General features: G+C 32.9%; 38 protein-coding genes. 21 read left to right on the forward strand and 17 right to left on the reverse strand.

Annotated features, from left to right (window positions below):
- The first annotated feature begins 383 nt into the window (after positions 1 to 383).
- The 3 genes from OEV82_RS08590 to OEV82_RS08600 are packed head-to-tail and all read left to right on the forward strand — an operon-like array spanning position 384 to position 2,865.
- Positions 384 to 674 (forward strand): CC/Se motif family (seleno)protein, encoded by a 291-nt coding sequence (locus OEV82_RS08590; protein ID WP_263061614.1) that lies wholly within the window; start codon positions 384 to 386, stop codon positions 672 to 674.
- A gap of 44 nt (positions 675 to 718) precedes the next feature.
- Positions 719 to 1,255 carry a hypothetical protein gene (locus tag OEV82_RS08595; RefSeq protein ID WP_263061615.1) on the forward strand — a complete coding sequence of 179 codons (537 nt, stop codon included), beginning with the start codon at positions 719 to 721 and terminating at the stop codon, positions 1,253 to 1,255.
- Entirely contained in the window at positions 1,252 to 2,865 is a 1,614-nt protein-coding gene (locus OEV82_RS08600) for a carbon starvation CstA family protein (RefSeq protein ID WP_263061616.1), read from the forward strand. Before OEV82_RS08595 ends, OEV82_RS08600 begins: the two co-directional genes overlap by 4 nt.
- A 76-nt stretch (positions 2,866 to 2,941) precedes the next feature.
- On the opposite strand, the gene OEV82_RS08605 is transcribed toward OEV82_RS08600, so the two are convergent.
- Together OEV82_RS08605 and OEV82_RS08610 are read right to left on the reverse strand one after the other, a co-directional pair.
- Entirely contained in the window at positions 2,942 to 3,589 is a 648-nt protein-coding gene (locus OEV82_RS08605; RefSeq protein ID WP_263061617.1) for a glycoside hydrolase domain-containing protein, read from the reverse strand.
- A 225-nt stretch (positions 3,590 to 3,814) separates the two neighbouring features.
- Positions 3,815 to 5,170 carry an MATE family efflux transporter gene (locus tag OEV82_RS08610; protein ID WP_263061618.1) on the reverse strand — a complete coding sequence of 452 codons (1,356 nt, stop codon included), beginning with the start codon at positions 5,168 to 5,170 and terminating at the stop codon, positions 3,815 to 3,817.
- Positions 5,171 to 5,445: 275 nt separating this feature from the next.
- Between OEV82_RS08610 and OEV82_RS08615 the strand changes: the two genes are divergently transcribed.
- Positions 5,446 to 6,132, forward strand: a complete 687-nt coding sequence (locus OEV82_RS08615) for an SIMPL domain-containing protein (protein WP_263061619.1) — start codon at positions 5,446 to 5,448, stop codon at positions 6,130 to 6,132.
- Positions 6,133 to 6,232: 100 nt separating this feature from the next.
- On the opposite strand, the gene OEV82_RS08620 is transcribed toward OEV82_RS08615, so the two are convergent.
- Together OEV82_RS08620 and OEV82_RS08625 are read right to left on the reverse strand one after the other, a co-directional pair.
- The gene (locus tag OEV82_RS08620; RefSeq protein ID WP_263061620.1) at positions 6,233 to 6,526 is read right to left on the reverse strand and encodes a hypothetical protein; all 294 of its coding nucleotides are present in this window, start codon (positions 6,524 to 6,526) and stop codon (positions 6,233 to 6,235) included.
- A 525-nt stretch (positions 6,527 to 7,051) separates the two neighbouring features.
- A complete protein-coding gene (locus OEV82_RS08625; RefSeq protein WP_263061621.1) occupies positions 7,052 to 7,672 on the reverse strand; it encodes a DUF3298 and DUF4163 domain-containing protein in 621 nt (206 codons plus the stop codon).
- A 533-nt stretch (positions 7,673 to 8,205) separates the two neighbouring features.
- Between OEV82_RS08625 and OEV82_RS08630 the strand changes: the two genes are divergently transcribed.
- A complete protein-coding gene (locus tag OEV82_RS08630; protein ID WP_263061622.1) occupies positions 8,206 to 9,537 on the forward strand; it encodes an oligosaccharide flippase family protein in 1,332 nt (443 codons plus the stop codon).
- A gap of 51 nt (positions 9,538 to 9,588) precedes the next feature.
- Here OEV82_RS08630 and OEV82_RS08635 read toward each other — a convergent pair whose 3' ends face one another.
- The 3 genes from OEV82_RS08635 to OEV82_RS08645 form a co-directional block, all read right to left on the reverse strand.
- The gene (locus tag OEV82_RS08635) at positions 9,589 to 10,152 is read right to left on the reverse strand and encodes a beta-class carbonic anhydrase (RefSeq protein WP_263061623.1); all 564 of its coding nucleotides are present in this window, start codon (positions 10,150 to 10,152) and stop codon (positions 9,589 to 9,591) included.
- Between the two features lie 105 nt (positions 10,153 to 10,257).
- Positions 10,258 to 10,572: a YbjQ family protein gene (locus tag OEV82_RS08640; RefSeq protein ID WP_173659936.1), complete on the reverse strand. Its 315-nt coding sequence runs from the start codon at positions 10,570 to 10,572 to the stop codon at positions 10,258 to 10,260.
- Between the two features lie 104 nt (positions 10,573 to 10,676).
- Positions 10,677 to 11,915 (reverse strand): aminopeptidase, encoded by a 1,239-nt coding sequence (locus tag OEV82_RS08645; protein ID WP_173659934.1) that lies wholly within the window; start codon positions 11,913 to 11,915, stop codon positions 10,677 to 10,679.
- Positions 11,916 to 12,107: 192 nt separating this feature from the next.
- Between OEV82_RS08645 and OEV82_RS08650 the strand changes: the two genes are divergently transcribed.
- From OEV82_RS08650 to map, 3 genes are all read left to right on the forward strand, one after another.
- Complete coding sequence (locus OEV82_RS08650; protein WP_173659932.1) at positions 12,108 to 12,431, forward strand: MGMT family protein; 324 nt, start codon at positions 12,108 to 12,110, stop codon at positions 12,429 to 12,431.
- A 24-nt stretch (positions 12,432 to 12,455) separates the two neighbouring features.
- A complete protein-coding gene (locus tag OEV82_RS08655; RefSeq protein ID WP_173659944.1) occupies positions 12,456 to 12,830 on the forward strand; it encodes a DnaJ family domain-containing protein in 375 nt (124 codons plus the stop codon).
- Between the two features lie 378 nt (positions 12,831 to 13,208).
- Positions 13,209 to 13,967, forward strand: a complete 759-nt coding sequence (gene map / locus OEV82_RS08660; RefSeq protein WP_173659930.1) for a type I methionyl aminopeptidase — start codon at positions 13,209 to 13,211, stop codon at positions 13,965 to 13,967.
- Positions 13,968 to 14,037: 70 nt separating this feature from the next.
- Here map and OEV82_RS08665 read toward each other — a convergent pair whose 3' ends face one another.
- Entirely contained in the window at positions 14,038 to 14,262 is a 225-nt protein-coding gene (locus tag OEV82_RS08665) for a DUF1128 domain-containing protein (protein WP_173659942.1), read from the reverse strand.
- Between the two features lie 143 nt (positions 14,263 to 14,405).
- On the opposite strand from OEV82_RS08665, the gene OEV82_RS08670 reads away from it, so the two are divergent.
- From OEV82_RS08670 to OEV82_RS08680, 3 genes are all read left to right on the forward strand, one after another.
- Positions 14,406 to 14,879: a low molecular weight protein-tyrosine-phosphatase gene (locus OEV82_RS08670; protein ID WP_263061624.1), complete on the forward strand. Its 474-nt coding sequence runs from the start codon at positions 14,406 to 14,408 to the stop codon at positions 14,877 to 14,879.
- Positions 14,880 to 15,060: 181 nt separating this feature from the next.
- The gene (locus OEV82_RS08675) at positions 15,061 to 15,405 is read left to right on the forward strand and encodes a YtxH domain-containing protein (RefSeq protein WP_173659925.1); all 345 of its coding nucleotides are present in this window, start codon (positions 15,061 to 15,063) and stop codon (positions 15,403 to 15,405) included.
- 87 nt (positions 15,406 to 15,492) lie between these two features.
- Positions 15,493 to 16,344: a YihY/virulence factor BrkB family protein gene (locus OEV82_RS08680; protein WP_173659923.1), complete on the forward strand. Its 852-nt coding sequence runs from the start codon at positions 15,493 to 15,495 to the stop codon at positions 16,342 to 16,344.
- A 117-nt stretch (positions 16,345 to 16,461) separates the two neighbouring features.
- On the opposite strand, the gene OEV82_RS08685 is transcribed toward OEV82_RS08680, so the two are convergent.
- On the reverse strand, positions 16,462 to 18,384 hold the full coding sequence (locus OEV82_RS08685; protein WP_263061625.1) for a heavy metal translocating P-type ATPase: 1,923 nt from the start codon (positions 18,382 to 18,384) through the stop codon (positions 16,462 to 16,464).
- Between the two features lie 258 nt (positions 18,385 to 18,642).
- Positions 18,643 to 19,833, reverse strand: coding sequence for an MFS transporter (locus OEV82_RS08690; RefSeq protein WP_173659919.1), 1,191 nt, complete (start codon positions 19,831 to 19,833; stop codon positions 18,643 to 18,645).
- 663 nt (positions 19,834 to 20,496) lie between these two features.
- On the opposite strand from OEV82_RS08690, the gene OEV82_RS08695 reads away from it, so the two are divergent.
- From OEV82_RS08695 to rlmD, 4 genes are all read left to right on the forward strand, one after another.
- Positions 20,497 to 21,387 carry a YfkD famly protein gene (locus OEV82_RS08695; protein WP_173659917.1) on the forward strand — a complete coding sequence of 297 codons (891 nt, stop codon included), beginning with the start codon at positions 20,497 to 20,499 and terminating at the stop codon, positions 21,385 to 21,387.
- Positions 21,388 to 21,501: 114 nt separating this feature from the next.
- Positions 21,502 to 21,678 carry an SE1561 family protein gene (locus tag OEV82_RS08700; RefSeq protein WP_173659915.1) on the forward strand — a complete coding sequence of 59 codons (177 nt, stop codon included), beginning with the start codon at positions 21,502 to 21,504 and terminating at the stop codon, positions 21,676 to 21,678.
- A 185-nt stretch (positions 21,679 to 21,863) separates the two neighbouring features.
- Entirely contained in the window at positions 21,864 to 22,664 is an 801-nt protein-coding gene (gene pdaA / locus OEV82_RS08705; RefSeq protein ID WP_173659913.1) for a delta-lactam-biosynthetic de-N-acetylase, read from the forward strand.
- Positions 22,665 to 22,840: 176 nt separating this feature from the next.
- Positions 22,841 to 24,229, forward strand: a complete 1,389-nt coding sequence (gene rlmD, locus OEV82_RS08710) for a 23S rRNA (uracil(1939)-C(5))-methyltransferase RlmD (protein WP_263061626.1) — start codon at positions 22,841 to 22,843, stop codon at positions 24,227 to 24,229.
- A gap of 34 nt (positions 24,230 to 24,263) precedes the next feature.
- On the opposite strand, the gene OEV82_RS08715 is transcribed toward rlmD, so the two are convergent.
- The gene (locus OEV82_RS08715) at positions 24,264 to 25,742 is read right to left on the reverse strand and encodes a recombinase family protein (protein WP_263061627.1); all 1,479 of its coding nucleotides are present in this window, start codon (positions 25,740 to 25,742) and stop codon (positions 24,264 to 24,266) included.
- Positions 25,739 to 25,909, reverse strand: a complete 171-nt coding sequence (locus OEV82_RS08720; protein WP_162835916.1) for a hypothetical protein — start codon at positions 25,907 to 25,909, stop codon at positions 25,739 to 25,741. Before OEV82_RS08720 ends, OEV82_RS08715 begins: the two co-directional genes overlap by 4 nt.
- Before the next feature lie 867 nt (positions 25,910 to 26,776).
- Between OEV82_RS08720 and OEV82_RS08725 the strand changes: the two genes are divergently transcribed.
- The 4 genes from OEV82_RS08725 (at position 26,777) to OEV82_RS08740 (ending at position 34,748) form a co-directional block, all read left to right on the forward strand.
- Positions 26,777 to 29,635 carry an SNF2-related protein gene (locus tag OEV82_RS08725; RefSeq protein WP_263061628.1) on the forward strand — a complete coding sequence of 953 codons (2,859 nt, stop codon included), beginning with the start codon at positions 26,777 to 26,779 and terminating at the stop codon, positions 29,633 to 29,635.
- Positions 29,636 to 29,651: 16 nt separating this feature from the next.
- Entirely contained in the window at positions 29,652 to 31,340 is a 1,689-nt protein-coding gene (locus OEV82_RS08730; RefSeq protein ID WP_263061629.1) for a site-specific DNA-methyltransferase, read from the forward strand.
- A complete protein-coding gene (locus OEV82_RS08735) occupies positions 31,337 to 34,006 on the forward strand; it encodes a DEAD/DEAH box helicase family protein (RefSeq protein WP_216408214.1) in 2,670 nt (889 codons plus the stop codon). The genes OEV82_RS08730 and OEV82_RS08735 overlap by 4 nt, the downstream gene beginning before the upstream one ends.
- 250 nt (positions 34,007 to 34,256) lie before the next feature.
- A complete protein-coding gene (locus OEV82_RS08740) occupies positions 34,257 to 34,748 on the forward strand; it encodes a hypothetical protein (protein WP_263061630.1) in 492 nt (163 codons plus the stop codon).
- Positions 34,749 to 34,822: 74 nt separating this feature from the next.
- Here OEV82_RS08740 and OEV82_RS08745 read toward each other — a convergent pair whose 3' ends face one another.
- From OEV82_RS08745 to OEV82_RS08760, 4 genes are read right to left on the reverse strand one after another with little or no spacing between them, the layout of a single operon-like run.
- Positions 34,823 to 36,445, reverse strand: a complete 1,623-nt coding sequence (locus OEV82_RS08745; protein WP_263061631.1) for a recombinase family protein — start codon at positions 36,443 to 36,445, stop codon at positions 34,823 to 34,825.
- Positions 36,429 to 37,853 carry a recombinase family protein gene (locus tag OEV82_RS08750; protein WP_263061632.1) on the reverse strand — a complete coding sequence of 475 codons (1,425 nt, stop codon included), beginning with the start codon at positions 37,851 to 37,853 and terminating at the stop codon, positions 36,429 to 36,431. The genes OEV82_RS08745 and OEV82_RS08750 overlap by 17 nt, the downstream gene beginning before the upstream one ends.
- 6 nt (positions 37,854 to 37,859) lie before the next feature.
- Entirely contained in the window at positions 37,860 to 38,030 is a 171-nt protein-coding gene (locus OEV82_RS08755; protein ID WP_216408873.1) for a hypothetical protein, read from the reverse strand.
- A 59-nt stretch (positions 38,031 to 38,089) separates the two neighbouring features.
- Positions 38,090 to 38,224, reverse strand: coding sequence for a hypothetical protein (locus tag OEV82_RS08760; RefSeq protein WP_263061633.1), 135 nt, complete (start codon positions 38,222 to 38,224; stop codon positions 38,090 to 38,092).
- Between the two features lie 534 nt (positions 38,225 to 38,758).
- On the opposite strand from OEV82_RS08760, the gene OEV82_RS08765 reads away from it, so the two are divergent.
- Both OEV82_RS08765 and OEV82_RS08770 read left to right on the forward strand, forming a co-directional pair.
- Positions 38,759 to 40,498 (forward strand): ATP-dependent nuclease, encoded by a 1,740-nt coding sequence (locus tag OEV82_RS08765; protein ID WP_263061634.1) that lies wholly within the window; start codon positions 38,759 to 38,761, stop codon positions 40,496 to 40,498.
- Entirely contained in the window at positions 40,491 to 42,299 is a 1,809-nt protein-coding gene (locus OEV82_RS08770) for a UvrD-helicase domain-containing protein (protein WP_263061635.1), read from the forward strand. The genes OEV82_RS08765 and OEV82_RS08770 overlap by 8 nt, the downstream gene beginning before the upstream one ends.
- Positions 42,300 to 42,723: 424 nt before the next feature.
- On the opposite strand, the gene OEV82_RS16165 is transcribed toward OEV82_RS08770, so the two are convergent.
- Positions 42,724 to 42,827: IS3 family transposase (locus tag OEV82_RS16165; RefSeq protein WP_407672719.1), on the reverse strand; the 104-nt coding region annotated here is incomplete at its 5' end.

A 42,827-nucleotide genomic window follows, 5' to 3' on the forward strand; every position in this document is an offset into this window, starting at 1 on the left:
ACCAAATGATCTTCTGGAACCAATTGATCAAGAGCCACCATTTCCAATTGATTTCGATTATTGTCTGTACGCTTCGATAACATCCTAAATTTCCCCCGTTAACCAAGAATTCTATCCCTATTAGACAAAAAAAGCCTGTAGATTTGGCCACTAGTTAGGGACTTTGTCTACAAGCTGAAGCTATCCGTTAGACGGATAGCTTTTTATTTATTAAAATAATATAAAATATTAATTAAATTTTGGATATTAATCTATAAAAAATATAAGTCTCATTTTTAAAAAACTATTTCAATTTTCTTAAGGCTTTTGTATTATAAATATAATAACGGTCAATATATCAGAAAATTCTCATAACTTTCCTGTTCATTAAAGGAGGAGGGTGTATGGAGCTACAAATATCAATAGATGAAAAGGCGCAAAATTTTTTATCAAAAAAGGGAAATATGATGACAATATCAAGTATATGTCTAGAAAGCTGTTGTGTTCCTATTCATGAAGTTGTAATCCAATATACAAAGCCAGAAAAACTTCAGATGTTTAAAGAAATAAAATTAGGAAATATTTCTCTTTTTATAGATAAAAAACTAGAGTTTAAAGATCGTGTTATTAAATTAAAACATTCAGGATTTGGTCCCTTCCAAACCATTCAAGTAGATGGATTGACAAGATTTTAAATATTAATCCTACATCTCTTATAACAAGCTATGGAGGTTTCAACGTGAATGAAGCAAATAAAATATCCGGTTTTGTCAATGAATTAGCTAATAAGTATACCCCTTTCTTTGATGTATATCGAGATGAGAAATTAAATGATTTTTCACTACCATTCATGGCCATTTATAAAAGACGAGACGAACGATACATGATTTCAAAAAAAATAAAGGTATATGGTGTTGAAAATCAACAGCTCGTCTTTACGTCAATTTGCCATAATCAGATTTCAATAGAACATATGCAGCGTTTTCAAAAGGCAGTAGAAGAAAATATGTTTGAATACATTCCAGATGACAACGAACACATGTCAACCATCATCTTATGCATTACCGTTACAGATCAGCAAGTCGATAAAACGATAATAAAGGAGGTGAAGCGTTTTAGAAAACTGAAATTTCTAAAATTTGGTTTTCATGGATGGATAGAAATGTATAAAGTTTTAATCAATCTTAAAGATTACACGGTCTATGTCCATCCGAAAGGAAAGCCCTTTGTCAAATCCATTGAAAAATTGCTAAAGGGGGAAGGGATTCAATTATGAGTGGAATTTTATTAATGTTAATTTCTGCTATTATCTTTATTGTTGCTTATTTTACGTATGGAAAATATCTCGATAAAAAATTGCAAGTCGATCCGAATCGTAAAACGCCGGCGATTGAAATGGCTGATGGGGTAGACTATGTAGCCGCAAATAAGCCAGTTCTTTTAGGTCACCACTTTGCAACGATTGCTGGAGGAGGACCTATTGTTGGACCAATAACGGCTGCCGTTTTTGGTTGGATCCCAGCGGTATTTTGGATCATTTTAGGAAGTATATTTTTCGGAGGTGTTCATGACTATACATCACTTCAAGCTTCTATTCGTCATAAAGCGCAATCAATTGGAACAATTATTAAAGAATATATAGGTAAACGTGGACAAACGCTATTCTTATCTTTTTCAATTGCCACTATTATTCTGATTGTCGGTGTTTTCTGTGTTTTAGTTGCTGATACATTTGCTGCTCAACCTGCTGCTGCTACAGCTTCATTATTGTTTATAACCGTAGCAATGATATTTGGATTTGCAGTAAACCAAATGCGCGTGAATTTTGTAGTAGCAAGTATAATTGGCGTCATTGTTATGTTTATGTGTGTTTGGTTAGGTATTCTTTTCCCTATTCAATTTAGTGCATCTGTATGGATTTTTATTTTACTTATATATTCATATGTTGCTTCAGTCTTACCAGTTTGGGTTCTATTACAACCTCGTGATTACTTAAACTCATATTTACTGTACGGAATGATGTTAGGTGGATTTATCGGAATTATAATTACCAATCCAACCATTCAAATGACTGGATTTACAGGATTCTATAATGATACTTTAGGTCCACTGTTCCCGATTTTATTTATCACTATTGCGTGCGGTGCAATTTCAGGGTTTCATTCTCTTGTTGCCAGTGGAACAACAGCAAAACAGCTTGATAACGAGAAAAATGGTCGTTTTATTGCCTATGGTGGTATGTTAATTGAAGGTTTTCTCGCTATTATCGTTATTATATCAGTTGCATATTTAACATCTGGTGCATTTTCAGAGCGTTTAGCTGAAGCCGGAGGTCCAATTCCAACCTTTGCGTTAGGATTAGCCCATTTTATGAATGCCTTTGGATTACCAGAGGCTACGGGTGTTACCTTTGTTTCTTTGGCAGCCTCTGCTTTCTTAATGACAACTTTGGATTCGGCAACTCGCTTGGGTAAATATGCTGTACAAGAGTTTGCAGAGGGAAGAAGTAAGTTTTTCCATAATCAACATGTAGCAACCGTTGTTATTGTTGTAGGTGCAGCTGCATTAGCTTTTTCCGGAACTTGGGCAGACCTATGGCCACTATTTGGATCTGCCAATCAAATGTTAGGTGCATTGGCATTAATGGCCGTCAGTGCATGGTTAGTTAAAAGAGGCATTAAATCCATGTTCACACTTATTCCAATGGTATTCATGTTTATTTTAACGCTTTCAGCGCTTGGCGTTTTAATGTATCAAAACTTTGCGACTAGTAACTGGTTATTAACGATTTCTGGCTTCATTTTATTTGTACTATGTGTATTCTTAATAATTGAAGCTTGGAACTCTTTTGTATCAAATAGGAAAGATACATCTGTGAAGGCATAATTTCCCGTATTTACAAATGATGGTAGTATGGATTCAATAATATCCTACTACCATTTCTTTTTATGATCATACATGCTTACCAAAGTAAATTATATAACTTTCGTTCAATTAAGTTCGTATCAAATGAATGAGTTTCTATGTCTCGACCATATTGCCAGCCCCACACATTTGCTCGACTCGATGGTTTAATCGGATTGAAAGGGGGGGATTCAGAACGTTTTGTAGCCTCTAGTTCAGGTGCTGCACTCCATAAGATTAATTGATTCGCTACTTTTGGATCGTTACGAATAGCATTACAATAGGCAATGTTAAAGTCACCTTGTACAGGATTATAATATATTCCCGACCGATAACCACAAGGGATGAGAACATCAACATATCCTCTAATCCATTCCTCATCAATAAGAACGAAAGGTTCGACACTAGCAAATAATATAGTACCCTCAGGAATGGCAAGTCGTCTTGCATGAAAAATGGTATTGATGCCTACCGTTCTTCCTTGTTGGTAACCAACTGCTTCTTTAACACCATTATAGATCGGTAATACTTTTGTTCCATTGTTGTGTAGTAGCTCAACTTCTTCTTTTGTTAGTCCTTCGGCACGACCTTGGACAGTAGATAAAGATCGTCCCCAAAATTCTGGTTTTCCGAAATTATACATAACGTAATGATACAATTCATTTGTCACTTTAGTAGCTGAATCAACTCCCCAATGGGCACACATAAAAAAACCTCCATTCAGATCAAACAAATAGGCTTTTATACCATATCATATGGGAGGTAGTGAAATTCAGCTACATGATTTTTCATAAATGTTAAAAATATAATGTATTATTTTCCATAAATTCCTATATAGGGACTAAAATGTTAATGATGGACGATCAGGCAATACAAAATAATGGCATACTGATCAACCTTAATGGAAAGATCAATATGCCATTACGTTCAACTAGTTATCAAATTTTATCACTGCTCTTCTTTCCCACGGTCTACCTTTCCAACGTTTCAAGGCAAATAACCCACGAACCCATTCATCAATACCTTGGGCAAGCCATATACCAAGTAGTCCTAAACTGAAGGTAATACCAAATAAATAACTAAGGCTAACAGCTAATCCCCACATACAAATAATTCCAATGACGACAGGGAATCTAACATCACCAGCTGATTTTAAAGCTCCCATTAGGACAATATTCATTGCTCGACCTGGTTCTATAAAAACAATTGCCCATAAAACTGGTAATGCAACTGCAATAATTTCCGGATCGCTCGTAAATACTTTCAATAAAGAATCCCCGACTAAGGCGATGAGAAGAGACGAGAGTAATGAAACGAACATAGAAATTTTTAATGTTTTGATTCCTCTTTTTACCGCTTGATCAAATTGTTTTCCGCCGATATATCGAGCAATTAAGATTTGTGTTCCTTGAGCAATAGCCATTGTAAATAAGAAACAAAGCATCGATAAATTTAATATATAAACGCGAGCAGATAGGGCTGCAGAACCAAGGATGGCAACAAAACTTGTAATCATAATTTGTGAAAATTGATAGGAAAGGTTCTCTCCTGCTGAAGGTACACCGATAGATAATAAGTTTTGGATATCTTTCTTGTTAAATTTAATAAAATCAGTGATTGCAATTTTCAAAGCTAATCGTTTATTTACAATGAATATGAAAGCAAAGACAGCGAAAATACGTGCAATGACAATAGACCATGCAACACCAGTAACACCGGTAATAGGTAAACCGAAAATACCGGTAACGGATAATATATTTCCTATAACACTAATACCGTTCATGATGACGGTGATTACCATTGCGTCTTTTGTATGTCCGTGACTGCGTAAGATAGCGCTAAATGCCAGCGAGATCGCTTCTAAAAACAAAGAAAGACCTGTAATTTTTACAAATGTAGCAGCATATTGAAGCACTGCACCTTCCAAGCCGTAAAAGGCAAGGAATGTGTCACAAAAAATAATAGCGATAATTGTAACTCCGATTCCAACCCATAAGTTAAAACCAATACTGGATCGGGCAAGTCGTCTCGCTATATCAAGACGATTCGCTCCAATGTTTTGACCAATTAGAATGGTCGCTCCAATTGCTGTAATATTAAACACTAATATGGCAATATTCAATATCTGGTTGGCAACTCCAACGCCTGCTACAGCATTATCCGAATAGTGACTTAACATGAGCGTGGCAATAATCCCAATGCTCATGTGTAAAGAAAGTTCAATAAATAATGGCCAAGTTATACTAAAAAGCGACTGGTCTTGATATTTATTTTTTTCTTGTGTCATCGTTTTTCCCGTCCTTTTAATAAATTGACTACAAACCATTATTCTATATCTTTTTATGGAAAAATGTAATCGAAAAATGCAACAAAAAAAGAATTTTTTTAATGGTGATTAGGAGTGGGAAATAATCGCTATAATTTGGATAATAGATTCCATATGTAAAGCATATTTTTTATTATATAGATTTTTTTATTAGTGACAGATCAAATTTCATGAAATAAAGAATGGTAAATTCAATATTACAGTTGGTATATTGATTTATTAAAGGAGAGATAAATTTGCTATATGGATACCCATATCGAAATTCAATTCCTATTCAGGTATCACCACGAAGGGAAGTCAATGTAATTACGATTAGTGGAGAAGGAATGGTTTTGGTACAACCGAACGTTGCTTACATCACAGTTGGAGTTGAGACAGAAAGTAAAAATCTGCAGGCAGCTCAAGCGGAAAATAGTCAGATATCAGCTAACGTTATTCAAGCAATCTATCATTTACAAGTCCCACAGGAACATATTCGCACGACTGAATATCGAATTAATAATGTGTACGATTATGTGGAAGGCAAGCAAATATTTCGAGGATATGAAGTACGTCATTTATTGGAAGTGAAGGTAGAAGAAATTGCCCAAGTTGGGGAGGTTGTCGATGCAGTTGTTAAAGCAGGGGCTAATGTTATTTACAATGTGCGTTTTGATATCACAAATCGTTCAGAACGGTATAATGAAGCTTTAGTATTAGCGTTAAGGGATGCACAAAGTAAGGCGCGAACCATATCTGGAGCACTGGGAGTCAATTTGAATCCAATTCCATTTGAAATCACTGAAGCAAAGGAAGGTATCGTACCTGTTCCATTTCAAACTTTTGAGGCTACAAAAGTAGCCGGAGTCAGTACTCCGATTGAACCAGGTCAACTACAGATAAGGGCCAATATTATTGCGAAGTTTGCCTATTTATATACTTAATTAATTCAATCCTATCTATTAAGGATTATCAAGGCAAAGAACATACCGTTCTTTGCCGAATGAAAAGAGTAAGAGTTAAAGGGAGATTGCCATTGTAAAATTATTCTTCGCTATCCGTTGTTTCATCCTCATTTTCAAAGGAATCTTCATACTCAAGCTCATTTTCTGATTTGTCGGACTCTAACTCATTATCATTTGATGGCAAGTCAGATTCTAACTCACTATTGGTTGCCGGTTGATCGTCAGCATCTAAACTTGAATCTGTATTATCTGATTCAGATGGTATTGAATCTACTGGTTGATCTTCTGGTGCTTCTTGACTGTTACTACATGCTCCTACAAACAAAAGGGCAAGTGTTACTAATGAAATGACGAAAATTTTTTTGAATTTCATCATATCCCTCCTTAAAATAATTTGCTAGTGGAAACACAACTCCTTTCTATATTGAAGTTACTGTTATTATATACAAGCATTATTACGAAAATTGTCGATTAACTTATTTCTAAATGACTTTTAAATAAGTTGATAAATATGTTGATAGAAGGAAATGTAGTTTTCAAATATTAATAGATCGTGATAAAAGATAGCGAATTGTAAAAAAGAATGATTTTTTAGATTGATCTTACAAAAAGAGGTTGTCCAACAAGTCTTAAAAGTAATTTTTATTCTTGAAGTATGAGTTGGCGGAGACTCCAGCGAGAAAACAAGAGCCGAAGATGTGCTTGTGTGCTTTAGATGATGAGGTCGTGCTACTGGATCGAGTCCGCCAACATACCAAAAAATTAGACTTTCTGGACAACTTTTTTTGTTGTCATTTTAGTGTTCATTCTCATCAGCTACTAAGGCAGTGGAATTACCCGTTCTGGTTGAATAATCTTATTTTTATAATGTCGCTTGTTATGGTCCTTTGAATTGAAATTAATTACCTGCAAGCATTTTACCGAGCGGTCCATTTTCATCAATAATATCTTGAATGTCGTAAATAGAAATAGGAAACATTGGAAAACCATAGGCATAAGGCACTAAATCGTACAGCTGAAAATATATGACGACTGTTTTATCGGCAATATAGAAATCTTGGTCAGGCTTTATCTCTCTAAATTCATTGATTATAGGTAAATCCCGCTTTTTAATTTGTTCTTTAATTATCCTTGAGATGATTTCAATATAATTGCTACCAGGTTTAAATAAGTCCTTTAACTGGTATTGTTTACCTGTTATAACATTAAATGTTAATGCCTCCAAATATGTCATACCGTGGGCTGCACGATCAGGATAAGCATAATTTGATAAGGTGAGACTTAAAATATCACGCTGATTATTTTTTATTTCAAAGGAACCAACCATTTCAACTATAACGGAGGGCATATTTCCAAATTGTATATCCATTAATTTTTGTGTGTGGTTGATAATTGTTCGATTGATGTGTTGTTCAATTTGCCTGTTTTTTAACTGTGTGACTTGTGGATAATATACATATTTTTGGGGTCCATCACTTACCTTCATAGTTTGAATAGTGACAGGAAACGAAATGGGCATAGACCTCTTCCTTTCATTTTTTAACTATTGTATGCAAGAAGAGGGGGATGGTATCTAAATTCTTGAGAAAGGGAAAACATCAGAAACTGTCACTAAACTCATATATCAACATGTCTCGCCCATAAATGAACAATCCGATAATAATAGCTTTATTATGAAATAAGTATTTCGAATCTAATAAAATGCGGCTTTCTCCTTTCTGTCATTCGTTATATTTTGGAATGTATTCTAGTGAATCCTCTTAACAAAATAATTAATTATTAAATTTCCAAAGATATGTGAATTCGTGACAGTAATTTCTTTAAATTAAAAGGTACACTAGTGAAAACGTTAGAAGCAATTATATTTTCAGTCCATACTTTTATGATAAAAGTGTGATGACTTATGTAGTGAAAAATAGTCAAATACTTGTTTGTAATCGTTTGTCCTGTAGTGACTGTATAAATAAATGTTAATAATAATTGGAATGCTTGTCACATAAATATGGTATAGAGAATAGATTTCAGGTTATAGAAATAAAAGGAGAAGAATGTATGAATTCATTTTTGCGCGGGACGATCATTTTAGCTGGAGCAGCCTTTATTAGTGAATGTATTGAGTTTTTAATTAATTTAACATTGGCAAAGGAACTTGGGGAGTATGGAATAGGTCAATATATGACCGTTATTCCGGTGATCGGCTTACTTATGATTATTGCTAGCTTTGAGTTAGATATATCCGTTTCTAAATTTGTTGCAGAACGAGAAGAGAAGTACCATTTAACATTGTTACGTTTTGCGATGAAACTTACATTCCTCATCATGACTGTATTGCTAACAGGAGTAGCGATCATGTTTATTTTCTTCCCATTATTTAGTGAGATTCACCCAGCCATACGCTGGTTAATTTTATTATTGATTCCGATATTAACCGTTGCGTCAATTGCTCGAGGATACTTTATGGGGATACAAAAAATGAGTAAGATTGCGACCGCTAACCTTTTTAGGAGAGGAACTCATCTGTTTTTGCTCGTTTTGTTGTTTCAATTGTTTGATTTTGAATTAGAAATGTCGATTTTAGTAGCTTTATGTGCAATCATTGGTAGTGAATTACTTGTGTTGATTTATTTAATGTCTGCCTATTTTATGCAAATTAAATATTTGAAAAGTCGCCCGGTCGAAAGGATATCGAAAAATAAAATATTAAGAAGTTTAATGGAAGTTTCGTTGCCAACAACAGCGATGCGAATCTTCTATGCGGTAACGCATGCGATTCAACCTTTTTTTATAAAATTTATCCTTGTTTCAGCAGGACTTTCAATGAATGAGGCTACAGAACATTTCGGAATGGTAACAGGGGTCGCTATGACCATTGGATTTTTCCCGGCGTTTATTGCTCATTCTCTTAATACAGCACTAATTCCCAATGTTTCAAACGCTTTTGTTAACACTGACCAGTCCCGGCTTGTTCGTTTATTACGACAAGTAATTGGCTTAACTATGCTTTATGGTGTCCCAGTTTGCTTTCTATTTTATTATTTTGCGAATCCTTTAACGAGTATGTTTGTTAAATCAAGTATGGCATCCTATTATTTACAATTGATGTGGCCATATTTTCTACTTCATTACTTTACGATTCCGTTACAAGCTTTTTTAATTGGAATGGGGATGGTTAAACATGCTTTTATCCATAATATTTGGGCAACAGTAGTAACATTTGTGATTATGTATTTATTTGGTTCAAGCAGTGTTTTTCAAATGGATGGTGTAATTTTAGGAATGAATACTGGGGCGATGGTATTGATGTTATTGCATTATTTTGTTGTGTGTAAAAAAATCGGTATCTCACTTACATTGAGCAAAAAGGAGCCAATGTATTATGAATAATAAATGTAGTTATGCACATATAAGAGGCATCCAAAAGTGGACACCCCTTGTTTATTTTTCATATCCTTCAACAACTAAATCTAATTTACCCGTTTTCGGGTCAATGACTAAGCCATGAACAGGAGTATCGGGTGGAAATAGTGGATGGTTTTTGATTGTACTTACACTTTTTCTTACGCTCTCTTCTACATTTCGAAAGCCTGTTAACCACTTTTGTAACTCTATTCCTGACGCATTCAGCGTATGCAATGTATCTTCGGAAATTCCCCGTTCCATCATAATTTTTGTCATTTCGTCGGGGGCTAAATTGGCCATCCCACAATCATGGTGTCCAATAACCATTACTTCTTTCGCTTTTAAAGTGTAAATAGAAACTAAAATACTTCTCATTATACTTCCGAATGGTTCTGTAATTAAAGCTCCCGCATTACGTAAAATTTTCGCATCACCATTTTTTAAGTTCATAGCATCGGGAAGAAGCTCGAGGAGTCTTGCATCCATACAAGTCAGGATGACAAGGCGTTTATTTGGATATTTATCTGTCTCATATTTGATATATTTTTGTTCTTGAACAAACTTTTCGTTATGCTTTAAGATTTCTGAAAGAATGGTCACTTATAACTCCCCCTACAAGAATCGACTAGTATCATGTCTAAATCATAAAATAGTTGATTGTATCATTTATTTTACTAAGGAATAAAATTAATTTTATATAACTTGCTAACGAACAACTACTGCTGTTCCGGTTGCGATCACCATCATCATACCGTCACGCAGCGTCTCAAAATCTAAGTCAACACCGACAACTGCATTTGCGCCTAATCTTTTTGCTTTTGTGATCATTTCTTCAATTGCGTGTTCTCTTCCTTCTGATAATTTATCTTCATAGGCTCCTGAACGACCACCAATAAAGTCCGTTACACTAGCCATAAAGTCTCTAACCACGTTCGCCCCCATAATGATTTCTCCAGAGACGATACCCTTATATTCAATAATATCTTTACCTTGCAAAATATCTGTTGTAGAGACAAGCATCTTTTTCCCTCCTAAAAATTAATTAATAATTTTACGTCTTTGATTAGAGAAAAGTTTCATCGCGTAGCGGGAAAATTAATTTTTTCATGTCGAGGAACTTTAAGTTAAAATACGATCGCCCAGTTTCCATTTCTAAAAATAGGTTCTGCTTGACCGTCTTTCGTTATACCATCGATATTCATTTCACTTGATCCAATCATAAAATCAACATGGACGATACTGTGGTTTACTCCATTTCTCAGTAACTCCACTTGGCTCATTTGTTTCCCGCCTTCAACACAGAACGCATAACCACTGCCAATGGCCAAATGATTTGAAGCATTTTCATCAAATAAGGTACTATAGAATAAAAGATTTGAGTGTGATATCGGAGAGTCGTTTGGGACTAGGGCAACTTCACCTAAATATTGGGACCCATCATCAGTATTGATTAATTCTTTTAAAAGAGCTTCTCCTTTTTCTGCTGTAACATCCACAATGCACCCATTTTCAAATTTTAAAGTGAATTTTTCTATTACATTTCCACCATAAATTAACGGTTTTGTACTTGTTACATAGCCGTTGACATCGTCTCTTTGTGGAACAGTGAAAACTTCTTCGGTTGGTAAGTTCGCCATGAATTCGATACCTTCTGAGTTAATACTACCTGCTCCACACCATACATGTCTTTTTGGCAAACCAATCATTAAATCTGTTCCTGGAGCAGTAAAATGTAGTTTTTGATATTTTTTCTTATTTAAATAGTGAACAGCTTTATGGAGTTGCTCATTATGTATTTTCCAAGCTTGCATTGGATCTTCTTGATCTATACGGCAAGTTTTAAAAATTACATCCCAAAGTTTTAAAACGCGGTCTTTTGGTGGCACTTCTGGGAATACTTTATCAGCCCAAGCTTGAGTTGCGGCCCCGACAATAGACCAGCTCATGTAATCTGATTGTACCAATTGTTGAAATCTTTTTAAGGCTGTTGCGGCTGCTTTTTTGGATTTGGAAATCCGTTTTGGATCAACTTCGCAAAGTAAGTCAGGGTTAGGTGAATCAATGGAAAGGAAAGCGGCTCCTTGTTCAGCTAGTTCATTACGTTCCATCGCTTGGTAGTGCGGATAATTATCAAAGACTTCATCAGCTGCATAGATATATTTTAATTTCGTAACTATATCATCTTTCCAGTTCACACGAACTTCTTTGGCTCCGGCTTCATAAGCTTTTTTTACAATTAAACGAATAAACTCAGCATTTTCAATAGATCCATTGACAACGAGTACTTGTCCTTTTTGAATGTTGACACCGACTTTAACAGCAAGTTCTGCGTATTTTTCTAAATTATTTTGAAATTCACCCATTAAGAATCCCTCTCTATTAAATTTTTTATTAATTTATTTTATCAAAAGTTGTCAATTAATGGTAATCTATTATTATTATAAAACTGAAAATTTTGAAATAAACTTATAGGATTTGAGTATATGTTTCGAATTGTCTTTTTAGTTAATTGTTAGCATAAACTCGTTAAATATAAAACTATAAGGATGATGCAAATGACTCCATTTACGGAAAAAGTCATACAAATCATAAAATCTATACCAGAAGGAAAAGTTATGACTTACGGTCAAATTGCACGTTTAGCCGGAAGCCCTCGTGGGGCAAGACAAGTTGTTCGTATTTTACATTCATTAAGTGAAAAATATCAATTACCTTGGCATCGTGTGATTAACGCAAAGGGTGAAATAGCCTTTAAAGATGAAGAGTTACGCTTTAAACAGATTACGTTATTATTAGAGGAAGGAGTTGTCGTTGATAAACATGATCGAATTGATTTAAGGACATATCGTTATCATCCACTGAATGATCTTTTTTTATGAGTTTATTAAAGGAGGGAAAGTATGATGGAATTCTGGCGAATTGCTGATGACAAAATAAAGAAGGCATATGAAGAAGGGGAGTTTGACAATTTACCTGGATTTGGAAAACCATTGGAGTTAGATGACGATTCGGGTATTCCTAAAAACTTACGAATGGCCTATCGAATTTTAAAAAATGCAGGTTATAAATCGGAAGAAGATAATGAAATAAGAAAAGAGATAATGACCATTGAGGATTTAATTAAATCTAGTACAAATGAGGAAGAACGTGAGCTTCTTGTGAAAGACTTGAATAAAAAGCTGCTGCAGTATAACGCCCTACTATCAAAACGAAGAATAAAGACGAATTCAACAGTGTTTAAAAACTATCAAAATAAGATCGAAAACCGGTTGTTATAATAAAACTAAATTTCCCATCATTTTCTAATTTTTACAGGTTGATGATGATTATGTATAAAGAAAATAGAGCTTATAGATGCGTTTACTGAATTTGAAATGGAATGATGCTGGAACTGGAAAAATAATGGAGTTAGACTATTAAGAAAACGATGATGACGATCGTTATTAAATTTAGTTTTTTAGGCTGTACGAAGTCGTGCGTACAGCTATTTTCATTGTTTTTTTTAGAAACATTAATGAAAAGCATTTGCTTTAATCGTTCGTATAATGAATAATAAATATGATAAAATATTATTTCATGATGTTGAACTTATATATATTTAATAGTTGTAATAGCATCTGTTTATGTGAATATAAATACTTGAAGAGGGTGGAATGATGATCACATTAAAATCTAAACGTGAAATCGATGCAATGCATGAAGCAGGTAAGCTTCTTGCTTCTTGCCATAAAGAAATTGCAAAAATGATTAAACCGGGCATTAGTTCTTGGGATATTGAAATGTTTGTTAGAGAATATCTAGAAAAGCATAATGCCATTCCAGAACAGATTGGATACCGCGGCTACAAATATGCTACATGCGCAAGTATTAATGATGAAATATGCCATGGTTTTCCTAGAAAAACACCGTTAAAAAAAGGTGATATTGTGACAATTGATATGGTTGTTAATTTAAGAGGCGCATTGGCAGACTCAGCTTGGACTTATGCAGTGGGGGAAATATCTGAGGAAAATAAAAAATTAATGGAAGTCACAAAAAATGCTTTATATAAAGGAATTGAACAAGCAAAAATTGGCAACCGCATTGGAGATATAGGTCATGCCATTCAAACGTATGTTGAACAAGAAGGGTTTTCTGTCGTTCGTGAATTTATTGGTCATGGTATTGGACCTTCAATGCATGAGAAGCCTGATGTTCCACACTATGGTTTACCAGGTAAAGGACCACGTATCCGGGAAGGGATGGTTTTTACAATTGAACCGATGGTGAATGTTGGGACTTATTTATCGAAAATGGATTCGAATGGTTGGACAGCTCGTACAATTGATGGGAAAAATTCAGCTCAATATGAACATACCATAGCAATTACAAAAGACGGTCCAATTATTTTAACAGACCAAGATCACTTAGATTAACATAAAACTCCTGGAAGAGTACGGAGCGCACTCAATATTTCCAGGAGTTTTTGCGATGTTACCGAGGTTATTACTTGTTACGTAAATTACCTAATTCTTCAGCGATTGCTTGAATTTCAGCTGGAGAGAAACTGTCCCTTCTCATAACTAATTCATAAATATCAACGAGTTCTTCGTAACGTTCTTCGTTAATATCGCTTGATTTAAGCGCATCCATATTAATAAAGTTCAGCTTTTCTAAAATGACTTCTAACATGTATTCAATGTTTTCCTGACTCTTTACAGATAAGTTCATTTTTTCGTTCCTTTCCATCCGTTTTGTTACCATCTTATCATAGGTTAATTAAGTTGTAATTATATTCAATCAAAGAATTATAAAATTTTGATATAATGCTGATTAGATATAGATCATTAATAATTATATTAAAGGTGAGGATAATGATTCGTGTATTATTTGTTTGTTTAGGTAATATTTGCCGGTCTCCAATGGCTGAAGCGATATTTCGTGATTTAATAAAAAAAGAAGGATTAGAGGATCAAATTATAGTAGACTCAGCTGGTTTAGGGAGTTGGCATATTGGTGAGCCTCCTCATCGAGGTACTCGTGAAATTTTAAAGAAACATGATATTGCTTATGATGGTTTAGTTGCAAGACAATTTAATGTAAATGATTTAGATGAATTTGATTATATTATTGCCATGGATAATGCTAACATAGCGGGGATTAATCGACTAAAACGAGAGAATCCACGTGCTAATATAGCGAAGTTAATGGACTTTGTATCAGATACAACGGAAAACGAAGTACCAGATCCGTATTATACAGGGAATTTTGAATTGGTTTATGAGCTCGTATCAGCAGGCTGTCACGCATTACTGGAGCATATTAAAAATGAAAAAGGGATCACATAAGTTTTTGAGGTATTTTTACATAAATTGAATTGCTCGATTGACTCAATAAGCAAAATGCTTTGTTATCCGATAGGTTTCTAATGACAAAAAACATGATATCAATTAACAGAAATGAATTGGTAAAGTCATTGCTATTAAACCTGAACAAGAGTTGTATAAAAAATTGAAGGGATGTGGATATATGACGTCCAGTAAATTTTGGAAAGGACTTGTAATTGGTGCTATGGTTGGTGGTGCTGTTACTTTATTAGATAAAGAAGTCCGAAAACAAGTTGCAGAGGATAGTAAGAGAGTTGGTAGAAAAATAAAGGATGTAGTTTCTCATCCACAAAAAACGGTTGAATGTATCCAAAATAAAGTAAATCAATTTACACAAGCGTACCGAAATATAAGTGAAGATTTACAGTTTATTTCTGAAAAGGCGACAGAGATAAAAAAGTTGAGTCAAAATACAATTGAGACAGTACAAGAATTGAAACAACCTACAAAAAAGATAAATGACGATCTTTCCCAAATGCATGAATAAAGTAAAAAGTTACACAATCTAAACAAATCATATTTCTATCTATTTCGCGCACATTATTTATAAGCGGTAATAAAACAGGTGGGACAAATGAACATACAAAAATTTATTGAACGATATAAGGATAACTGGTTTGTAAAGCTTTTTATTCGTATTGAAAAACATGAGGCACTGGGGTATTCTGCTCAGTTAGCCTATTTTTTTCTATTATCGTTATTTCCTTTGTTAATATCTGTTTTTTCCATTTTGCCTTATTTGCCGATTGATCAACACCATATTATGGATTTTCTGAAGGACTTTGCACCAGGAGAAACCCTTGATTTTATAAGGGATAATCTAAATTCTATATTTGCAAGTCAAAATAGCGGCTTATTATCTTTTGGGATTATAGCAACTCTTTGGGCGGCGTCTAACGGAATGAACGCAGTCATTCGTGCTGTCAATCGGGCTTATGAAATTGAGGAGAACCGGCATTTCCTCATTGTTCGTGGTATGTCGGTTATACTGACGATTGTGATGATTTTTGTTTTTTTTGTTGCTTTACTTATACCTGTATTTGGCAAAAACATAGGTATTTATATTTTCTCAAAACTTGGAAAGACCGCCGAATTTATTCACGTATGGTCAACGATCCGTTGGTTTATTAGTTCACTTATACTTTTTATTGTATTTAGTGTTGTCTATACGATTACTCCAAATCGAAAAATACAATGTTTAACTGTATTACCTGGTGCTATATTTTCAACAGTTGGATGGATTGCATCATCTATTGGTTTTTCGTTTTACGTTAATAATTTTGGTAATTATACATTGATGTATGGAAGTTTAGGTGTCATCATAGTTTTAATAATTTGGTTTTATTTAACGGGAGCGGTTCTTATTATTGGAGGAGAAATTAATGGATTAAATGAGGAAATGAAAAGGGGAAAGAAATGCGATTGATGGGAGATATAGATATAAAAAATTAACTAGAAAAGTTAAAGAATTCAATGAAGCTAAATTCTCTTTAATAAAGTACAAGAGGGCAGATTTATTGTGTCTACCCTCTACAGAACAAACTTAAGCTTTTAATAATCGCAGGCTGTTTAAAATGACTAAAATCGTACTCCCTTCATGGCCGATGACTCCTAATGGAAGGTCAATGACTTGGTAGAAGTTAGACAGCACTAATAAAATAATGATACTGATTGAAAAAGCAAGGTTTTGTTTGACAATGCGATTCATTTGTTTCGATAATTGAATGGCTTTACCAATTTTTGATAGTTCGTTTTTCATGAGTACAACATCGGCTGTTTCTAATGCAACATCGGTACCTTCTCCCATTGAAATACCTACATTAGCAGTTGCGAGTGCAGGTGCGTCATTAATGCCATCACCGACCATGGCTACCGTTCCGTAAGTATTTTTTAATTTTTTTATTTCGTTTACTTTATGTTCTGGTAAACAATCAGAAATATATTCATGAATCCCTATTTCTTTGGAGATTGATTTTGCAGTGCTTTTATTGTCCCCTGTAAGCATGACTGTTTGCACGCCAAGCTTTTGTATGTCTTTTATGGCTTGCTTCGACTCTTGACGAATAACATCTTTTAACGCAAATAGTCCGATTACATCATTATTTTTTTGTACAAATACGACAGTTTTCCCTTCTGATGCAAAAGTTTCCAGCGATTCTTGACTAACATGTGAATTAAAATTTATAAAACCTTTTTTTCCGATTTTCCAAGTGTCTCCATTTATTTTACCTTGAATCCCCCATCCACTTATATCTTCTACAATTTCAGGTTCGATAAAATCGATTTTATGTTTCAAACCGTATTGGACAATGGCCTTTGCTAGTGGATGGTTTGATTGTTTTTCAATCGAAGCGACACATTGTAAAATATATTGCTTTTCTGATTTATTCGTATCCGTAACGACAAAATCTGTTACTTCAGGTTTACCCTTTGTTAATGTACCTGTTTTATCGAAGGCTACTGCTTTTAAGTTGCTGAGCTTTTCTAAATGAACCCCACCTTTAAACAAAATGCCGTTACGTGCGCCGTTAGAAATGGCAGATAGGACTGCTGGTGTTATGGAAGCGACAACGGCACAAGGGGAAGCAACAACAAGGAGTACCATAGCTCGATAAAAGGTTTCATTCCAACTCCAATTAAACAAATAGTGAGGGAGGAACATCATTATACCGACTGCTATTAAAACGATATAAACATATCTTGCTTCAAAACGATCAATAAATTGTTGAGAAGGCGATTTATCATTTTGCGCGTGTTGAACTAAATCGATAATTTTTTGAAAAAGCGTTTCACTATTGGGTTTCGTAATTTGAACGGTAATCGCTCCGTTCCCATTGACTGTTCCAGCAAAAACTTGGTCATTAACTTCTTTTGGTACAGGCATCGATTCCCCAGTAATTGCTGCTTCGTCAACACTTGTCCGCCCTTTCGTAATGACACCATCGGCAGGAATTTGTTCACCTGGTTTTACTAAAATAAAATCTCCAACGTTTAATTTTTCTACTGGAATTCGGACCTCATTTCCATCTTTGATGAACCGGGCTTCTTTTGGTTGTAACTTCATCAATGCAGTTAGTTCTTTATGGCTTTTATTTGTCGTATATGATTCTAAAGCCCCGCTGACAGCAAAAATGAAAATTAAAATGGCACCTTCTTCCCAATAACCAATAATAGCTGAACCAATCGCTGCTAGAATCATTAAGATTTCAACATTAAGGGATTTTTCAGCAATCGTTTCAGTGATCCCTTCCTTTGCTTTAAAAAATCCTCCAACTACATATGCTGTAAGAAAAAAAGCAACGGATGCCGTTTCCATTTCAAACTTTCCTAATAACCAACCAAGAAAAATAAAAAATCCACCAAGGATAGCAAAGATAATTTCTAATATCGATTCATATAGCTCAAATCTTGCTTTTAAAGGAGAATTGCTTTGACTTGCCTTTACATTTTGAAGGTTGGTTTCCATTTCGTTCTTCCTCCTATCTAATTGAGAATGAGTATCCCTTTCAAATAAAGTATCGTTTTTTAATTGAGAATGAGTATTAAAATCATTGGTTTGGAAGTGTTGATTTTTGTTATCAAAATTCTATATCGTCCTTGTTTTTATCTATTTTACCATATTTTATATAAAAATAAAGAGATTTGTTATTTGTAATTATAATTATTATAAATAAGTAATTATTATAAATAAAAAGCTGACCTAATTTGGCCAGCTAATCATAATTTAGCCTGTTTTATCTAAATATTCATTTTGGTGTTCATGGTTCCGATAGGAGAGAAGACCGATAAAAATAAGAAATAAAATAATAGCGATAAAATATAAAAAACTAAAATTTGAAAATTGGTCAATAGCTAGACCGCCAAGAAATGGACCGAAAATACTACCTAAACTAAAACAAATACTAATTAATAAATTTCCTGCTGGTAATAATCGTTTTTCAACTGTATCAGTTAAATATGCAATGCTTAAGGAATAAGTGGAGCCGAGCAGCATTCCAGCAATAAAGAATAAAATAATCAGCATGGTTGCTGAGTCTTCAAATAAACCTGCAGCCATAAAAATAACGCTACCGATAAACAATGATGAAAGCAAAACTTTTCTACGGCCGAAATAGTCGCTCATCATTCCAAGAGGTAATTGAAACACAATCCCGCCAATTGCAAAAGCAGAGATTATAATCGACAAATATTCGACTTCAAAACCAAGTCTTAATCCGTAAACAGGGAAATTTCCGTTTAATGATGCTTCTAATACTCCGTAACAAATAGCCGGTAACAGTGGTGCCCAGGCATAGCGTAGGACTTTACTAAAATTTTTAAAGGTCGATCGTAATTGTCGTGAATTTGTTTCATTTTCACTTTGTTCAGGGAATTCATTTTTGAGTAATAAGGCAGCCAATAACGCAATAAAGCTCAAAGTTCCTGCAATAAGGAATGGAAGTTTTTCGTTAAAGACCAATAATCTTGTAAATAACGGACCGATGGCAAATCCAATCCCGAAAGATAACCCATACAAAGAGATATTTCGGCCTCTTTTTTCTTGTGGTGAAAAGGAGGTTATCCAGGTTTGGGATGAAAAGTGTAAAGCTTGATCACCAATGCCAATGAATAAACGCAAAATAAACCAAAATAGCAGTGAGTCCCAAATAGTAAAAGCAAATAAAGATAAAACAACGGTTAAACCACCTACAATAATTAAAGGCTTATAACCGAACTTACGTAACGGAGCCTCCATAAAAGGCGATGCAACGAATACACCGATATATAACGCTGTTGCATGAATTCCGTTAACTGTCGAAGGGATTCCATGGTTTTCTAATATTACTGCGATCGTTGGTAGTAACATGCCTTGTGAAAGACCAGAAATACTAACGAGGATAATAAGAAGCCATAATCGTAATTTAAACTGATTCATATTTTGTTACTCCTAATGTTGTTAAAGTTTTACAAGAGGCTTGTATATTTCCGATTTCAAATTTGATAATATCTCTGAATTAAAAGATTGACAAGTAAAATATTTATGATTTGGGATTAAATAGCGATAGTAAATACAAACTTGGAGATAAGTGATGTAAAGGATTTGTTGAATCAAAAAATTTACAATTTTTATAGCAGAGTATGTATAAATGATAACCGGGAGGCCATAGACCACCCGGTAAGTGATGCTATATAAATCTTTTCATAAGAATTAGTTACTCAAATATCACCACCTAATATAAACTGGCTAATCTAGTAGAAAGGTTCATGCAAGCAACTAACTGAAAACGGTGTCTTTTTTGCATAGGAAAGTGTTAAGGAAAAGTATACTTTCCTACTTCTTGCATAAGATTAACAACGCCTCTTGTCACCCTCAGTAGTCGTCAATTGGCGTGTTCTTTCTTATCCCTCCTTAACTCGTTTCTTTAGTTGAGCTTACCTTTCCTTTCCCCCCTTTGCCTGTTGGTATTATTAATGTTATTAAAGACAATTTGTCAATATTCTAACTTTATTAAAATTTTTTCAGTGAAATTTGTGGATAAGATTAACAAGGATTGTGAAAAATAAGGGCAAAAGTAGCATGGAAGGAGATTTTTGCAGCATGAAAAAACGAATCGTTAGACCGTTATTATTAGTATTAGCTTTGATACTGACAACTTCATTAAACGTACATACTGGTCATGCAGCTAAGGGGGAAGCAGACAAAAATCCGAAACAAGAGGAAAAATTAGAAGAAAAGAAAGATGAAAAGAAAGAAGAAAAGCAAGAACAACCATCTGCGAAATTTAAAATTCCAGACTATGTGTTAAATGTCACGAAAGAAAATACGTATCCGAACCCTTCACAAGATTTACCACAGTTAGAGCCAAGTAAATTGACAAAGTTGTTATTGGAAACATCGGAAGTGAAAATAGAAAATCCAGAACTTATTCTATTATTGAATGAAACAACAATTAATAAGCCAATTGTGGCTTTAGGATATCGTGCAACAATCTATTTAGGTAGATGGCCATTAAATTATGAATCAAAGGAAACATCAACGAATTGGGAATATCAAAAAGTAAATACAAATTTTTACGATAATCGCGGTGGAAAAGCACCATATAAATTTCACTATGTACAAGAAACCCAAAAAATTGTAAGAGGTGGGTTAACAGCAAAGGTCCCACGTGCAAATGATGTAAAGAAAATGATGTTATTAAAAGCTGCGGAAAAAACAGAATTACCATTATCCTTTGATACTGTTATCGGTGCCGGTACGAAAAAGGATCATTTCTATAATATTCCAGCTAAACGTTTAGGATATTTGGATGCATACGCAACCGCTGTAAATGAAAAAGGGACTGTTACTTATGGTGAAGTATATCTTGTGTTAAAGGGAGGAAAAAAATCAATCATCATTAAGAATGTAACTTCACAAGGAATTGGGGCATGGATTCCAATTCAAGACCATTTATCATTTAAATTTAGTGCGGTTGAAGTTCCGAGATGAAGTAATATCGAAAAAATACCATTAAAATCTTGGTAATTATTAAGATAACGTTTTCTAATAAGAAAGAAGGTGTATAATAAAGAAGAATTAGTTAAAGCGAAGGGAGCAATATCGTTGCAAAAAATTGAAAAAAGTCAATTGGACGTATTACAAGAGCGTTTTCATACATTTATGGAAACATTAGAATCAATTGAACCTGAGAAAGTGGACTTAGCTGAAATTGATCATTTAATTGAAATGATTGATGAAATAGAGGAAAAGTTTAAAGAATTAAAAGATGATGATCAGTAAACTAGAGACTCTCTGCATTTAGCGGAGAGTCTTTTTAATGTAACTTCTTCTGAAAAAAGTGGCAAGGTAAATTTGTCAAATTCAGAAGTTCGTTGGATTTTTTAACCAGATGTTTAAACAGGCAAATTTCGCATGATTTCCTTGCCGAAAGAGAAACTAAGAAAAAAAGGAAAGGAAGAGGAAATTTGAAAAAATATTTTGCCATTATCTTTGCCTTTTGTAGCTTAATATTATTCTTTTCAGGTTCTGCATTCGCTGTTTCAAATTCACCTATTCATTGGGGATTTAAAAAGGCAAGAAATGAAGTGCCTCCTGAAGCAGGAGAATATTACGATGAATTATTAAAAAAGTACGATGCCTTTTATAAAGGAAGTCCTGATGAAAAAACGGTTTATTTAACGTTTGATAACGGCTATGAAAATGGGTATACGGATAAAATTTTAGATGTGTTAAAAAAAGAAAAAGTTCCCGCAACATTTTTTGTGACAGGGCACTATTTAGAGTCGGCTCCTGATCTTGTGAAGCGAATGGTAGAAGAAGGTCATATTGTTGGCAATCATTCCTGGAGCCACCCCGATTTTACCCAGTTAACAGATGAACGAATTGTGCAAGAATTAGATAAAGTAAAAGAAAAGACAAAGGAGCTAACCGGGCAAAAAGAAATGCTTTTCGTACGTCCACCCAGGGGGATATTAAGTGAGCGTACGTTGAAAGTTTCTAGAGAAGCTGGATATATTCATGTGTTATGGTCCCTTGCCTTTGTTGATTGGAAAACAGATCAACAACAAGGATGGCAATATGCTTATAACGAAATAATGAAGCAAATTCATCCAGGTGCTGTTATTTTATTACATACTGTTTCCAAAGATAATGCGGATGCATTAGAAAAAGCGATCGTTGATATAAAGAAAAGAGGATATACGTTTAAAAGTTTGAATGACTATTTATTGAAGGAGTCCTTAGATAATAAAAATATGATATACTAAAAAACTCGCCTGTTAGGCGGGTTTCACTTTTTTAAAAAGGGAATTTTAGGCTTTGATTAAATCAATAAATCATAAAGTAGCAAAACAAACGATAATATTATAAAATTTTCTCATGTGTAAACGGCTATTCATTTTGAAATAATGTTAGCAAAAGTAGAGATTAAGGAGCAAGTTTTATGAAGAAACAAAACACGCGTGCAAATGTAGTTATAAAGAAAGGCCAAGAGTTTCCACTTACGATAAAGCGTCTTGGAATAAACGGTGAAGGAGTCGGTTATTTCAAACGAACAGTTGTTTTTGTCCCAGGCGCTTTACCAGGAGAAGAAGTCGTTGTTGAAGCAACGACAATTAAACCGAAGTATGCTGAGGCGAAAATAAAGAAAATCCGTAAAAAATCTCCCCATCGGGTTAATCCACCTTGTCCCATTTATGAAAAATGTGGGGGGTGTCAGCTTCAGCACTTAGAATATAGCCAACAGTTAAAAGAAAAGCGAGATATATTAATCCAAGCCTTAGAGCGGCATACAAAACTAAAAATTGAAAAAATGGATATCCGCCCAACCATTGGTATGGATGATCCTTGGTTATATCGTAATAAATCTCAGTTTCAAGTTGGAGAGATCAAAGGGAATATCATTGCTGGTCTATACAGTATGAATTCTCATAAATTAATTGATATACCGAACTGTATCGTTCAACATCCAGCAACAAATAAAGCTGTTCGTGTCGTTAAGGAGATTTTAAATGACTTAAATATTCCTGTATACAATGAGCGAAAACGTACAGGGATAATCCGGACCATTGTAGCAAGGGTGGCTGTTGGAACTGGGGAAGTTCAGGTTGTGTTAATTACAGCAAAAAAAGAACTGCCGAAGAAAGCATTGATTGTAGCAGAAATTCAAAAGCGATTACCGGAAGTCAAATCCATAATTCAAAATATTAATGGTAAAAAAACCTCGTTAATCTTTGGTGATGAATCACTTCAACTAGGTGGGGAACAGTCCATACAAGAAGTTTTAGGAGATATAAGTTTTGAGTTATCTTCTCGAGCGTTTTTCCAATTAAATCCAACACAAACAGTGAAACTTTATGATGAAGTTAAAAAAGCGGCGCAACTGACAGGCGTGGAAAAAGTAGTAGATGCGTATTGTGGTGTAGGTACAATCGGGCTATGGCTGGCTGATCAGGCTGGAGAAATTCGGGGGATGGATGTTATAAAAGAGGGAATTGAAGATGCTGAAAAAAATGCGAAAAAACATGGCATCAATAACGCCCATTATGAAGTTGGTAAGGCAGAAGTAATTATGCCAAAATGGATAAAAGCGGGTTGGAAACCGGATGTTATTATTGTCGATCCACCTCGGTCTGGCTGTGATGACGCACTACTGGACACAATAATGAAGACTGATGCGAAAAAAATTGTTTATGTTTCTTGTAATCCGTCTACTTTAGCAAAGGATCTGAATGTGCTCACCAAAAAATATAAAGTTGAATACATGCAACCAGTCGATATGTTTCCACAGACGGCGCACGTTGAGTGCGTTTCGCAGATAGTTTTAAAATGAAAAAATGAGGCAAGATAAGGTTTCTCTCTTGCCTCTATTCAATTTTTGGTGTGGTAAACCGGTAATGAATTATTGGTGTACCGTCCTCTTTTACCTCGATTCGATTAATCAGTCGATGGAGAATATCCTCGGTTAATTCATCGAAATTTAGGAATTGAAGTAATTCCTTTTTAAGCTTTTCAATCGTTTCGATTACATCCTCGCTTTCCATCAATGAAAGAAGTTCATTTTTCTGTTCCATTAATTCAGTTAAATCCTTGTTCGTTACTTCAATACTCTCTTGATATTCTTCATGTGTGATCATTCCGTCAGCTAACAGGTTGATGAATTTCCTTTTTCGATTTTTTAAAACATCCATCTGTTTGTTAATCTTATTGATTTTCTTTTGAGAATCCGATTTTGTACTTTTCGATTTTCTCTCCATCTTCTTTATATATTTCTCTTTATCAACTTGTTGAATTAAGGTTTGGATGTCATCTAGGATCGTTTCTTTTAAAAAATCCTCTTTTATTGTGTGGGCGGTACAAGCTTTTTTTCCATGACGCGCATAATTTCCACAGATGTAGCCCCGACGATTACTTCTATACCACATTCCCGTACCACAGTCGGCACAATAGAGAATGTTGGTAAAAAGATGTAATTTGGGTGCTGTAATATATTTTCTTCTCTGCTCTAATTGATTTTGGACAGCATCAAACGTTTCCCTAGATATAATTGGCTCATGTGCATTTTTGATAATAAACTGTTCTTCTTTAGGAACGTTTTTTCTTCTTTTACTTGTTACACTTACTGTCGTTGTTCTTCCTTGAACAAGATCCCCAACGTAATGGGGATTTGTTAAGATGCATCTAATGGTAGAATCATGCCACTTATCTCCTGCGTTTGCTTTTCCAGCTATTTGAGCAGGAGTAGGAATTCCCTCGTTATATAGCCGTCTTGCAATACTTTGTCGTCCGTTTCCTTCCAAATATTCTTTGAAAATTCGTTTAACAATCTTTGGTGTCTCATCATTACGGATATACAGTTTTCCATCTCTTACTTCATAACCATATGGAGGATTCGAACCTTTAAAAAGTCCATTTTTTGCACGAGTTTTTAATGTCTCTTTCACACGATTACTCGTGTTTTGAGATTCTTGTTCATACATCCATGCATAAAGGCCAAACATATGGGTGTTACCTGTTAATGTATTGATTGCATTATCTAATGTAATGATGTGAATCCCTTGGTTTTCACATAAGTTTTTGATTTTATAGGATAACTCTCCATTGCGGGCAAGACGTGATAACTCTTTAGCAAGAATGATATCGAACTCCTTATTCTGAGCATCTTCAATAAGTTTTTGAAGTTCTTCTCTTTTTGCCGTCGTCCCGCTTTCAACGTCAATATAAAATTTGTAAATATCCCAACCTTTTTCCGCTATATAATTATAAAACAGTTCTTGCTGATATTTTAAGGAATCTTTTTGTTCTTCTTTATCGGTAGAAACACGAACATATACTGCACATCTCATTTTGAATCATACTCCTTCTCGTCTTTTTGAGATGTAGCAGTGTTTACCTTACTAGCATTATTGACGAGTTCTTCAATTTTATGATCAATAATTGAATTTATAACATCCATGAAGGTGAGCGAAGTATCTGCAAAAATTCGCTCAACGGTGTTTTCTGATCTATTCATGATTTATCGCTCTCCCTTTTATAATTTTTCAATATAAAAAAATCCGCAGAATTACATAACCAACAATGTGAATGGTTACGTAACCTCTGCGGTTCTCGCTTTTTATTGGGTTACACTATTTATTTGACTTTGTACAAATATTCTTCAATGCGATGTTTATAGGTATTTCCCTTTCCATTGTAACGATTTCTTCTATACTCAAATAAGAAATTAGTTAGCTGTGAATGTCCTTCTGTTGAAAGTTTTGATGGATGATTCACTCTTATATAGAGAAATCCCTTTAGATTTCCTTGGTTGTTAATCATTTTTCTTCTCCTTTTCTTTATCCATAGAAATTTTTAACTAATCATTAGCATATGGTCATATAGCCTCTGCGGATTTCACCTTTTATAGTGTGATCGAATATTTTATTAACTGCGTGCTTGTTTTGAATGTTTATAACGAATTTAATTCTCCGACTTCACATCTATGTTTGCTTTCTTATATTTCTATCTACATGACTTTAACTTGTTGTTCGAATATATGCTGCACATTGCATAGCAAATTCATCTCCTTTTTTATTTGTATTTTTCGTTTTGCATAAAGCATTGTATCTTCGATTTTTCATATTCGAAGAGAAATATGGAATTTTTTTAAAAAAATTTTTAAGTTGATTTTTTGTTTACCGATTTGTTCTGAAAAATTATACTTACAAGTCGAAGATATTTTAATAGGAATTAGGGATTTTTTTGAGGTTCAAATAGCTTTTGTTAGGGACTTGTAATTATTAGGTGAAATAGATAGACATCTTTGTAATATGGTAAAATAGAACTAATGATATCAACGGAAAGTATATTTGTACAGGATATTTGAAATGGGGGAGGTTAAATGAGTACATATTATCATAGCCAATACTATGCATATGAATTAACTAAACAAAACTCTTCTTCTTCAATTGGACGACTCAACCAATCGTTAATAAATGCAACGGTGGATTTAAATCCCCATCAAGTTGAAGCAGCATTATTTGCTTTTCGCGCACCACTTGAAAGAGGCGCATTATTGGCAGATGAGGTTGGATTAGGAAAAACTATTGAGGCAGGACTAATTGTTAGTCAATTGTGGGCTGAAAGGAAAAGAAATATTTTAATTATAGTACCGCCTCCTTTACGTAAACAATGGAGTCAAGAATTATTGGAAAAATTTTACATACCATCTATTGTTTTAGAAAATAAAAATTTTAAAGAGATGCAAGCTGCTGGAATAATGAATCCTTTTTATCAACAAGATATGGTAGTTATAACGTCGTTATATTTTGCGAAAAATAAAGCAATTGAATTAAGACGAGTTAATTGGGATTTAATAATTTTTGATGAGGCACACCGTTTAAGAAATGTTTATAAAAAATCTAATAAAATTGCTCGTGCATTACGTTCTGCAACAGGAGGTTTTCCAAAATTATTATTAACAGCTACTCCATTACAAAACTCATTAATGGAACTTTACGGATTAATCAGTTTTATTGATCCACATATTTTTGGGGATGAGATCTCTTTTAGAAAACAGTTTTCCAGAGGAACGAAAGAGTTGTCACAAGCTGATTATATTGATTTAAAGCAACGTATAAGTCCCGTTACACATCGAACTTTAAGACGTCAGGTTACAGAATATGTAAAATACACTCAACGTATTCCAATCACACAAAAGTTTATGCCGACAAATGAAGAATGGGAATTATATGAAAAAGTATCATCATATTTACAAAGAGATTTGTTATTTGCTTTACCAAAAAGTCAGCGTTCTTTAATGACATTAGTTATTCGGAAAATTTTGGCTTCTTCAACTTTTGCACTAACTGATACACTTCAATCGTTAATAAAAAGTTTGGATGAACTTTTAATTGGGAAAATACAAGATAATCGATTAAATAACGAAGAAATAATTTATCAAGATATTGACGAACTTGATGATACCATTGAAGAATGGAACGAAGAAGAAATTGAAATAGATGAACTAACGGAAGAAGAGATAATTAATTTAATATTATCAGAGAAAAGAGAGTTAGAATCCTATTATGAATTAGCAAGGTCTATTACAAAAAATTCCAAAGGAGGCGCATTACTCCTTGCATTAGATGAAGGCTTTAATAAAATGAGAGAATTAGGAGCTAATGAAAAAGCAGTTATATTTACAGAGTCACGAAGAACACAAAGATATTTAAAAGAGATGCTAACAGAAAAAGGGTATAACGTTGTTATGTTTAACGGTCAAAATTCAGATTCAGATGCAAAAAGAATCTATGAATGGTGGATAGAGAAACACCAATATGATGATAAAATTACGGGATCAAAAACTGCTGATATGAGGGCAGCGTTAGTTGAATATTTTCGTGAGCATGCTGATATCATGGTTGCAACTGAATCTGCTTCGGAAGGAATAAACCTTCAATTTTGTAGTTTAGTAGTAAATTATGATTTACCATGGAATCCTCAAAGGATAGAACAAAGAATTGGAAGATGTCATCGTTATGGACAAAAATATGATGTAGTTGTGATAAATTTTTTGAATCAAAAGAATGCTGCAGACCAAAGAGTTTATGATTTACTTTCAGAAAAGTTCAAGCTGTTCGAAGGATTATTTGGTTCATCTGATGAAATTTTGGGTTCGTTGGAGTCCGGAGTTGACTTTGAAAAACGGATACAAGAAATTTATCAGAACTGTAGAACTGCAGAAGAGATTGATGATGCATTTAACAGGTTACAAGAAGAATTGGACGAACAAATACGAATTAAAATGCAAGACACACGTATAAGTTTAATGGAAAACTTTGATGACGAAGTAAGGGAAAAGTTAAGAGATAATTTTGAACAGACAACTATACAGTTGAATAAGTTAGAGAGATTTTTATGGAATCTTTCAAAAATTGAGGGTCAAAGAGAAGCGGTATTTGATGATAATTCATTAACCTTTATTATAGATAAGAAAAAGTATCAATTGATGTCCCAAATAAAAAAGGAAGAAAGTACTAATAATGTTGTTCACTATCGGTTATCCCACCCTTTAGCTGAAAAATGGGTTAAACAAGCCAAGGGTAGGGTGTTAATACCAAAAGAGGTTACCTTTAGATACTGTGATTATCAAGGTAAGATTAGTGTTATTGAATCGTTAGTTGGTACTGACGGCTGGCTTTATTTAGATTTGCTTAATGTAGAGTCTGTCGAAACTGAACAGTATCTAATATTTTCAGCTGTAGATAATAGTGGTAACCAGATTGACCAAGATATTTGTGAGAAATTATTTTTATTACCAGCGATTGAACATGAAGAAATTGAAATACCTAATTCTATAAATAATACACTTCAATATATTAAAGAATGTCAGGTAGAAGCGGTATTAAACAGTATAATGGAACGAACTGCAGAATATATGGATTCAGAATTAGAAAAATTAGATAGATGGGCTAAAGATTTAAAATTAAAACTTGAAGCGGAAATTGATGAACTTTCTGTAGAAATTGATTATCTAAAAAAGGAATCAAAATCAATTCGAAATTTACAAGAAAAACTAGGAATGAATAAAAAAATTAAAGAACTTGAAAAGAAACGAAATGATATGAGAAGAAATTTATATGATCAGCAGGATAAAATAGATGAACAAAAAGATTTATTATTTGAAGAAATTGAAGCTAAACTCCAGCAAAAAGTTACGAATAAACATTTATTTGCATTGAAATGGAGAATTATATAGGAGAGGTGTTAACAACTTGAAAAAAAAGCGACTTGAACTAACATGGATTGGTAAAGACGAAAAAATAAATTTAGAACCTAGAATTTTAATTGAAGACCCTGAATTTTCATATCACGCTGAAAAAAAGTATAGTGAAGATGATATTTTTGATAATAGATTAATTTTTGGTGATAATCTCCTTGCATTAAAGGCACTAGAGGAAGAGTTTACAAATAAAATTAAGTGCATCTATATTGATCCGCCATATAATACAGGAAATGCTTTTGAACATTATGATGATGGATTAGAACATTCCATTTGGTTAAATATGATGAAGCCTAGATTAAGCTTGTTAAAGAATTTACTTAAAGATGATGGTGCAATCTTTATACAAATAAATGATGAAGAAATGGCTTATTTAAAAGTTCTTTGTGATGAGATATTTGGTAGACGAAACTTTATTACTAGTATTTGTGTTAAAATGTCTCATCTAAGTGGTGTTAAAATGAGTCATATAGATAAAAAACCGCCAAAAATCAAAGAGTTTATATTAATTTATGCGAAAGACAAAGAAAAAATCAGATTTAATCCAATTTATGAAAAGGCTAAATGGTCAGATGTTTTTGATCGTTATAAAAGTTATTTAGTAAAAGATGAAAATGAGCCAAATGATATTTCGAAATGGAAAGTAATTCCTTTAAGAGAAGCTGCAATTAATCAAAATATAGATCCAAATAATAAAGAGGAATTTGAAGAATTCTGTATAAAAAACGCAGATAAAATTTTCCGGACTGCCCGAAACCGAAGTAAACAGTTTGAAGAATTACCAAATGATACAGTATTTCGTGAAATTATTACACCTACTGGAATGAAAAAATTAGTTTATAAAAAAGAGGAAGTATTGTTTTGTATTGATAAGATGAAAAAAGTTGATGGAAAATTATCCCCAGTTAGACCAATGGGAGACATATGGCTAGATATTGGAATAAATAATTTACACAATGAAGGTGGAGTAGATTTTCGTAATGGGAAAAAACCAGAAAAATTGATTAGTCGTATCATTGAAATTATTACAGACGAAGGAGATTGGGTGCTAGATTCATTTGCGGGTTCAGGTACAACAGGTGCTGTTGCTCATAAAATGAGAAGAAGATGGATAATGGTAGAACTAGGAGAACATTGTTACACACATATAATACCAAGATTAAAAAGAGTTATTGATGGTGAAGATCAGGCAGGAATAAGTTCAACCGTTGGATGGAAGGGTGGCGGAGGATTTAGATTCTATAAATTAGCACCGAGTCTTTTAGAAAAAGATAAATATGGTAATTGGGTTATTAGTAAACAATATAATGCTGAAATGTTATCAGAAGCTGTGTGTAAGCTTGAAGGGTTTAAATATAATCCTGATAAAAATGTATATTGGAAACATGGCCAATCAACTGAAAATGATTATATCTTTGTTACTACACAATTTGTTAATCAACAGTTAGCGGATGATATTGCTGACCAAATGAAGGAAGATGAAACATTATTGGTCTGCTGTAAAGCATTTAATGTAAACCAAGAGGATTTTCCGAACATCACATTTAAAAAAATACCTCAATCTGTGTTGGAAAAATGCGAGTTTGGAAGAGACGATTATAGCTTAAATGTTGAAAACCTACCTATGATGGAAAAAGAGCCTGAACAGATAGAATTATTTGATGAGGGGGATGTAGAATGAATCGTTTTGTTAAACAAATCTCAAGTCGTCTTAGCCTGCGAGACCCACAAAGGGAATCTTTGGAAATATTAGCGGAAGTAGTAGATAACATCTCCCTAGAAAAAAATACATCCAGTGAACAAGTTCAGCGGAAGCTTAACATTATTAAAAATCTTTTTCCTAGTGTTGAAGATTTTGAAAGGGAGTTTCCTTCTATTTGTTTTGCCCTTGCTACTGGTGTTGGAAAGACAAGGCTTATGGGAGCGTTTATATCGTATCTATATATGGCAAAGGGCATAAAAAACTATTTTGTTTTAGCACCAAACTTGACAATATATGAAAAATTAATTCAGGATTTCACACCGAATACAAAAAAATATGTTTTTAAAGGAATTTCGCAATTTGCTACAAAAGAACCATTAATCATAACAGGTGAAAATTACGAAGAAAGTGCAATATGGCTTCTTGACCCGGATACAGTAAAGATTAATATTTTTAATATCTCAAAAATTAATACAGAGGTAAGAGGTGGGAATTCTCCTAGAATCAAAAGACTAAGTGAGTACTTAGGAGAAAGTTATTTTGATTATTTATCTTCTTTACCTGATTTAGTTTTATTAATGGATGAATCACATCGTTATCGAGCTTCAGCAGGTGTTAAGGCAATAAATGAATTAAATCCGGTACTTGGACTAGAACTTACTGCAACTCCCCAAGTAGAAAAAGGACAACGAACAATTCCATTTAAAAATGTAATTTATAGTTTTCCTTTATATATGGCGATGGAAAAAGGATATGTTAAAGAACCTACTGTTGCAACACGTGAAAACTTTGATGCTTCAAATTACTCTGAGGATGAATTGGAACAATTAAAAATCAGTGATGGGATATTAGTACATGAAGAAACAAAAGTAGAATTAGAAGTGTACGCCAGAGAGAACAATCTGCCTGTAGTAAAACCATTCATTCTGATTGTTGCTCAGGACACAGACCATGCAGAGAATCTTTTAAATATAATTAAAAGTGATGAATTCTTTGAAGGAAAATATAAAGATAAAGTAATTACTGTTCATTCAAAACAATCAGGTGAAGAAAAAGACGAAACCATTCAAGAACTACTTGCATTAGAGGCCCCTAACTCTAATACTGAAATTGTTATCCATGTTAACAAGCTAAAAGAAGGTTGGGATGTTACTAATTTATATACTATTATCCCATTAAGGGCTGCTAATTCTAAAACTTTAGTTGAACAATCTATTGGTCGTGGACTCCGTTTACCATATGGAAAACGAACTGGAGTTAAAGCAGTAGATAGACTAACAATAATAGCACATGATCGTTTCCAAGAGATTATTGATGAAGCAAACAATCCTAATTCTGTTATACGTAAAGGCGTATATATTGGTAAAGATGTTGCAAAATCTAAAAAGAAGGTAGTTTCTGTTGAGTCCAATGTGAAACAAAGTATTATTCAGAAAATTGCAGGTGATGATATAAATAAAGATGATGAAAATGCAAAACAAAGGATGGAAATCAAAAGAAATATTGTACAAACAACATTCAAGACCATACAAAATTTAAATCATATCCAAACTAATAAACACTTAACAAAACCAGAGATAAAACAACAAATTATTAAAGAGATAAAAACATTATACCCTACAGGTCAAATGGAGTTAGTTTTTGAAGATGAAACAAATGTAGTTGAAGAAATTGTAGAAACTGTTACAGATTACATCGTTGAAAAGACAATAGATATTCCAAAAATAATACTTCAGCCAAAGAGTGAAATTTCTTGGGACTTTGAAGATTTTGATTTAGATGTCTCAAATATTAATTTACAACCAGTTACTCAGGATATTCTACTTCAGGAATTAAGAACAAGACAAAGAGACACATTGCATTTTAAAGTTGAAGTAAACGAAAATGAACCTTTAGAAAACTATATTATTTCTAGATTAATTGATTTTGACGACATATCGTATGAAGAACATGCAGATTTACTTTATAAATTAGTAAATCAATTAATTGCTCATCTCAAATCGTATTTAAAGGACGATAATGATGTTAGAAACGTTTTGTTATATAATCAGCAGCTATTGGCAAATAATATTCATGCTCAAATGTTAGATCATTATGTGGAATCAAAAGTGGAATATGATGTTCATGTAAGAAGCGATTTTGAGGTTTTAAAGACAAACACATACTCCATGAATATAGATGAGGAAGTTAAAGATTTTCGTATTCCTGTAGAAAACCCTTCATCCATTAAGGGAATGAGTTTTGGTGGATTTAGTCGTTGCTTATATCCAATCCAAAAATTTGATGCAGAAAATGAGCGTAGATTCGCTGTTATATGTGAACAAGATCCAAAAGTAAAAGTCTGGTTTAAACCAGCCTTAAATCAATTGAAAATCTATTATAATCAAAAACAATCATACAATCCAGATTTTATAGTAGAAACGGAAGATAAAAAATATCTGGTAGAATTGAAAGCAGCTAATAAAATTGATAGCGATAAAGAAGTAGAGGCAAAAAAACATGCAGCGATTGAATGGTGTAAGTATGCAACCAAACATGAAATGCAAAATGGTGGTAAAGAATGGGTTTATTTATTAATACCACATAATGATGTGAATGAAAATATGACAATTGCCGGATTAGAAGCAAGATATTCAAGAAAATGAAAGCACTCTCTAATTCGGTAAAATGAGCAGTTCGTTAATTAGTGTTTCGGTAAAGTACTCATCGAAGTATCCTTCGATGCTTGCTTTACCGAATGTTATTATCAAGAATCCCTCGATATCAAAGGGTTTAACCAGTTCTTGAATTTTACTCAATAAGCTAACCGGTGAATTACTCGGTAAAGTAAGCAGTGATAAGATAAATTATTCGGTAAAGTAAGCAGATATTTTTTTGTATTGGAGGGATATGAAAGTGAGAGATCCGAAGAGGATTCCAAGGATTTTAACTCTGTTGTTCAAAATATGGGAGCAGCAACCGGATTTGCGATTTAATCAGTTAGTTCAAAATCTACAAGCTTTATATTCCCAGCAAAATAATAACTTTGGTAAAAGAAATTTCTATGAAAAGGATGGAGAGATTACTTACCAGAATTATTATATCGATTTATTTTACTTGGAGGATGACCAGTGGGGGAAATTTCTGAGAGATTATTGGTCGGAGATCGATGAAGAGTTGCAAGAGCGAGAAAAGCAGATTACTCCTGAAGTAATAGAAGAAGTTGTGCAACTATTTATTGAAGCAGGGATGATTGAAACAGAAGTATCAGATTCTTTAAAAGAAAGAATTCGGTTATTTTTGAAAAAGGAAAGCAAATGGTTAACCATTGACGCTCTGTTAATCGCAATTAAAACACTTCCTTTGGAAGAACGAAAAGAATTAATTGAAAAGATTAAGAGAATATAAATGACATAATCTTTTGCTGAAACTTTTAGTTTAATTAAAGAAAAAACTGTTGCCCAAATTAATTGGACAACAGTTTACGCACTTTCGATATCTAGCTGCTTCATTAAGTCTTCAATCTCCACATATGGTGTGAGCCGGTAATCGATTCTTATATGGTTATCTTTCGAAAAGTTAATTCCTATCTTTTCGATTGCCAAAAGGAAGATAGCACGTTTTTCTTCATTTGAATAACTATGAATATCTTGTTTAAAACGACCGATTAATTCGGATTGCATTTCATCTTTTGACAAAAGGTCAATCTGTTCTCTTGTATTATGGTATTCCTGTAATTCTTTTGAAGTAGAGTGTATTTGCATTTCAAAGATTTCCTTTAACTCCTGATAGTACTCATTATTTTTATCAAGTGTGGATAAAAGATATTTTAGTTTTTCAAGGTTTTCGTTCAAGTCATTGATTTTTTGTTCAAGCCCTTTTTTCCATCGATTTAAGATTTTTTCTGTTTGCTTTTCATAATATTTCAATTCCCTGCCCCATCTTAATGAAAAATCAGCAAATATACTTTCATGAATTTTATCAGTTGATATTTTCTTTTTACACGAAGGGCAACAGTAATACATATATTTTTTCTTGGACTTAGCGGGAGTTGAATTTCTTGTTATCAGTTTCTCTTTACATTTATGGCAATAAACTAAATCTCGTAAAATAAACGGGCTATCCATGTGATCCTTATTTTGTTTGTAGTTTCTAAAGAATTGGGTGACATTCCACAAATTAGCCCCGATTAAAGGTTCATGATGATTTTTAAATAGAAAAATGTCTTCCTCTGGTTTCTTTTTACTATTTTCAAAGCTGGTACGAGTAAACCAAGCTAATTCACCGATATACCAACGATTGTTTAAAATATATCGTACGGTTGAATCACTCCAGCCTTTTGCATCAATACTTGGCGGTGGAATTTCCGCTTCAATTAATAAATTTGCGATTTTTCGATCACTATAACCGTAACTGTATAAATAAAAGATAAGAATGACAATGGTTTTATTTTCATTGGTTTCAATCGTATTGTCCTTTGTTGTTAGAGAATAACCATAGGGATTTCTAGATCCGGGACGTTCGGGTTTCGATGAATTTACTACAGACGTATGGTAATCAGATGCTCTCCGAGACTTCTCTACCGATTCTTCATGAGCAAATGACAATCTTGCTTGAACATAAGGATTGTTTTCGTTCCATTCACCTTCTATCTTCGTTGAGTATACTTTAAAATTTGGTCGGGCTTCTTTAATTGGTCCGAGTACATATAATACAAAGTCTTCAATTAGCCTTGTAATTCTTGATTCTTCATAGAAAATGACAGCTTTCACATTTTTATTATTTAAAATGAATTGCTTCATATTTTGCATTTGAACCCTTTTTTGTGCAGGAATATGATAGGCGGATTTTGCTTCTTCAATAAAAGATGCGACAACTTGAAATCCTTCTCTTTTTGCTCTAGCAACAATTTCAGATTCTTGTATATGCAAAGAATGTCCGAATGTTTGTCCATCATCAGACCAACGAATATACGATGTTGCTAAAGGAATAGATTCTTTAAAAATATTAAAAGGTAAATTTACCTGTTGAAGATTCGGTCTAGGTGTTTCTGTCAATAAGTAAATCCCATTTATTAAGTAAGTGTATTTATGCATAAAGTGCATGTGGCTCACCAACTTTCAAAAATTCTCCAAAGGGAACATGATAAATAAATGTATCCGGGCCGATTTCTACTTTTTCAAGGAATAGATGGCATAAATAGTATAAATTGTAGTTTTGAATTTCCAATTCTAAGTTCTGCTTAATGGTTTTGACAAGATCATTTACCGAATTTCGTGCTTCAGCAATTTTTGCTAATTCAATATGGAGATGATTGATTTTACTTTTTATATTCATTGACTCAATAATGAGTGAATCGATGTTCTTTTTTGCCGCATATTTTTCTACTATAGTAGAATGAATTGAGCTTAACTTTCGATTTAAGTTAATGATCTCATGATTGTAATCCTTTTCGATTCTAGATAAATGGGAAAATACAAAGCTTTTAATTGTGTCAACTGGGATATGTTTTATAATGATTGAAAGTTTAGATTGAATGTTCTCATTCAATTGTTCCACCGTAATTCTGATTTCCTCATGTTTTCTTTTACAGATATAGTAACTGCTTTCTCCCAGTTTTGAAGTTTTAAAAGTCATGTCTTTTTTGCAAAATATACATTGTGGAGTAATGTATCCTCTGTCCTTTGCATTGGTTATGGCTTGAAATACTTCATCTTTCAATTTTTTTAGCACTTCTTGAATTTTTAGATGTTCTTCTAGTGAGATAATCGGTTCTACATGATGGAGAACTTCAAAACCGTACGAAGTCTTCATATGTGCCGAATAAAAAGGATTTTCTAGATATTTTAATAAATCCTCGTACCTTTTGTTTTTTAATATCTTTTTGTATTTCATTATAATATTGAACAAATCATCTGCTTCATTGGTTTCAGCCACTTCATAGAAAAAAGATTTTAAGTCATTAACCACTTCTGGATTCGGGATATACTTAACATCTTTTCTTTTTCCAATCCGTTTATATCCAAATATAGAAGAAGGAAATTGTTTCATTGTATCCTTTCTTCTACCGGAAATATTCTGGCCCTCGACTTGTGCGAAAATTCCGTATAGTGCTTCGATCGACAGTTTAGGAGAGAACGGTGGTTGTTTCGTTGATGTAAAAATCACCTTGATTCCGTATTTATAAAACTCTTTAACTATTGCAACGTATTCGTAAAAATTTCGCGCTAAACGATCACGACTGTATACAATGACTGTTTTTACTTTTTTCTGCTGAATAAGTAATCGTAACTTTTGTAAATCTGGCCGATCCTCAATGGCTAATTTATTGGCTGAAACATTATCATCTTTTAACCAAATCACTTTATCTAAATCAATCCGATTATTATGAATATAAGATTCAGCAAGTAGAATCTGCTTTTGAATGTCCTGCTGAGCTGTACTTACCCTGCTATAAACCGCAATAAAATCTTCATAGTATTTATTGGGTTCATAATATTGGTGTGATTCCATGAGAGTCTACTCCTTTTCTACAATTTTATTACTTTCTTCAAGAAGGAAACCCTTCATTTTTGGCTGTAATTCAAGCTGATCGATTAAAACTTTTTCAATTAGCCGTTTCATAAAATAATAAGATTCCTCTTGTAAATCTTCATTAAATGAAACTTTTACTATATCTTTTCGAGACATAATTACTCCTCCCGTCAAAGCCTTTTTTATAAGGATTGACGGAAGGAAAAGGTTTTAAACTACTTGATGTGTTTATCCAAATCTAAATCCATTTGCAATTGATATTCGTAATTTGTTTGTTTCGGTGATTCAATGAACACTTTTGTCTTAATGGGAACCCCTAACTCTTTCAGTAGATCGAGCAGGTTTGACATTGTAATTTTGAACCTCCTTTCCATAGAACAAGATAAATCGTTCAATGATGCTTTTAGAGATTCCGACTTTTTCAGAGCTTTTTAATATCTTGTTAAGAAATTGTTTTTCTGTTTCTTGTTTGCTTATAGATCATCCCTCCATTAAAAAACGCGGCACATGGTGTTATCCCGAAAGACAACATCATGTAACCGCGGTTTTCGCTTATTATGGTTACTTCTATTTACTTTTGAACAAATCGGTTAATCAGAAACCATTATAGCTAGGAATTTCTTAATTTTAAGGGGGATAGTGGAAAATTTATACTGAAATAAAAAAAGAAGAAATGCGACTGGGCATTTCCTCCATGTCTGAACTACAAATCGTACTAACAAGAATATTATCGTCTTTTATATCATGAATAATTCACATTATATGAACAATTTATAGGGAATATTTTGATAAAATATATTCAAGAAACAAAATACTAGAAATATTACAATTCGTTAATGTTATATTTAGTTCTTGACAAATATAAATTAAGGAGATGGTAATAGATGAAAATAAAAAGATTGGATATCAGTAATTATAGGTCGTTGGATGGACTAAGTTTTAGCTTTCATTCAGAAGTAAATTTTATTGTTGGACTTAACAACATTGGAAAGTCTAATTTGCTAAAACTATTAAATACATTGGTGAATAAACGAAATTTTATAGATGAGGATTTCAATGATATTGAAAAATCAATAGAAATAGAGATAACTTTATTTCTGGATGAAGATGAAATTGGAGTATTTGAAGATCTTTTTGATCCTACAAATGAAAGACAAATTAACATAATTGCTTTACAGGAAAATCCAGATGAAAATATAACTTTTATACACGCGGAGACAGAAACAGTAATATCAAGTTCATTAATAAAAAAACTTAATTTTATTTATTATGACTCTTTAAGAAAGCCCTCAAATGAATTAAATTTCAATACTAAAACCGGAAGTGGGCGTTTTCTTTCACATTTGATAGATTTATATACTAAAAATGATGAGAAAGTTCAACCTGAAGATTTAATTAATAATACCTATTTGGCAGGATTGTTAGATTATATTAATTCGAAATTGGAACTAATTGAAACTTTTGAAGCTAATGATATTAAAGCCGATACAGGAAATGAGATCAAGGAAATATTATCAAGGTTGATCATATTAAAAAACGATGAAAATTTCCCTGTAGATAAGCTAGGATATGGTATACAATTTAGTAACTTAGTACCTATTTCTATATTAGAAAGAATATTTAATATAAAAAGGCGAAAAAAAACGTTTGAAAATGCAATTATTACTGATGGTAATGGAACGGTAACACTTCCAATTACTTTAGGATTGGATGAACCAGAGATTCATCTACATCCCCACTTACAAAGAAAATTAATAAAGTATATTTATAGAATAACTACTAATTCACAAAGAGATTTTAACAATCTTCTTTCTGATTTGTTTGGAATTAATGGTATAAAAGGTCAATTATTTGTTGTTACCCATTCACCAAATATATTATTAGATGACTATAAACATATTGTTAGAATTTATAAAAATTCCAATGGGGAAGTCTTAGTTTCAAGTGGTGTAGATATTGAATTGGATGATGATTTAGAGAAACATCTAAACAAGCATATGCAATATATTAAAGAGGCATTTTTCTCAAGAACAGTTATATTTGTAGAAGGAGACAGTGAGTTATTAGCTATAAAGGTATTTGCAGAAAGAATGGAAATTGACTTAGATGATTACGAAATATCTGTTATTTCTGCTGGTAGTGCAGATTCTATCCCACCCCTTGTTGATTTATTTAATAAATTTGGAATTGAAACTGTTTCTATAATTGATGGAGATAAAAAAGAGGGGGACAAATTTAAAAATATAAAAAATCTATATATAACTCAAGGGCAGGATTTCGAAGAAGATATATATATGTATTTTAATTTTTCCGATTACATTAGGTACTTAGAAGAACAGTATACAGACGATCCGAAGAAGTATTTATTTTTTATGGGGCAAGCAAAAAAGTTAGGAATTGATATAAATCCAAGACAAAGACCAGTTTATAAAGAACTAGAAAAGATTGATAATGGGCAAAATCTTGATAGATTAAAAGAAGAATTAAAGTCGGACGTTCTAAATAGTCTTAGGGGAAATAAATCAATTTTACAAGGAAGATTACTTTCGGAAGCAGTTACAGAAATTCCCCAAACATATAGGGACGCGATAGAGAAAGCAATGGAGTTGTCAATATATGAATAATAAGTTAATAATTGATAAATTATTAGAGCTTCATAATGGAGACCAAAAACAACTAGACGTAATATTATCTGATACAAATAGATTGATTGTAGAGGCTCCAGCTGGCTATGGAAAGACGAAAACACTTATAAGTAAAATTGCTTATTTAATTTTAACTAAGCAAGTACCAGTCAATAAAAAAATTCTTGCTCTAACTTTTAGCGTAAATGCAGCATATAATATGAAAAATGAAGTAGTCAATATTTTACCTACACTTTTATTGAATAATGAGAATCTGAAAACATCTGATATGGAGGGAAAAGTATATGTTTCTAACTTTCATGGTTTATGTAGACGAATATTAAAAAAATATGGATATTTATTAAGCAAGGAACTTAAAAATATAGACCAGTTAATAAATATAGATGATTCTAGTGAAAACAATCTAAATAAATTTAATATAAACTTATTAGAAGATGAGAAAAAATTAGTAAAGGATATTTCAATTGCTTCGAAGGAATATAAAGAAAAATACATTAAAGAAAATTATCTACAATATAACAATATAATAAAAACGAAGTATATTGAAAAAGGGGTTATATCTTACAATTCAATTATAACCTTGACAATAGAGTTGTTAAATAAATATAAAAATATTAGAAGTTTTTATACTAAGTTTTTTCCGATAATAATAATTGATGAATTTCAGGACACAAACATTCTAAATTGGACGTTCATTCAGTTATTAATTAATAAAGAAAGTAAGTTAGTTTTTTTAGGAGATTCGTTACAAAGAATCTATGGGTTCATAGGAGCTATACCTAATCTTATAGATTTAACATTAGAGCTGTTCGATATGGAATACATAGCACTGGAAAAAAACTATAGATTTGAAAATAATGATGAAATGTTATTGCTTGAAAAAAATATTAGAGAAAATGCAAAGAAACCAATTAATCCATCAATAAAAAAAGACTCTAATGTCAATTTCAAATTATATAAGAATCAAATAGATGAAGCTTTTGGTATTGTTAATCAAATTAGAGAATTACAATCAAAGAATATCAAATGTAAAATAGCAATACTAGTGAAACAACGCGGACCCAACATCAATTTGATTTTAGAAGCATTAAAATATAACGATATAAAATTCTTTTTTGGATTATTTACAGATGAAGATCAGCGGTATATTAGATTTCATGAAACTTGCTTGAATAAGTTTTACTCAATATTTATAGAGGAGAATAGAAATCTTTCAAAGAAAAATATTGAATTTTATTTAAACGAAATAAAAAAAGAATATAACAATGTTTCTGATGCAATGAATAATTCATTGTTTAAACTTTTACATTCTTTCCTAGAAAAAATTGTAAATGAGTTTAAGGGTCTTCAAAATTCTGATAAATACAGAATAATTATGGATACATTTATGAACAAGTCATTAAGACAAAACCTTGATATTTTAGATGATAATGTTATTGTTACCACTGTACATGGAGCAAAAGGATTAGAATGGGATTATGTTATTTTGCCTGACATGGAAAAAAATCAATTTCCAAATTATAACGGATTGTGCAATCGTAATAATTGTATATTTGGTGATTATTGTATATTTAGTGTAAATGAAAACAATGAAGTAGAATTTTTAGAAGAACTTAGTGTGTTTTATGTTGCAGTAACAAGAGCAAAGAAAGAAGTATTTTTTACTGCAAGTCAGCGAAGTTTTGTAAGAGAAGATTTCCAACCTGAAACAAATATTAGTTGTCTATTAAGGCTACCGGGAATAAACATAAAACAAACTAATGAAACAGTAAGTGTTTAATTGATGAGTTATAAAATAAAACTTTTAAGGTAACACTGCTACATCAATATGTCTGCGATTACCAATCAAGCCATGTGGAGTGCTGTGTGAAGTTAATTAAAAATTAGAAGACATATTAGGGTCCGGGAATCTGTAATAGATACTCGGACTCCCATCTTCTTCAATATCTATGCGTTTGATTAATTTGTGGAGTAATTCAGCATCAAGTACAGGATTATGTACAAAGTCTGGATCTACGTCAAGTTTTTGGACACAAAAAGATTAAGTTTTTTTGCACAACAACCATTCATGGATTGTTCCACGTCCCAAGTAGATTGTCAAAGTGAAAAGATCCTTTGACAATCTACTTGGGACGTGGAGAAATAAACCCATGGCTGTTGTGCCAAAAAAATGTGAAGGGGGAAGTGGTTCTGTACCCCATGTTTTACGCTGCTATTCGGCACATTTTTTCGTATTCATCCGGTGTCAAATAACCAATGCTTCCATGAATTCGTTTGCGATTATACCAACCTTCGATGAATTGAAATA

The organism is Pallidibacillus thermolactis (genome assembly GCF_025660415.1).
GTDB lineage: Bacteria > Bacillota > Bacilli > Bacillales > Caldibacillaceae > Pallidibacillus > Pallidibacillus thermolactis.

What these genes read in the sequence shown, in the direction of transcription:
- OEV82_RS08630 (WP_263061622.1), top strand. Translation starts at nt 8,206, where the DNA reads ATGAATTCATTTTTGCGCGGGACGATCATTTTAGCTGGAGCAGCCTTT.
- OEV82_RS08715 (WP_263061627.1), bottom strand. Translation starts at nt 25,742, where the DNA reads ATGAGATGTGCAGTATATGTTCGTGTTTCTACCGATAAAGAAGAACAA.
- OEV82_RS08605 (WP_263061617.1), bottom strand. Translation starts at nt 3,589, where the DNA reads ATGTGTGCCCATTGGGGAGTTGATTCAGCTACTAAAGTGACAAATGAA.
- OEV82_RS08770 (WP_263061635.1), top strand. Translation starts at nt 40,491, where the DNA reads ATGAATAATAAGTTAATAATTGATAAATTATTAGAGCTTCATAATGGA.
- OEV82_RS08610 (WP_263061618.1), bottom strand. Translation starts at nt 5,170, where the DNA reads ATGACACAAGAAAAAAATAAATATCAAGACCAGTCGCTTTTTAGTATA.
- OEV82_RS08720 (WP_162835916.1), bottom strand. Translation starts at nt 25,909, where the DNA reads ATGAATAGATCAGAAAACACCGTTGAGCGAATTTTTGCAGATACTTCG.
- OEV82_RS08620 (WP_263061620.1), bottom strand. Translation starts at nt 6,526, where the DNA reads ATGAAATTCAAAAAAATTTTCGTCATTTCATTAGTAACACTTGCCCTT.
- OEV82_RS08760 (WP_263061633.1), bottom strand. Translation starts at nt 38,224, where the DNA reads ATGTCAAACCTGCTCGATCTACTGAAAGAGTTAGGGGTTCCCATTAAG.
- OEV82_RS08765 (WP_263061634.1), top strand. Translation starts at nt 38,759, where the DNA reads ATGAAAATAAAAAGATTGGATATCAGTAATTATAGGTCGTTGGATGGA.
- OEV82_RS08670 (WP_263061624.1), top strand. Translation starts at nt 14,406, where the DNA reads ATGATTCGTGTATTATTTGTTTGTTTAGGTAATATTTGCCGGTCTCCA.
- OEV82_RS08600 (WP_263061616.1), top strand. Translation starts at nt 1,252, where the DNA reads ATGAGTGGAATTTTATTAATGTTAATTTCTGCTATTATCTTTATTGTT.
- OEV82_RS08750 (WP_263061632.1), bottom strand. Translation starts at nt 37,853, where the DNA reads ATGGAATCACACCAATATTATGAACCCAATAAATACTATGAAGATTTT.
- OEV82_RS08665 (WP_173659942.1), bottom strand. Translation starts at nt 14,262, where the DNA reads ATGAACTTATCTGTAAAGAGTCAGGAAAACATTGAATACATGTTAGAA.
- rlmD (WP_263061626.1), top strand. Translation starts at nt 22,841, where the DNA reads ATGAAGAAACAAAACACGCGTGCAAATGTAGTTATAAAGAAAGGCCAA.
- OEV82_RS08625 (WP_263061621.1), bottom strand. Translation starts at nt 7,672, where the DNA reads ATGCCCATTTCGTTTCCTGTCACTATTCAAACTATGAAGGTAAGTGAT.
- OEV82_RS08590 (WP_263061614.1), top strand. Translation starts at nt 384, where the DNA reads ATGGAGCTACAAATATCAATAGATGAAAAGGCGCAAAATTTTTTATCA.
- OEV82_RS08725 (WP_263061628.1), top strand. Translation starts at nt 26,777, where the DNA reads ATGAGTACATATTATCATAGCCAATACTATGCATATGAATTAACTAAA.
- OEV82_RS08685 (WP_263061625.1), bottom strand. Translation starts at nt 18,384, where the DNA reads ATGGAAACCAACCTTCAAAATGTAAAGGCAAGTCAAAGCAATTCTCCT.
- OEV82_RS08695 (WP_173659917.1), top strand. Translation starts at nt 20,497, where the DNA reads ATGAAAAAACGAATCGTTAGACCGTTATTATTAGTATTAGCTTTGATA.
- OEV82_RS08680 (WP_173659923.1), top strand. Translation starts at nt 15,493, where the DNA reads ATGAACATACAAAAATTTATTGAACGATATAAGGATAACTGGTTTGTA.
- OEV82_RS08690 (WP_173659919.1), bottom strand. Translation starts at nt 19,833, where the DNA reads ATGAATCAGTTTAAATTACGATTATGGCTTCTTATTATCCTCGTTAGT.
- OEV82_RS08745 (WP_263061631.1), bottom strand. Translation starts at nt 36,445, where the DNA reads ATGCACTTTATGCATAAATACACTTACTTAATAAATGGGATTTACTTA.
- OEV82_RS08755 (WP_216408873.1), bottom strand. Translation starts at nt 38,030, where the DNA reads ATGTCTCGAAAAGATATAGTAAAAGTTTCATTTAATGAAGATTTACAA.
- OEV82_RS08645 (WP_173659934.1), bottom strand. Translation starts at nt 11,915, where the DNA reads ATGGGTGAATTTCAAAATAATTTAGAAAAATACGCAGAACTTGCTGTT.
- OEV82_RS08655 (WP_173659944.1), top strand. Translation starts at nt 12,456, where the DNA reads ATGGAATTCTGGCGAATTGCTGATGACAAAATAAAGAAGGCATATGAA.
- OEV82_RS08735 (WP_216408214.1), top strand. Translation starts at nt 31,337, where the DNA reads ATGAATCGTTTTGTTAAACAAATCTCAAGTCGTCTTAGCCTGCGAGAC.
- OEV82_RS08640 (WP_173659936.1), bottom strand. Translation starts at nt 10,572, where the DNA reads ATGCTTGTCTCTACAACAGATATTTTGCAAGGTAAAGATATTATTGAA.
- OEV82_RS08675 (WP_173659925.1), top strand. Translation starts at nt 15,061, where the DNA reads ATGACGTCCAGTAAATTTTGGAAAGGACTTGTAATTGGTGCTATGGTT.
- map (WP_173659930.1), top strand. Translation starts at nt 13,209, where the DNA reads ATGATCACATTAAAATCTAAACGTGAAATCGATGCAATGCATGAAGCA.
- OEV82_RS08650 (WP_173659932.1), top strand. Translation starts at nt 12,108, where the DNA reads ATGACTCCATTTACGGAAAAAGTCATACAAATCATAAAATCTATACCA.